Raw genomic sequence first — 57,671 nt, 5'->3', positions numbered from 1 at the left:
ATCTTTTCTGCCGGCACCGAGACACTGACCGACTACGGTCATCAGACCGATACCGATACCGATCGCGGCGACACCGTTTAGATTTTCCAGAATATTTGTCATTGCCTGTGCTGCGATCGCGACGGTTCCAAGGGTGGAAACTGTGGACTGGATGGCGAGTTTACCGAACTGAAACATACTGTTCTCGATTCCGGATGGGATACCGATGAACAGTATTTTCTTTATGAGAGAAAAATCAGGACGGATGGAGGCATAATTTTTAATAAAGATTGGCTCATCTTCACTGCGCAGCTTATAGATCACGACAATAGCGCAGAAAATACGGGATGCAAGAGTTGAAATTGCAGCACCTTCCACGCCCATTCCGAAAACAAAGATCAAAAGGGCATTTCCACCGATGTTTAAAAAGTTGGATATGATGGAAATGATCATCGGTTCCCTGCTGTTATTCTGTGCACGCATGATCGAAGCACCGGCGTCATATAATCCGATAAAAGGAAAGGACAACAGCGTGAACAGAAAATAAATCTGTGAGTTTTCCATAACATCTGCTTCTACGGCACCGAAGATTGCACGGAGTAGTGGACCGCGGAACAAAAGGCAGATGACGGATAAGGTCACCGATAAAACAGTCATGACAAAGAGTACCTGTCTGGCAGATTCATTGGCGGCTTTTTTATTGCTGCTTCCAAGATACTGGGAACAGAGGATCGCACCTCCTGCCGCGAGTGCGGAGAGAGCCTGGATCACTAAGATATTGATGGAATCTACGAGAGATACTGCAGAAATAGCTGCAGATCCGACATTGCTGACCATCATTGTATCGGCAGTTCCCATCAGGGAGGAAAGCAGCTGCTCTACAATGATCGGAACTAAAAGTTTCCGCAGATCCTGGTTGCTGTATAAATGAGTAATGGATGTATTTGTTTTCATAAAAATTCCTATTCCTGCTTGTAAAAATTTATTTTTACGAAAGTTATTCTAGCACCTTAGTCATAGTTTTTCTACTTGTTATAAAATATTTTTCATGAGAAAATGGCACTGTATTTTTTCTGAAACACGGCACTGTATTTTTTTGGGGAAATTGTACTATATTTTTTCTGGAAAAATTGTACTATATTTTTTCTGGAAAAATTGTACTATATTTTTCCATGGAATAAGTGTATAATCGATAAAGATTATCAATATCAATGCGAAGGATAAAGAAAAATGACGCTAAAAGAGTTAGAAATCGGAAAAAGTGCTGTGATCAAAGTAGTCGGGGGAGAAGGGGCACTAAGACAGCATTTTCTGGATATGGGAGTAATACCGGGGGCAGAAGTTACGGTTATCAAATTTGCACCTATGGGAGATCCGATGGAGCTGCAGATTCATGGATATGAGCTGACACTGCGGCTTTCGGATGCAGAGCAGATTGAGATTGAACTGATCAGTGAGCGTTCGCGCAGACATGAGGGCGCAAAAAATATCAACAAATCGGTACATCCGGGACTTGGGGAAGAAGGAAAGTACCATGTGAAGGGAGACGGAAAGCCGCTGCCGGAGCAGGAAAAGCTGACCTATGCACTTGTCGGGAACCAGAACTGCGGAAAGACAACACTGTTTAACCAGTTGACCGGTTCTAACCAGCATATAGGCAATTTTCCGGGAGTGACGGTCGACAGGAAAGACGGAGCGATAAAAGGTCATCCAAACACGTCGGTAACCGATCTGCCAGGCATTTATTCAATGTCACCATACAGCAGTGAGGAGATCGTTTCGAGAAATTTTGTGCTTGAAGATAAGCCGAAAGCGATGATCAATATTATCGATGCAACCAACATCGAGCGCAATCTGTACCTGACGATGCAGCTTTTGGAGATGGATATTCCGATGGTCATTGCATTAAATATGATGGATGAGATGACCGGAAACTCCGGTTCTGTGGATGTCAACGGCATGGAGGCAATGCTAGGTGTGCCGGTTGTCCCGATCTCAGCGGCAAAAAATGAAGGTGTAGATGAGCTGGTACGTCATGCGCTTCACATTGCAAAATATCAGGAACGTCCGGGAAGGCAGGATTTTTGTGATGAGAGTGACTTTGGAGGAGCCGTGCACCGCTGTATCCATGCAGTTTCGCATCTGATCGAGGACCATGCGAAAGAAGCGCAGATACCGATCCGTTTTGCAGCTTCGAAAATCATTGAAGGGGATCATCTGATCTTAGAAAAACTGCATCTGGATGAAAATGAAAAAGAGGCGATCGAACATCTGATCGTTCAGATGGAAAAAGAGCGTGGACTTGACCGGAGTGCAGCGATCGCAGATATGCGTTTTACCTTTATTGAAAAAGTCTGTGAAAAGACAGTAGTAAAACCCAAAGAGAGCAGGGAAAGGATACGAAGCGAGAAAATTGACCGTATCCTGACCGGAAAATATACGGCAATCCCTTGTTTTATCGGTATCATGCTGATCGTGTTTTATCTTACGTTTCATGTAATAGGAGCGGGACTACAGAATCTTTTACAGATGGGGATTGATGCGCTGACAGCAGCAGTGGATCAGCTCCTTTCTGCTGCAGGTGTCAATGAAGTGTTGCATGACCTTATAATTGATGGTATTTTTACAGGAGTTGGAAGCATTTTAAGTTTTCTTCCGATCGTTGTGACGCTGTTTTTCTTCCTGTCTCTGATGGAGGACAGTGGATATATTGCCCGTGTTGCATTTTTTATGGATAAGTTATTACGAAAGATCGGACTCTCTGGAAGAAGTATCGTTCCGATGCTGATCGGTTTTGGCTGTACGGTTCCGGCAGTAATGGCAACTCGTACACTGCCAAGTGAGCGTGACCGTAAAATGACGATCTTACTGACACCGTTTATGAGCTGTTCGGCAAAACTGCCGATCTATGCGTTTTTTGTCAGTGCATTTTTCCCGGAATATGGAGCACTTGTGATGTGCGCACTGTATCTGGGGGGAATCGTAATTGGTATTTTAGTCGCACTGCTTTACCGCAAGACACTGTTTCGCGGTGATGCTGTTCCGTTTGTCATGGAATTGCCGAATTACCGTCTGCCGGGGTTAAAAAATGTCATGCAGCTTTTGTGGGAAAAAGCAAAAGACTTTTTGCAGAAAGCATTTACGGTTATTTTCCTTGCAACGATCTGCATCTGGTTCTTGCAGAAATTTGATATTCATTTTAATATTGTAAATGATTCGAAAGACAGCATGCTTGCACTGATTTCGAATGGATTAGTTCCATTATTTGCTCCGTTAGGACTTGGGGACTGGCGTATCTGCACTTCCCTGATCAGCGGTGTGATGGCAAAGGAGAGCGTGATCTCTACACTTGAGATCTTATTTAATGGTAATGTACATGCAGCATTGTCAAATGCGGCTGCAGCGTCTCTTCTGGTGTTTAGTCTGCTCTATACGCCTTGTGTTGCGGCACTTGCAGCAATCCGGCGCGAACTTGGCAGAAAATGGGTGGCAGGCGTGATCATCTGGCAGTGTCTGGTTGCGTGGATCGCAGCATTTCTGGTACACGGGATTGCTCTGCTTTTCTAAAAAAAGTGTATTGTAAAAGGAGATTGGTATGGTGGAGAAAAAATTAGTGGCATTGACCTTTGATGACGGACCGACGCCGGGGATCACAGATCAGGTTCTGGATGTATTGGAAACAAATCAGGTTGTGGCAAGTTTTTTCCTGATCGGGCAGAAGATTACGGAAAAGTCCGAATATCTTGTGAGACGGGCATATGAGATGGGATGTTCGATCGAGAATCATTCCAGGACACATCCGGGGATGCCGGAACTTAAGGATCAGGAAATTTTAGACGAAGTCAGTTATACGACAGAACAGATCGTGCGTATTACCGGGGAACAACCAAAGTTTTTCAGACCGCCATACATCAGCTATAACCAGAAAATGTATGATCTGATCGATCTTTATTTTATCTGCGGATATGGATGCGAGGACTGGGAACCTTCCGTGACAGCACAGGAACGGATAAACCGGATTCTTCATGATGCAAAGCCGGGATTTATTATCTTGCTGCACGACATGGAAGATAATGTGCAGACGGTTGAAGCGATAAAGACAATTATTCCGGCATTAAAAGAACAGGGATATGAATTTGTCACAGTAAGGGATCTGTTCCAAAAGAGTGGTATTTCACCGCAGAAAAATGTGATCTATATGGGAGCGGACGAAGTAAGAAAAAATTATGAATAAAATATTTGTAAAATGTTAGCACTCTGGCTTGACGAGTGCTAAAACAAGTGTTATAGTATATCTGCAATAAATGTAAAACCAAGATCCCAGACAGAAAAGCGAAGCACATCGCCATGGGAGAGATAGATTGCCGGGAGAACCGGAGATAAAACAGAGAGGCGATGTAAGAGGTCTCTCTGTTTTTGTTTTGATTGGAGGTAGTGCAATCATGAAAAGAGATTACTATGAAGTACTTGGAATTGATAAAAATGCGGATGCGTCTGCGATAAAAAAGGCGTATCGGAAACTTGCAAAAAAATATCACCCGGATACGAATGCGGGCGATCCGAAAGCAGAGCAGATGTTTAAGGAAGTCACGGAGGCATATTCTGTATTAAATGATCCAAAGAAAAAGAAATTATATGATCAGTATGGAATGGCTGCGTTTGAGGAAGGATTTTCTGAGGAGCAGGCAGGGCGTGCTGCAAATGGAGGTGGATTCTCAGAATTTCATTTTGAAAATGGCAATGCAGGAGATTTCTGGGATGATATGTTTGGCCAGTTCTTTGGCGGCGGCAGCAGAAGAAATGCAGCAGGAGAAGGCGGTTCCTACGGCAGCAGATTTTATCAGGAATTTACCGGAGGAAGCAGCGGGCACTTTAGCGGCGGGCGCGATGTGGAAGCGGAAGTGGCTGTAGATTTTGATGAGGCAGCATTAGGCTGTGAAAAAGTCATAAGATTAAGCGGAAATGATGGAAAGATCCAGTCGTTTAAAGTGCGTATCCCGGCGGGGATGGATGATGGAGAGCAGTTAAGGCTGAAAGGAAAAGGACATGCCGGCACAGACGGTACCACAGGAGATCTGTTTTTGAAGATAAAGATCCGCCCAAAGAATGGCTGTGAGAGAAAAGGACTCGATATCTATACGACTGTCACAATACCATATGCCACGGCTGCACTTGGAGGAAAAGCCAGAATCCATACGCTCTACGGGGATGTAGACTGCAATATTAAGAGCGGAACGCAGGATGGCAGTAAGATCAGGCTGCGTGGAAAAGGAATCGTTTCCAGAAAGAATCCGTCCGTGCATGGAGACCAGTATGTAAAAGTACAGATCCAGGTACCAAAATACTTAAGCCCTGAGGCAAAGAAAAAACTACAGGAATACAGTGCAGTGTGTTAAAAATAATTATTGATTTAAAGATGTTTTACGCAGCAGTATAAGAATGGAGAGAAGTGCCGTGGCTGCCTGGCTGACAAGGATTCCCCAGAGATAGCTTCTGATCCCGAAGGTGGGGACAGCAAGCAGAACAAACAGAATTCTTATAGTGCAGGAAATCAGGTTTAATTCAAATGTGATGCCGGGATGTCCGAGACCATGCAGGATACTGCTTAAGGTAGAACTCAGATACAGAAATGGACAGAGCCAGCCGAGAGTTGCAATGAATGTTCCGGCAAGAGCATTTTTGAATAGAAAATTGCCGAGAAAATTTCCGGTGATAAGAAAGCCGGCGGTTGAGATAAAACCAAGCAGAAGGCAGGATTCAATTGTTTTTTTTATGGTGTAGAGGATTTTGTCTCTTTTGCCGGCAGCCTGTGCTTCCGATATCGTAGGGAGCAGTAAGACGGAAACGGAATTTGTGAGAACGGAGGGAAACATGATGACAGACATTGCCATTCCAGTGAGAATGCCATATACGCTGAGTGCTTCTGATTGTGTATAGCCAAATGCCAAAAGACGGTTTGGCAGCATAACATTTTCAAACCCTGCAAATAGATTTAAAACGATACGGTTTGAAGTTAATGGAACTGCCATGGAGAGCAGATTTCTGGTGCAGGTATACAGATAGTTCCTGTTTTTTCCGGCTGTATGCTGATTTGTACCTGAAATGCGGAAAACACTTACAGATACCAGTGTGCTTGCCATCTCACCACAGACGATGCCCCAGACGACCATGGAAAGTGTTAGAGATCTTCCTTCACTGATAGCGATCTGATACATCAGATAAACGCTTCCAACGCGTGCTAATTGCTCTGTCAACTGGCAGAGTGAAGGGACGGCAGTTTTTTTCAGCCCATAATAGTAGCCGTTGATGCAGGCATGGATGCAGCAGGGGATAAAAGAAAAGGAAAGAACAGAAAGAAGAGGGATACACCGTTTATCCCCCAGCCAGGAGACGGCAATGAAATCTGCATAATGATAGAGAATAAGGCCACAGAGCGCAGAAAGGCACAAGGACATGACAAGCCCGATCGAGAGATAGGTTTTTGCCCCTGTGCCGTTTTTTTTACCAATTTCCATGGAAACAAATTTGGATATGGAAGTCTGGATTCCGGCGGCGGTGAATGCAAAACAAATAGCGGTTACTGGTGCGATGAGCTGATAAATACCCAGACCTTCTGCACCAATGGTACGTGATAAGAATATTCTATAGAAGAAACCTATGATGCGGGTAAGGATTCCGGCAAGGGTGAGAAAGAGGGTTCCGGTTAAGAGCGTACTTTTGGTGGAAGATAATTTTTTCAATAGAAACCTCCAAAGTCAGCCGGAAAATCCGGACTTAGTTCATTTTAATATATGAAGGAAGCGGGGAGAAAATGAATCAAATTGAAAATAAAGAGAAGGTAATTTATTTAGATAACGCTGCAACTACAAGGATGTCAGAAGAAGTAAAAGAGGCGATGAATCCGTATCTGGAAGAAAAATTTGGAAATGCGTCTACAATGTATGGATATGGGGAAAAGTCGAGACAGGCAATGGAAAAGGCAAGGAAAACCATTGCCGGTACACTCGAGGCAAAGCCGTCAGAGATTTTTTTTACATCAGGTGGCTCGGAATCGGATAACTGGGCAGTAAAATGTATTGCCGGAGAGTATAAACATAAAGGAAAACATATCATCACAAGTAAGATCGAACATCATGCGATATTAAATTCCTGTAAATATTTAGAGGAACTTGGATATGAGGTGACCTATCTGGATGTGGATGAATATGGAATGGTATCACCGGAAGCGGTGTATCGTGCAATCAGGGAGGATACGACACTGATCACGATCATGTTTGGAAATAATGAGGTTGGGACGATTGAACCGGTTTTTTCAATTGGCAAAATTGCAAGAGAAAAAAATGTACTGTTCCATACGGATGCTGTGCAGGCATATGCGCAGGTTCCGATCTCCGTGCGTTATTATCCGGTAGATCTTTTAAGTGCGAGTGCCCATAAATTTCACGGGCCAAAAGGTGTTGGATTTTTGTATATCAGGGAAGGCGTGAAGATTCCGTCATTTATTCATGGAGGATCACAGGAAAAAGGAAAACGTGCCGGGACAGAGAATATTGCCGGAATCGTTGGGATGGGAAAAGCAGCAGAGATCGCCGCAAAAAATATGCGCACAGGAATGTACCGTGAAACAATGCTGCGCAATTATCTGATCGAAAAGATCATGCATGAGATCCCGGATGTCCGTGTCAATGGACACAGAACAAAAAGACTTCCGGGAAATGTATCTGTTAGTTTCCGGGGGGTAGATGGGGCATCCCTATTAATCCTTCTGGATGAAGACGGAATCTGTGCATCCGGCGGTTCTGCATGTAATACGGGAGAGAGCAGGATATCCTATGTGATAAAAGAACTTGGGGTTCCGGAAGATTATGCTGCGGGAACCGTCCGTATGACGCTTTGCAGGGATACGAGGCGTGCGGATATTGATGCGGCAGTGGAGTCCTTAAAACGTAATATCGAAAGACTGAGAGACTGAGGATTGGATGTTTATAAAATTTGATATGCAGTGTGAAAAATAACATTTTTCACATGCAAGATTTGTGTTTATGCACAGACTTGATATGCGCAAAAGACAGCGTAAAAATGGGGATTTTATGAAAATATGTGCGATAAAAATAAAATATCAGGAAAATAAACGTACAGAAAAAAGAATGGTATGTTACAATAGAAAAAACAAAAGAAAATGGAGAAAACAATGAGACCGGAATATATTTTTATGGATCTGGATGGAACGATTTCAGATCCGAAAGAGGGAATCACAAAGGCGGTGGCACATGCACTTTCGTATTATGGAATCCAGGTTGAAAATTTAGATACATTAGAGAAGTTTATTGGACCACCGCTTCTGGATTCTTTTCAGGATTTTTATGGATTTTCAGAGGAACAGAGCCGGGAGGCAGTCGGAAAATACAGGGAATATTTCAGCAGGCAGGGTCTTTTTGAGAATGTTTTGTATGATGGAATGAAAGAATTACTTGCGGAAGTTGCTTCACTGGGAAAAAAGATTGTGATCGCGACATCAAAACCGGAAGTATATACTGTACAGATCCTTAAGTATTTTGAAATTGAGCAATATTTTTATTTTGTTGCAGGAAGTACATTAGACGGCAGCAGAAGTAAAAAAGGTGATGTGATCCGCTACGCCCTGGATTCACTTAAAATCACTGCTGATCAGGCAGTAATGGTGGGAGACAGAAAACATGATGTGATTGGTGCAAAAGAAAATGGCATGTATGTGATCGGTGTTTTGTATGGTTATGGTGACAGAATGGAACTTGAAACTGCCGGGGCAGACTGTATTGTTGCGGATATGAATGAATTGAAAGTAAAATTAAATAATATATAAGTAAAATTAACTAAAATTAACTAAAATCACAACTAAATATATGGGAAAATGGTACTAAATCATATAAAAGAACTTGATGGCAGCAGAGTACTGTGGTAAAGTAAAAATGGTTATTTACAAAACAAGGAGGAAAACAAGGAGGATTGGTTATGAAAACCAGAAAAACAATTTTTCACAGAGCTGTTTGCATGTTTTTGACAGCAGTTATGGCAGTTACGTTATTTACAGTGGCAGCTCCGACAGAGGCACAGGCAGCCGGACTTTCTTTTAAGGGGAATGGAAAGTCTACAGTTACAATTAAAGATACGCAGTGTTATAGCGGACGGAATTTGAAGGTAAATTATATCAAATTCAAACCATCCGTGACTGGTACGGTAACTTTAAAGTTTAACTGCAGTTCTTCTTATTACAATAATTCCCAGGGGTATGTTACATTTTGTAATAAAAATAAAAAGACGATCGGTCAGCAAAATGAAATCTGGAGAAATGATTATGCCGGCAAGATTTACAATACCACAACGTATGGTGTAAAGAAGAATACTACATATTATTTTGCAGTGCAGTGTAATGCAGGTACAAAAATCACAGCTACTGTAAAAGCTATTAAAGATTCATCTGCAAGTTCAAAATCAAAAGCAAAAACACTTTCAAAAGGAAAGAAAGTGACAGGTGTTATTGCATACGGTGACAGTAAGGCAGACTGGTATAAAATCAAACTGACTAAGAGTGCTAAATTGGATCTGTATTATCTCGCAAACACAAACGGAACAAATGAGAAAAATGGTTTTAAGATAACTTTCTATAATAAAGATGGAAAAGTATTTTCTGGTAAAAACAATGGAAAAAAAGTTTCTGCTATTTCAAAAGTTACCAGATTATATCCGGAAGATGGATGGTATATCAGTTTGGCAAATGGTGGAACAAAATTTGATCTGCCGTCTGGTACATACTACATCAAGGTAGAGCGTATGAGCAAAGCGTCATCTGGTTCTTATACATTAAAATGGACCACATTTTAGGAAAAATTAAAAACAGCACTGCCAGATCTTATTCTGGTCAGTGCTATTTTTTTAGTTATCGTTCTCGTCGTCAGAAGACATACTGTATACCTGACGTTTTCTTGCCATCTCATCATTTTCAAGATATTCATCATAAGTAGAAACTTTATCAATAAATGTTCCGTCCGGCAGAAATTCGATGATTCTGTTTGCAGTGGTCTGTACAACCTGATGGTCACGGGAAGCAAAAAGGACAACTCCCGGGAATTTGATCAGACCATTATTTAATGCAGTGATAGATTCCATGTCCAGATGGTCAGTCGGCTCATCTAAGATCAGAACGTTTGTAGCCATGATCATCATGCGGGAGAGAAGTACACGTACTTTTTCACCACCGGAGAGAACACGCATTTTTTTGGTTCCATCTTCTCCTGCAAAAAGCATACGGCCGAGGAATCCGCGTACGTAAGTTGCATCTTTGATCTCGGAGTACTGTGTCAGCCAGTCAACGATCAGAAGATCTGTATCGAAAATCTCTGTATTGTCTTTTGGAAAATAGGACTGACTTGTGGTGACACCCCATTTATAAGAACCGGAATCCGGTTCCATTTCTCCGGTAAGTATTTTAAAGAGTGTGGTTTTTGCCAGTTCGTTACCGCCGACAAAAGCGATCTTGTCATCATGTCCTACGATAAAGGATACATTGTCGAGCACTTTCACACCGTCGATGGTTTTCGTGATGCCTTCTACCGACAGAACCTCATTACCGATCTCACGGCTTGGACGGAAATCAATGTACGGATATTTACGGCTGGAAGGACGGATCTCATCTAACTGGATCTTCTCTAAAGCACGCTTTCTTGAGGTAGCCTGTTTGGATTTGGAAGCATTTGCAGAGAAACGGGAAATAAAGTCCTGTAACTCTTTGATCTTTTCTTCTTTCTTCTTGTTGGCTTCTTTCATCTGTTTTACGAGAAGCTGGCTGGATTCATACCAGAAGTCATAGTTACCTGCATACAACTGGATCTTACCGTAATCGATATCTGCAATGTTTGTGCAGACTTTGTTTAAGAAATAACGGTCATGGGATACCACGATAACAGTATTTTCAAAGTTGATCAGAAATTCTTCCAGCCAGTTGATCGCATCAAGATCTAAGTGGTTAGTCGGCTCATCGAGAAGCAGAATGTCAGGATTGCCGAACAGCGCCTGTGCAAGTAAGACTTTTACTTTTAAAGGACCAGGCATGTCAGCCATTTGTGTGTAATGTTCCTCGGTCGGGATACCAAGACCATTGAGGAGCGTTGCAGCATCGGATTCTGCATTCCATCCGTCCATGTCAGCAAACTCTGCCTCAAGTTCGCTTGCACGGATACCGTCCTCATCCGTAAAATCCTCTTTCATGTAAATTGCATCTTTTTCTTTCATAATATCATAGAGGCGTTTATTACCCATGATGACAGTATCAAGAACCGTATATTCATCATATTTGAAGTGATCCTGCTGCAGGAAAGAAAGACGCTGTCCCGGTGTAATGGTAACGTCACCTCCGGTCGGTTCTAACTGTCCGGATAAAATCTTTAAAAAGGTAGACTTTCCGGCACCGTTTGCACCGATAAGACCGTAACAGTTTCCTTCAGTAAACTTAATATTGACGTCTTCGAACAGGGCTTTTTTACCAATTCGAAGCGTAACGTTATTTGCACTGATCATAGTTGTTATTCTCCTGATTTGTTAATATTGAGTGTGCGGATGCTGTTGCAAACCGCTATAATACCGTAATTGCACCAATTCGTATCATACTAGAAAAGTGTGGAGATTGCAACCGAAACTTCCTAGAAACACTTTTATTTCTGACAAAATTTGCTATAATGGAAAATAGAATGTGTATACAGAATCGGAAAAGAAATTGTATGGAAAAGTCAGATTTACATACTTGAATGGAGAAAAAATGGAGAAGGCAAACGTAAAGGGACTGATATATGAATTTCCGATGGGGGTTGCAGTATTAAAAGGTGGAAATTCATTACAGGTTGAGATCGCAAATGCAGAATTTATGAAAGCAGTCGGTCATGGAGAATGTACGGAAGCAGACAGAAGCAGGGATTTCTATGACTGTATTTATGGGCAGGATGCAGGTGCTTTTGAGGACATGATCGAAAAATGCAGGGAGAAGAAAAAGGCAGAAGAGATCGAAATAAGAATCATTTCGGGACAGGGGCAGATCTGCTGGGTAAAATTCTGGTGCAGTATTTATTATTATAAGGATGCGGTGCCATACTATCTTTTGATCTGTAAAGATACCAATGACCAGAAAGCACTCGAAGATGAGCTGTTTTTATTAAATGAGCAGTATTCCATGTTAGAGGAAGTGACGGATGATGTGCCGTTTGAATACGATGTGGAGGGAAAACGATTCAGAGTCCCGCATAAATATCATATAAACGGACGCCTGAAAAAAGATGGTCAGGATTATATGGAAATTGAAGAGTGGCTTGATTTTATACATAAAGAGGAACAGCCGCTATATCGGGAAGTGATTCAGAATGCATCCGCAAAGGAAATGTCGGGATCGTTTGATTATCGGATGAATACCGCCCTTGGAGGGGGAGTGCCACAGTACTGCTGGTATCGGACTGTGTACCGGAGTATAAGGGGAACAGATGGAAGAATTTTAAAGATTATCGGGAGAAGTTATGATATCAGTTCCGATAGAAAGATTCAGGAACAGCTTTCCGAAGAGATGCGGAGAGATCCACTGACACATCTTTATAATAAAGTGGCGACCGGTGAAGAGGTGGAACGGATATTAAATAAGTATCCGGAAGAAACACATGTATTGTTTCTGATCGATATCGATAATTTTAAGAATATTAACGATACGTTTGGACATACGGTAGGCGACACCGTGATTTCAGATATTGCATTAACTTTAGAGGAACAGTTCCCGGATAATAAACTGGTGGGAAGAGTCGGCGGAGATGAATTTCTGGTTCTGATGGATAATACGACAATAAAACAGGCAGAACAAAAAGCAAAGGAACTCTGCCGGCATGGAGATAAAAAGCTGGTTGGAGATGATGCGGTTATCTATGTGACGATGAGTGTGGGACTGGCGGTATCGGGACAGGATGGAGACAGTTATACAGATCTGTTTGATCAGGCGGACCGTGCCATGTATGAGATCAAGCGGAGTGGAAAAAGTAATTACGCATTCGCCGGAAAAAATAAGAACAGTCATACGAAACGCGAAATAGATACCTGTGGAAAAGACATGGACTTTGAAAAAAAGCAGGGAATGGACAAAGAATTTTTAAATACTGCATTCCTGCTTTTATCACATGCGAAAGATCTGAATGGTTCCTTAAATGTGCTGCTTGAGAGGATTGGCAGACGGTATCACCTGGATATGGCAGCTGTTTTTGAATATGATGAAGAACTTTCAAAAATGACGCTGACAAACTATTGGAGCACCTTCGGACAGATTTATGAAAAAAATGTCATAAAACCGATCCGGACTGAAGTGGCAGAGGCAGGCGGCGGGGATTTTGTAATATTGAATGATACAGATGAGACACACTATCAAAGGCTGTCACTTGAAAACTGGAATACGGGAGAAGAACGTATCACACAGATCGCTGTGGCAAAATTTGAATGTTCCGGTAACCGGACCGGGGGATTGTATTTTGGTGTGCGGAACAGACAGAACTATTTTGAAAACGCAGACCGCACAACGTTTTGCGAACTTGCAAGGATAACGTCTGTGTTCGTGTCGCTGAGAAATAAGTTAAGGGATGATCAGAAGGAGATCCGCCATTTACAGAATATAGACCAGCTGACGGGATTATATAATTTAGAAGCGTTTAAAAATAAAATGAACAATATTCTGAGTGAGACCTGGAATACCGGAAAAGAACAGGAACACTATGCGCTTATACATGCAGATATCGACAAATTTTCTTATGTCAATGAAAATTATGGGCAGCAGACAGGGGACACTATTTTGAAAGATTTTGCGGCGCGGCTTATGAAAAATAGCAGGATTCTTCTGGCATGCCGGATGTATTCCGACTATTTTATCCTTCTTTTAAAAGGAAAAGATCAGGCTGAAATCGAAAAATTGGTGGCATGGGGCACAGAATATTATGAGCAGAAATTAAAGAAAAAATATCCTTTCGGAACGCTCAGGCTGTCGGTTGGAATCTGTCACATTGAAAATCTGAATGAAAAATTTGACACGATATTAGAGAGTGCAAATATGGCACGCAAACTGGTAAAGGAACAGGGCGGTGCAGGAATCTGCGTTTATAAAGAAGAGATGCGTGCAAAACGTGATGATGAGATACAGATCACAGGACGCTTTTATGGAGCCATGCAGCAGGGGGAGCTTGAAGTTTACTTACAGCCCAAATTTAATTTAAAAGACCGGAAAATATACGGTGCAGAAGCACTTGCAAGATGGCGGACGAAGTCCGGGGAGATGATCATGCCGGGAAGATTCGTTCCCCCACTTGAAAATACAGGCTATGTGGTGGATCTTGACTTCTATATTTATGAACAGCTTCTTAGGGCAATGCGAAGATGGAAACAGGCAGGAAAAGAGCTGTTTACAATATCTACCAATTTTTCGCGGCGCAATTTTGAAAATGGAAGCAGAAATTTTGCAGACCGTTTAAAACGCATGGCGGATCATTATGGCATTGATCCAAAATATATTGAAGTGGAAGTTACCGAGAGCGTTGTGGTGGAAAATGTGGATGAATTAAAGGTGGTGCTCGCAGAACTTGAAAAATCCGGATTCCGTATCGCGATCGATGATTTTGGAACAGGGTATTCTTCACTTGGTGTTCTGCTTGAGATACCCGCTGATGTGGTGAAGATCGACAAAACTTTTACAGACCGGATCAATCTGGAAGAACAGCGCAACTTTGTTTCGCAGATGGGGAATTTTATACATTCGGCAAAAGAAGAAGTAATATTTGAGGGGATTGAAACGGAAGAACAGCTTCAGTTTTTGTGCAGCTGTGGCTTTTTGTATGGACAGGGATATTTATTTGACAGACCGATCCCGCTAAAAGAATTTGAAAGGAAATATATGTGAGATTGCACTTGTTTTTGTACAGTCAAAGACCTTTTCTTTTGATAAATTCTATGCTAAAATATGACTTAAGTCGATAAATTGTATCATTTTGTGCTTTTCACACAGGAGCATAAGAGAGATACAGTATGACATTTTATTTTTTTAAAATAAGGAGGAATAAGTAATGTCCAGAGCAAAACAGTCAATGGACGGTAATACCGCCGCAGCTCATGTAGCTTATGCGTTTACAGATGTTGCAGCTATTTACCCAATTACACCATCCAGCCCGATGGCAGATACCGTAGATCAGTGGTCTGCAGCAGGACAGGAAAATATTTTCGGTAATCAGGTAAAGGTTGTGGAGATGGAATCTGAGGCAGGTGCAGCAGGTGCCGTTCACGGTTCTCTTGCAGCAGGTGCTTTAACAACCACCTTTACAGCTTCTCAGGGTCTTTTATTAATGATCCCGAACATGTACAAAATCGCAGGTGAGCAGCTTCCATGTGTATTCGATGTATCTGCACGTACAGTTGCTACACAGTCTTTAAATATTTTTGGTGATCACAGTGATGTATATGCCTGCCGTCAGACAGGTTTCGCTATGTTATGTGAGACCAACCCACAGGAAGTTATGGACTTAAGTCCGGTTGCTCATCTTGCAACAATCGAAGGAAAAGTTCCATTCATCAACTTCTTTGATGGTTTCCGTACATCCCACGAGATCCAGAAGATCGAGAAATGGGATTACGCTGATCTGAAAGAAATGTGCAACATGGACGCAGTTGCTGCATTCCGTGCACATGCATTAAATCCGGAGCATCCGGCTATGCGTGGTTCTCATGAGAACGGAGACGTTTTCTTCCAGCATCGTGAGGCTTGTAACACAGCTTACAACGAGTTACCGGCAATCGTTGAGAAATACATGGCTAAGATCAACGAGAAGTTAGGAACAAACTACGATTTATTCAACTACTACGGAGCAGAAGATGCTGACCGTGTTATCGTAGCTATGGGTTCTGTAAACGACGTAGCAGAAGAGGTAATTGATTACTTAACAGCTAAGGGTGAGAAAGTCGGACTTATCAAAGTTCGTTTATATCGTCCATGGGTATCTGAGGCATTCTTAAAAGTTCTTCCTAAGACAGCTAAGAAAGTTGCTGTTCTTGACAGAACAAAAGAGCCAGGTGCACTTGGTGATCCGTTATACTTAGATGTAGCAACCACACTTCGTGAGGCAGGTCTTGATACAATCGTATTAACAGGCGGCCGTTACGGATTAGGTTCTAAAGATACACCACCTTCAAGTTTATTCGCAGTATACAAAGAGTTAGAGAAAGATGCTCCAAAGAGCAGATTCACCATCGGTATCGTTGATGATGTTACTAACTTAAGTTTACCGGAAGTTAAACCGGCTCCTATCACTGCAGCAGAAGGTACAGTTGAGTGTAAATTCTGGGGTCTCGGCGGAGATGGTACTGTAGGTGCTAACAAGAACTCTACCAAGATCATTGGTGACCACACAGATAAATACATCCAGGCATACTTCCAGTATGACTCCAAGAAAACTGGTGGTATCACAATTTCCCACTTAAGATTTGGTGACAAACCAATCAGAAGCCCGTATTACATCAACCAGGCAGACTTCGTAGCATGCCACAACCCATCTTATGTAACAAAAGGATTCAAGATGGTACAGGATGTAAAACCAGGCGGAGTATTCATGATCAACTGCCAGTGGTCAGATGAAGAATTAGAGCATCATTTAAATGCTGCTGCTAAGAAATACATCGCTGACAACAATATTCAGTTATACACCATCAACGCTATCGATAAAGCTATCGAGATCGGTATGGGTAAACGTACTAACACAATTTTACAGTCTGCATTCTTCAAATTAGCAAACGTAATGCCAATCGAAGAGGCTGTAGATTTCATGAAACAGGCTGCTAAGAAATCCTATGGTAAGAAAGGTGATGCAGTCGTAGAGATGAACTACAAAGCAATCGACGCTGGTGTTGATGCAGTTCATAAAGTAGAGGTTCCGGCTTCCTGGTCTAACCCGGCAGCAGATCCGGCTCCTAAGAAATTAACAGGTCGTCCAGAGACAGTTAAGATGGTAGAAGATTTAATGAACCCGATCTCCTTAATGGATGGTGATTCATTACCAGTTTCTGCATTCATGGGCAACCCTGATGGACAGTTCGAGCATGGTGCAGCAGCATACGAGAAACGTGGTACAGCTGTAACAGTTCCTACATGGAATGCAGAGAAATGTATCCAGTGTAACCAGTGTGCATTTGTATGTTCTCATGCAACAATCCGTCCGTTCATGTTAAGTGAGGATGAAGTAAAAGCAGCTCCTTCCAATATCAAAGTTGCTGATACAAAACCAAAGGCAAGCGAGTACAAATACACAATGAGCGTATCTCCATTAGACTGTATGGGATGCGGCGAGTGTATCACAGTATGTCCGGTTGGTGCTATCGAGATGGTTCCACAGGAATCTCAGGCAGACGAGCAGCCAGTATTCGATTACTTAGTTGCTAACGTAAGCAAGAAACCTGGTATGCCGGCAGACAACACTGTAAAAGGTTCTCAGTTCAACCAGCCATTACTTGAGTTCTCAGGTTCTTGTGCAGGATGTGCAGAGACATCATACGCTCGTTTGATTACTCAGTTATTTGGTGAGCATATGTATATCTCCAATGCAACAGGATGTTCCTCTATCTGGGGTGGTCCGGCTGCTACATCACCATATACAGTAAACAAAGACAGTAAAAAAGGACCGGCTTGGGCTAACTCCTTATTCGAGGATAACGCTGAGCATGGTTTAGGTATGCAGATTGGTCAGGAAGTATTACGTGATCAGGCTATCGCAAGCGCTGAGAAATGTGCTGCTTCTGACAAAGCAAGCGCTGAGTTAAAGGCTGCATTTGATAAATTTGTTGAGACAAAGAACGATACAAAAGCAAATACACCTGCAACAGAAGCTCTTGTAGCAGAGTTAGAGAAAGCTGCAGCAGCTGGATGCCCAGACGCTAAGGCAGCTCTTGATAAGAAAGATTACCTCGCTAAGAAGTCCGTATGGATCTTCGGTGGTGATGGTTGGGCATACGATATCGGATTCGGCGGATTAGATCATGTTCTTGCTTCCGGACATAACGTAAATGTTATGGTATTCGATACTGAGATGTACTCCAATACAGGTGGTCAGGCTTCTAAAGCTTCCAACATCGGTGAAGTTTGTCAGTTCGCTGCTGCTGGTAAAGATATCGGCAAGAAGAGCCTTGCAGAGATCGCTATGAGCTATGGTTATGTATACGTAGCACAGATCGCTCTTGGTGCAAACATGGCTCAGGCTGTTAAAGTTTTAGCTGAAGCAGAAGCTTACAACGGACCTTCTTTAATCATCGGTTATGCTCCATGTGAGTTACACGGTGTTAAAGGCGGAATGAACCACTGCCAGGATGAGATGAAGAAAGCAGTAGCTGCTGGTTACTGGAACTTATTCTCCTTCAATCCTGCACTCAAAGCAGAAGGAAAGAACCCATTTACATTGACATCTAAGCCAGGTGATGGTTCTTACCAGGATTTCCTGAACAACGAAACACGTTACAGCCGTCTGACAAGATCCTTCCCAGAGAGAGCACAGAAACTCTTTGCTGCATCTGAGGAAGCTGCAAAGGCTCGTTATGAGCACTTACAGAGACTGGTTGAGCTTTACAAATAAGCTGCAGATCTTGTCTGAATTGATGTAAATTTCCAAAGCCCGGAAAGGTATAAGCCTTTTCGGGTTTTTTGTAAGTCAGAAGCTGGTGATAAAATAAACTTTTGGTTACAGGATTATAACTGGAGCATGGAACAGATAGCAGGCGGTCCAATAGATAAGATGTATCTGTGAAAATATGTCGAAAATTATATCATAATTGTATACAAAGTATATAATTAGCATAATACGAAATTGTGTATTGACAAAAACAGGGTAAAAACGTATAATAAAAATACATATAGAGGGTAGTTCACATGCAAATGTACTAAACCGAAAAAGTAAGACGCTTATGATTGCGTGTGCTTTTTCGGTTTTTTTGATTTTGAATGCAGATGTGGTAGAGTAATGTGACTTGTTGTTTAGAGGGGGGAAACAAATGCAGCAAATTAATGGAAAGATTGCATTCGGAGGAATTGCGATTGGAAAAATCAAAGAAGTTTTTAAAGAAAACAATGTGGTAAGACGTGTGAAAATTGATGACACACAGGCAGAAATTTCACGTTTTAGAGCAGCCAAAAATCAGGCAACAGAAGAATTAAAGGCACTTTATGACAAGGCAGTCAAAGAAGTTGGTGAAGCAAATGCAGCAATTTTTGAAGTACATCAGATGATGTTAGAGGATGAAGATTATCTGGATTCTATTCGTAATATCATAGTAGCGCAGTCTGTGAACGCAGAATTTGCTGTAGCGACGACGGGAGATAATTTTGCAAGGATGTTTGCGGATATGGATGACGATTATATGAAAGAACGTGCAGCAGATGTAAAAGATATTTCTGAACGTGTGATCCGTATTTTATCCCGGAAGGAAGAAACTGTGCATGCGGCCGATGAAGAAAAATATATTATAGCAGCGGACGACCTTGCTCCGAGCGAGACAATTCAGTTAGAACGGGAGAGAGTGCTTGCATTTGTGACAAGACAAGGCTCTACAAATTCTCATACAGCCATTCTTGCCAGAACGATGAATATTCCGGCATTGGTATCAGCGGCAATTCCAAAAGAAGTGAATGGAAAGTATGCAATTATAGATGGATTTAAGGGTATTTTGATCCTTGATCCAGAGGAAGAAATATTAAAAGAATACGAGAAAAAACAGCAGAATGAGAAGAAACGTCAGGAATTATTACAGCAGTTAAAGGGAAAACCGACTGTTACAAAAGATGGAAAAGAGATCAAACTCTATGCTAATATTGGTGAGGTAAAAGATTTAGGAGCTGTTTTACAGAATGATGCAGCCGGAATCGGACTTTTCAGAAGTGAGTTTTTATATTTGCAGAGTGATCATTTTCCAACAGAGGAAGAACAGTTTCAGGCCTATAAAACGGTTGCAGAAGTGATGGCTGGAAAAAAGGTGATCATCCGCACATTAGATATCGGAGCAGACAAGCAGATAGATTATTTTGGACTTGATCGTGAGGATAATCCGGCATTGGGATATCGTGCAGTAAGAATCTGCCTGAACCGGCCGGAAATTTTTAAAACACAGTTAAGAGCGTTGCTGCGTGCAAGCATGTTTGGCAATATTTCCATTATGGTTCCTATGATCGCATCTGTATGGGAAGTGAAAAAAGTAAAAGAAATCATGGAGGAAGTGAAAGCGGAATTGTCTGCAGAGGGATTGCCATATAAAGAAGTTGAATTTGGAGTTATGATCGAGACTCCTGCAGCAGTTATGATCGCAGATGATCTCGCAAAAGAGGTGGATTTCTTTAGTATTGGAACCAATGACCTGACACAGTATACGCTTGCTATTGACAGGCAGAATGCAAAACTTGACCGTTTCTATGATTCACATCATCCGGCAGTACTCAAAATGATCCAGATGGTCATTGACAGTGCCCATGAAGAAGGAATCTGGGCAGGAATTTGCGGAGAACTTGGAGCAGATCTGACTTTGACAGAAACATTTGTGAAAATGGGCATTGATGAATTATCGGTATCACCTGCAATGGTGCTGCCTGTAAGAAATAAAATAATAAATGCATAATCTAAGCATAGGAGGAAATTAAAATGAAATCATTCAGTTACACAGTAAAGGACGAATTGGGTATTCATGCAAGACCGGCGGGAATGCTCGTAAAAGAGGTTAAAAATTTTAAAAGTAAAGTAACTCTCGAAAAAGACGGAAAAGTAATTGATGCAGCCCGTCTGATGGCAGTTATGAGTATGGGAGTAAAAAAAGACCAGACTGTGACTATAACAGTGGAAGGTACTGACGAAGATGCGGCATATGATGCATTAAAATCTTTCTTTGAAACAAATTTGTAAGATAATTAGTTATTGTGTACAGGTTTTTGAAAAAAGTATGGTGGATATTAACAAAAAAACAAAAATAATAAGAATAAAACTTGACATAATAAACAATGAATGCTACAATTTATTTAGATAGAAACAGAGCACATTGGATTGTTACTGGTAAGCAGGCAAAACCAAATTTTACATATCTGGCTTGGATTTTGTAAAATTTGGTTTTTTTAATTATTAGGGACAAAAACGGAGTGGAATATGGTTATCCAGAAAGTGATTAATAACAATGTAATATCAGCATATGATGTGAATCAGCAGGAAATTGTTATCATGGGTAAGGGAATCGGGTTTAAGGCGCATACGGGAGAACTGATTGATGAAAGCAAAATCGAGAAGGTTTTTCGTATTGAGAATGAGAAGCTTTCCAGACAGTTTCAGGAACTTTTAGAAAATATTCCATTAGAGCACATGCAGCTTACCAGTGATATTATATCTTACGCAATAAAGAATCTGAATGTACAACTGAATCAGAATATATACATCACTTTGACAGATCATATTAATTTTGCAATCCAGAGACAGTCGCAGGGGATTCAATTGAAGAATGCATTACTTTGGGAGACTAAGAGGTTTTACCATCAGGAATATCTGATGGGAAAATATGCAGTTGATCTTTTGAATGAGAAGCTGGGTACAGAGTTTACGGAAGATGAAGCAGGATTTATAGCCCTGCATTTTGTGAATGCAGAATACAACACGACGATCAATGATACATTTGAAATGACGAATATGATTCAGAAGATTTTAGAACTGGTCAGGCTGGAAATGGGAATTGAGTTTGATGAGGAATCCCTGCATTATGAGAGATTTATCACTCATCTTAAGTTTTTGGTACAGCGCCTTTACCGGCATGAATTGTTGAAAGATGAGGAGATTGAATTTGCAAGGATGATGGAAAATAAGTATCCGAAGGAATATGAATGCAGTAAACATATTGCTGAATATATTGAAAAGGAATATGGCAGCGAAATTGCCAGCGAGGAAATCATGTTTCTGGCGATACATATAAAACGTGTGTGTATGGCAGGATAAACCTGACAATAATACAGCAGAAAAGAGGTATGGAAATGTTTGATTTTTTTAAGAAAAAAGAAAAAGGGATTGAGATAGGTTCACCAGTAAAAGGAAAAACGGTTGCGATCAGTAATGTAAGTGATCCAACTTTTGGAGAGGAGATTTTAGGAAAAGGTGTTGCAATTATTCCTGCGGAAGGCAGGATATATGCACCGGCCGATGGTACGATTGAGATGTTATTTGATACGATGCATGCAGTAAGTATGACGACTTCAGAAGGTGTAGAACTGCTCATACACATAGGACTTGATACGGTTGCATTAAAGGGAGAACATTTTACTGCATATAAAGGCAATGGTGATTCTGTGAAAAAGGGAGAACTGTTGATAGAGGCTGATCTTGACGCAGTAAAAAAAGCCGGTTATGACGTGATCACGCCTGTGGTTGTGTGCAATACATCAGATTATCAGACAGTGGAAACAGTGACAGATCAGGAAGTAGAACCTGGCGACACAGTATTGATTCTAAATAAATAAAGCGCAATATACAGTTGTTAGTGTGAAAAATAAGATTTTTCACACGCAAGATTTGTGCTTACGCACAAACTTGAGATGCAAATGAAAACGTTGTTTTCATTGAAAGACAGCGCAAGAATGGAGATTAAAATGTATTTTAGCCGTACTTATAACGGCATAAAATAAAACGAAAAGGGATAAAAAAAAGGAGGAGCTTTTATTATGATGAAGTATTTACAGAAATTGGGAAAAGCATTAATGCTTCCTGTAGCGTGTCTTCCAATCTGTGGTATCTTAATGGGTATTGGATATGCGCTATGTCCATCTACCATGCAGGGGGGCGATGTTTCCGGTATCGTTCAGATGATCGGTTTCTTCCTTGTAAAAGCAGGAGGAGCTTTGATCGATAACATGGCAATTCTTTTTGTTATCGGTGTCGGCGTTGGTATGGCAGATGATAATGATGGTACAGCAGCTCTTGCAGCTTTGGCATCATGGTTAATGATGACAAACCTTCTTTCTACAGGGGTTGTTACAACGTTAATGCCGGTAATTGCAGAGAATGAGACAAAAGTGCTTGCATTCAGTAAGATTGCAAACCCATTTATCGGTATCCTTGCCGGTATCATCGGTGCAACATGCTACAACAAATTCAAAGGTACAAAATTACCTGACTGGTTATCATTCTTCAGTGGTAAGCGTTGTGTAGCAATCGTTGCAGGCGTTGTTTCTATCATTGTATCCGCAATCTTATTATTCATCTGGCCTTTATTATTTGGAGCATTAGTTTCAATCGGTGAAGGAATTGTTGGATTTGGTCCTGTTGGTGCAGGTATTTATGCATTCTTAAACAGATTGCTGATTCCAACCGGATTACATCATGCACTGAACAATGTATTCTGGTTTGATACGATCGGACTTGGGGATTTACAACATTTCTGGGCAGGCGAGACGTCGGCAGATGTAACATGGGATTTGGGTATGTATATGTCTGGATTCTTCCCATGTATGATGTTCGGTATTCCGGGTGCAGCTCTTGCTATGATTCAGACTGCTAAGAGTAATAAGAAGAAAGTTGCAATCGGTCTGGTAGCCTCCGCAGCTGTTTGTGCATTTGTCTGTGGTGTTACAGAGCCATTTGAGTTTGGTTTCATGTTCCTTGCACCGGCACTTTATGTTGTATATGCATTATTATATGGTATCTTCACAGTGATTACGGTATTAGTTGGATTTAGAGCAGGTTTTAGTTTCTCTGCTGGAGCAACAGACCTTCTTTTCTCTGCAACCCTTCCGGCAGCAAAGAATACCTGGATGATCATTCCACTTGGTATTGCAGCATTTATTGTATTTTATGTTGTATTCCGTTTCGCTATCACAAAGTTTGATCTGAAAACTCCTGGTAGAGAAGACGATGATGTGGAAGCAGAGAAAAATGTCGACCTTGGGAGCAGTGATTACACAACTGTAGCGGCAACAATTTTAGAAGGTGTTGGTGGTGCAGCAAATATTAAAAGTATTGATAACTGCATTACAAGACTTCGGCTTGAGGTAAAAGACAGTTCTTTAGTAGATGAGAAGAAAATCAAATCAGCAGGGGCTGCTGGTGTTATCAGACCAAGTAAAACAGCTGTTCAGGTTGTCATTGGAACAAAAGTCCAGTTCGTAGCTGATGAGTTCAAAAAATTATGTAGATAATCAAAAACATACTATTTGTGAAATGAAATCATATTGAAGAAAAAATAATCCCTTTTTTGACAGAGGCGGTTCCAGTTGGAATCGCTTCTTTGTCATCTATGCGATCCTTAATGAAAATATAAAGTTTCACAGTCCACATGTTTAACATAATGGAAAATAATTTATTGTTTACAAAGAAAAACGATAATGATAGAATAACCATGATATATTGCGAAAAAAATCAGAAAGGGGGAAGAAGTGGACACAGATGGCAGGTTTATGGCAGATGGTATTCAGACAGCTTCAACCCCAGAAAAAGCGGGCCATACCGCAGAATGTACGTCATTTGGACCGGAAAAAGCCGGAAGAGAGCGGACAAATGAACAAACAGGAACAGGAAAGGACACAAAAGGACGTGGAAAATGAAGATTTACTGATCAGTCAGATCGATGAGTTTCGTGAAAAAGCAAAACAACTTCAGGTGCTTCTGGCAGCAAAAGAAAGTAAAGCGGCGGAACTGCAGTCACTTGTGGATGAGAGAGCGGACAAGGCACAGGAGTTAGAACATATTTTAACAGAACGTCAGGAAGAGGCGGACAAGATTGTTACCGAGTTTGGACGGAAAGTAGATGCGCTTGCTGATAAAGTGACGACGAAAATGACAGAGATTGAGGCAGGTCTTACCGGACAGGTGGCTGATATCAGGAAAACCAGTGAGGAACAGATTGCCTTAAATCGTCAGATGAATGAGGAGCAGACGGCTTCTAACCGGAAATTAAACGAGGAACAGATTGCGGCGAACAAGCAGTTCTTAGAGGAACAGGCAATTGCCAACAAAAAGCTCAGTGAAGGACAGATTGCGGAGGTCAAGGAGCTGTTAGAGAATGCAACGTCACAGTTAGAGTCTATTAAGACGGATCTTTCTGAAAAAGTACACACGGAAAATGTCAAATGTTATCGTAACATACAGGATCTGTTCAATGAGTTTGATTCTAAAATTGAAAAAATGGATGAGATGGAAGGCGGCGTTGATTCGGTGAAAGGATATGTGAAGCTGCTATCCTGGTTTTCAATTTTAAATTTTGTGGTATTGATCGTATTTATATTATATTCTATGGGAGTATTTCGCTTTTAACAGTACACATGACGCCGGCGCTGCCAGCGTCTGTTTCTTTCTTTTTTAGAAATAAAAAAGAAGAGTCCGGCAGTAATAAATCAGAGAAATAGCTGCTAATTTTTAGGTAAAGAGAGGAATTTCATGAGCGCAGAAAAGAGAAAAGTTTGGGTTGTAGGGCATAAAAATCCGGATACGGATTCTATTTGTGCAGCTATCTCTTATGCATATTTAAAAAATCAGACAGAAAACGATAAAACCTATGTGGCAAAACGTGCCGGAGCAGTAAATGCAGAGACACATTATGTGCTCGATTATTTTGGGGCACAGGAACCAGAGTTAGTTACCTATGCGGGAACACAGATTAAGGATATTAATTACAGAAGAACGGCGGGAGTAAGCAGCCAGATTTCCCTGAAACGTGCATGGGAGACAATGAAAAAATTAGAGGTTGTAACGCTTCCGGTAACCAATCAGTTTGGAAAACTCGAAGGAATTATTGTAACAAAGGATATTGCAACGTCTTACATGGACGTTTTTGATAATCATGTGTTATCCCAGGCACGAACACAGTATAAAAATATTGCGGAAACGTTGGATGGAACGATCATCGTTGGAAATGAGCATGCATATTTTGTAAGAGGAAAGGTAGTGGTAGCGACCTCGAATCCGGAATATATGGCAGATTATATCGAAGATGATGACATGGTAATCTCAGGGGACCGGGAAGAGGCGCAGAAACAGGCTATCGAGTCAAATGCAAGCTGTCTGATCATCGGTGGGGGAATTGAAGTCAGCGAGGATGTACGCGCCCTTGCGGAAAAACATGACTGTATCATTATTACAACGCCGTTCGACACATTTTCAGTAGCACGTCTGATCAATCAGAGTATGCCGATCAAGCAATTTATGACGCGGAAAAATATCATCACATTTGGTATAGAGGACTATGTGGACGAAGTGAGAGAGACGATGTCAAAAATCCGACACCGTGATTTCCCGATCTTAAATGAAAACGGTAACTATGCCGGTATGGTTTCCCGTCGTAACCTGATGAATATGCAGAAGAAACAGGTGATCCTTGTTGACCACAATGAGAAGGCACAGGCGGTAGACGGAATTGATGAGGCAGAGCTGTTAGAGATCATTGATCATCATCGTCTTGGCAGTCTTGAAACAGTTTCGCCGGTTTATTTTAGAAATCAGCCACTCGGCTGTACCTCAACGATCATTTATCAGATGTATCAGGAAAAGGGCGTGGATGTGCCAAAACAGATTGCAGGACTTTTACTGTCTGCCATTATTTCTGATACGCTGATGTTCCGTTCACCAACGTGTACACCGTTAGATAAATCTGTGGCGGAGGCGCTTGCAGTGATCGCGGAAGTAGACATTGAGACTTATGCGAAAAATATGTTCCAGGCGGGCAGTAATTTCAGCGGAAAGTCCACGGAGGAGATCTTTTATCAGGATTTCAAGATATTCCATACCGATGACTGTGATTTCGGAGTGGCACAGATCAGTGCTATGAGCCGGGAAGAACTAGACAAAGTGGCAGAACAGATACGCCCGTTTATGGTACAGGTGCTTGCAGAAAAGAAGATAGATATGGTCTATGTCATGCTGACGGATATTTTAGAGGAATCCTCAAAAATTATTTTTGACGGGGAGAATGCAGGCAGGATTTTAGGAGCCGCGTTCCGCAAAGAAGAGCGGGCTGATGGTATTTTGTTAGACGGAATTGTTTCCAGAAAGAAACAGTTCATACCGACGCTCATGAATGAAATGGCAGAGCGTCAGTGAGAAGCAGTGTCAAAATAGGATGAGAATAACAGAATGTGTGTCCTGCGAACATTTTATTATCATAAATTAAGATTTCAGGTTTTGGAGAGAGTCCCTTGGGGCTTCTCCAAAACTTTTTTTATATGCACGCGAAAAAGTTGAATAATTTTTAAAACCGCAGGCATAGCAGACTTCGGTGATTGGCATTCCTTCTGCAATCAGATCTTTTGCTAAAAGCAGCCGTTTGGTCGAGAGATAATTGCCGATCGTGTAACCGGTCTGGTCTTTAAACGTATGCATCAGATAAGAGCGGCTTAAGAAAAACCTCGCAGACAGTTTGTCGATGGAGATATCCTCGGTCAGATGTTCACTCAGATAATTTAATACCGTGATGATTTTTTCGTCGGAGGCAGTATCATTGATAAATTCGATGCCATCGTGCATGGCAGCACGGTTTAACTGTATCATAAATTCTAAAAATAAAATTTTCTGATGCAGGGAAGCTGCAAAATCTTTATCATTTACAGACTGGTCAAGTGCCTGTATCGCAGTTTTTAACTTTGCAGCACGCGAACCCTGAAAACGCAGCACGTGTGACTGTTCTGTGGCAGCCTGGCTCAGACAGTGTGAAAGATCAAAATCGGACTTTTCATATTTTTTCAAATAATCCGGTGAAATGTAGATGATGATACGTTCATAAGGAGATTCTGACTGAATGATCGGCCGGTGAACCTCCCCGGCGTGAACTAACACGATATCATTAGGGGCAAGCTGATAAGAATGTCCCTCGATGCAATAAGTGATATCACCGTTTAACAGGATTAAAATCTTGTGAAAATCGTGATAATGATAAGAAAAATCCTTTTTATTCTGGTCTTTCAGATGAAATAATTTAAAACTGGATGTCAGATAACCGACTTTTTTATATTCCGGCATACAGGTACTCCTTCCGAATCAGATTAATAAAATGCTTTTCAAATCCAACCCTAACACAAAAAAGCACAATTTGCAATATACACAGCACTAGACGAGTATATATTTTAAAAAGTGTTTTATATAATAGAACCATATGAAAGAAAAGTTATAGGAAATAAATGTTAAAAAATTTGAAATAATAAGAATGAAAAAGAAGGAGAACGGCATGAAGAATTTCAGCAATTACAATGATTACAGTACAAAAGAAGAATTACATTTTGAATCAAAGGCAGTACACGGAGCACTTGGAACGGAACCGCTTACCGGAGCAGTCAGCATGCCGATCTTCCAGACGGCTACTTTCCGTCATCCGGCACTTGGAGAATCCACAGGATTTGCATACAGCCGTCTTGAGAATCCGACCAGACAGGAATTAGAGCGTACTATGGCGATTTTAGAGGGAGGTATCAAAGGATTTGCATTTTCCAGCGGACAGGCGGCAAATATGGCAGTATTTTCCCTGTTAAATCCGGGAGAGCATGTGATCTTATCTGACGATATCTATGGTGGAACATTCCGTATCATCGGTGATGTTTTTGGAAGATACGGCATCGAGCACACTTATGTGGATATGTCAGAACTTGATGAGGTAAAGGCAGCCATCCGTCCGAATACAAAAATGTTATTTATCGAGACACCGACTAACCCGATGATGAAGGTGGCAGACATCCATGCACTTTCTGAGATCGCAAAGAGTATCGGAGCACTCACGGTTGTTGATAATACATTTTTAACACCATATTTCCAGAAACCATTACAGCTTGGTGCAGATATCGTAACACACAGCTCCACAAAATATTTAGGCGGACATAACGATACGATTTCCGGTATCGTGGTTGTAAAAGATGACGAGGAGATTGCAGAAAAGATCCATGTCCATATCAAATCTCACGGCAGTCAGCTTGCACCGCTTGATAGCTGGCTGATCTTAAGAGGAATCAAGACATTGCCGGTTCGTATGGACAGACACAACGAGAATGCGAAGAAAGTTGCAGAGTGGCTCAGAACACAGCCGAAAGTACAGAAAGTGTATTATGTAGGTTTTGAAGATCACAAAGATTACGCAGTGACGAAAAAACAGACAACTGGTTTTGGCGGAATGATCTCATTTACTGTTGACAGTTTTGAGACAGTAAAGAAAATCTTAAAAGGTGTTGATATGATCATGTTTGCAGAGAGCCTTGGAGGAACAGAGACACTGATCACATACCCGACAACACAGACACATGAGGATACACCACTTGACATCAAAGAGAAACTTGGTATTACAGACTGCTTCCTTCGTATGTCAGTCGGAATTGAAAATGCAGAAGATATCATTGCAGACCTTGACAGGGCAATGAATGCATAAAATGGAGGATTACCATGAAATTTACAAAAATGCAGGCATTTGGAAATGATTATGTATATATTGATGCCGTTCACCAGGATATTAAAAATTTACCGGAGCTGGCACGGTTTGTCAGCGACAGACATTTTGCCATTGGATCAGACGGAATGGTTTTGATCTGTCCATCCGATAAGGGAGATTTCCGGATGCGGATGTTCAATCCGGATGGTTCAGAAGGAGAAATGTGCGGCAACGCACTCCGTTCTGTCGGAAAATATGTTTATGACCACAGGCTGACCGATAAGACAGAACTTGTGATCGAGACACTTGGTGGGATGCAGCATCTGAATCTGACGGTAACGGATGGTCTGGTATCAAACATCCGAGCAGATATCGGGGAACCGAGACTGGATACGAAAGTAATTCCGGTAAATACAGATTTAGAGCAGTTTGTAGAGCAGCCGGTGGAGGTGCTGGATAAAACATTTCATATCACGGCAGTATCCTGGGGCAATCCACATTGTGCAATGTTTGTGGATTCTGTCGCAGACCTTGATGTGGAGCGTTACGGAAAGACAATCGAGCATATGACATCGTTGTTTCCAAATAAAACCAATGTTACATTTGCAGAGTTTGTAAAGCGTGATTATATCAAGATCCGTGAATGGGAACGTGGGACCGGTGAGACGATCGGATGTGGGACAGGCTGTTCGACAGCGGTTGTTACAGGTGTTCTGACCGGACGTACAGACCGCAAAGTTACTGTGGAGCAGATTGGTGGACCTCTTCTGATCGAGTGGGATGAGAAAACAAACCATTTATTTATGACGGGACCGTCACACACTGTGTTTGAAGCGGAGATTGATGCATCACACATTTTAGAAAAATAAAAAGATATTATACAGGGGCTGCCGTGCAGAATGTACGGCGGCTTTTCGTGGTCTTGAACAATATAGGGAGAAAAAATGAAGTTAAGTAAGATCTGTGAAAAGATAAAATACGAATGTTTACAGGGCAGCATGGAAGCAGAAGTCAGAGACATTATCTATGATTCAAGAAAGATTGCAAAGGAAACCATGTTCGTCTGTATGGTTGGAGCAGTGACGGATGGTCACAAATATATCCCGGATGCAGTGGAAAAAGGAGCAAGTGTCATTGTTGTGGAGCGGGCGGAGGAAGCCACGCAGATTCCTGATACGATCACCGTGTTAAAAGTGGAATCTGCACGTTATGCACTCGCATTGATGTCGGCTGCATTGTTTGACTACCCTGCAGAAAAGCTGATCACGATCGGACTGACCGGCACCAAAGGAAAGACAACCACGACATACATGATCAAAAATGTGCTGGAAGCAGCAGGCAAAAAAGTCGGACTGATCGGAACGATCGGAGCGATGATCGGAGATGAGAAGATTCCGTCAAAAAATACGACACCGGAATCTTACGAACTGCACCGCATGTTTGCTTCCATGGTAGAAGCAGGCTGTGAATATGCAGTGATGGAGGTGTCCTCGCAGGGACTGAAAATGGACCGAACAGCAGGAATCCTGTTTGATTATGGTGTGTTTACCAATCTGTCCCCGGATCATATCGGACCAAATGAGCATGCATCGTTTGAGGAATATTTAGAATGTAAGAGCATGTTATTCCGCCAGTGCAAGATCGGTATTTTAAATGCAGATGATGAGCACAGCGAAGCAGTTGCGGCAAACCATACCTGTGAGATCCACAGTTTCGGGGTGGAAGATGGCAGTGAAAAAACGTTTCTTGGCAAACCGCTTGATCTGGTTGCAGCGGATCTTGGATTTATCAAGGAAAACGGAAAACTCGGTATGCATTTCCATGTGAAAGGATGCATGGACTGCGAGGCAAGAGTGCATATTCCGGGAAGATTTTCAGTATATAATTCACTGGTAACAATGTTAGTCTGCCATCTGGCAGGAATTTCAGATGAGGCAATCTTAGACGGTCTGGATAAAGTGCAGGTCAAAGGACGTGTGGAAATGCTTCCGGTATCGAAAGATTATTATCTGATCATTGACTACGCACACAATGAAGTCAGCACCAGAAGCGTGCTTACGACATTGATGGAATATCATCCGAAACGTCTGATCTGTGTCTATGGCGGCGGCGGAAACCGTTCAAAGCTGCGCCGTTATGATATGGGTGAGGTAACCGGTGAGATGGCAGATCTGTGTGTACTGACCTGTGATAATCCGAGAGATGAAGACATCCGCGATATCAATAAAGATATTAAAGTCGGACTTGCAAGAAGTAACGGAAAATATATCGAGATCGACGACCGGAAAGAAGCGATCGCATACTGCATGGTAAATGCCCAGCCGGGAGATATGATCGTATTGCTTGGAAAAGGCCACGAAGATTATCAGGAGATCCGCGGTGTGAAATACCATTTTGATGAGCGCGAGGCAGTTGCGGAAGTTTTAGATGAGATCAAAGAGGGAAAGCGCACAAAATAAAAGAATACGAAATTGGAGGAAATATTTTGAATACAATTACCGTAGAAGAACTGGCACAGAAAGGAACAGAAGGTCTGCAGCTGATCGACGTCCGTCCGGAAAATGATTTTTCACGCGGGGCGATCGACGGTGCCATCAATCTTCCGTTAGAAAAGATCGAAGCGGGTGAGACAGATATTTTAAAGAAAGACCAGCCGGTTTATCTGTACTGCCATGTGGGGGAAAACAGCAGGGATGCAGCAGAGATACTGGATGATGAAGGCTATGATACCATCAATTTAGAGGGTGGTTACCGTGCCTGGTTAAGATACCAGCTCACGCGTGTGACGATGGAGGATGATTCAAGAAAAGAGCGTACCGAGCAGATTGAAAAAAGCCTGATCAAAAAATTCAGAAAGCCGGTCTGGAGCCGTTTTACCAAGGCACTTCATGATTATGAAATGATCCAGGATGGCGATAAGATCGCGGTATGTATTTCCGGTGGAAAAGATTCCATGCTTTTGGCAAAACTGTTTCAGGAATTATACCGTCATGGAAAACGCAATTTTGAACTTGTTTTCCTGTGTATGAATCCGGGCTATAATGAGGAAAACTGGCGTATTATCCAGGAAAATGCAAAACTGCTTGATATTCCGCTCACGACATTTGAAACACAGATTTTTGATTCTGTTGCAGAGGTAGATAAGAATCCGTGTTATCTGTGTGCGAGAATGCGGAGAGGATATCTTTATTCAAAGGCAAAAGAGTTAGGATGTAATAAGATCGCACTTGGACATCATTTTGATGACGTGATCGAGACGATCCTGATGGGAATGTTATACAGTGGAAAAGTTGAGACAATGATGCCAAAACTTCACAGCCAGAATTTTGAGGGAATGGAACTGATCCGTCCACTTTATCTGGTAAAGGAAGAGGACATCAAGGCATGGCGTGACTATAACCGCCTGCAGTTTATCCAGTGTGCCTGCCGTTTTACGGAAAACTGTACAAGCTGTGGCGGGGCAAAAGGCTCCAAGCGTGAGGAAATGAAAGATCTTGTCACCGAACTGCGCAAAAAAAGTGAATTTATTGACAGCAATATTTTCAACAGCGTCAGCAATGTGAATTTAAAGACTATCATTGGATATAAAAAAGATGGAGTGTACCATAACTTCCTGGATGATTATGATGCAGATTAAAGCGGATTTTTCGTGTATAAGTAGGCGAATAAATGTGGTAGAAAATTGAGACGAAAATCCTTACTTTTAAAGTAGGGGTTCGTCTGGTGTTTAAGAAGGAATCCTGTTGGCGGGGTTCCTTTTTTCGATTCATAGGAAATTACGTCCTATGAATCAAAAAGCCCTCCGGGCAGGATACGCATCTCGCGGAGAAGAAGTTAGCTGTAAACAGCACCGCTCGAGCGCAAAAGAGTCGCGAGCGACTCTTTTTTATCAGCACTGCGAATCTGCTTACTCGCAAACGGGAATCATCGTTACACTGAAAAAAATATCCGCGAAAGGAGTTCACCTATACAATGAAAGCCCACAAAACAATCAACTACGAATACAAAAATGCCCCAATCCCAGGCGGCGGATACGTCACCGGACTGTTATACCATCCCAGACAGCCCGGTATCCTCTACGCCAGAACAGACATCGGCGGTGTTTACCGGTATGATTACGAAAAAAAACACTGGAAAAGTCTGATCGATGGCGTGAGCATGGAGGATATCTCTGAAACATTTCCAATCGCATGTGCACTCGACGAAAATCATCCGGAATATTTATATATTATGAGCGGTATCAACGGGCAGGGCTATGGAAAATTTTCTATTTCAGAGGATTATGGAGAGACATTTATCCATAAAAAGATACCTGTGACTGTCCATGGTAACCTGTGCGGAAGAGGAACCGGATATCGTCTGGCAGCAGATAAAAAGGATGAGAATATACTTTATTTTGCAAGTCAGTTAGATGGTCTGTGGAAAACCACGGACAGAGGAGATACCTGGAAGAGACTTACTTTAGAAGAAAATTACATGACATGTGTCTGGGTGTCAGATGATGCAAAAACGATCGTCGCAGGGACAGCAGGCTATACGACGAGAGAAAATGATAAACTGCGTGGTCACAGCCTGTATGTTTCCTATGATGCAGGCCAGTCATTTGAAAGGCTGATGCAGCCAGAAAATGTTTTAGTCAGTGACAGTAAAATGAACGGTCTGGTGGCATCACGTTATAATTATGATGGAACTTATCTTTATGTGACGATGAATGTTACCGGAAGATGGAATTATGTGGTCGATCTCGGATACAGCTGCGATTCCGGGGATGTGATCGGTGGAAAAGTACTCCGTTATTATTTTTCGGAAGGGAAAATTGCAGGATATGATGATATCACGCCGGATGCGGATGGTGTATTGACAAAAAAATTTTTAAATTATGGATTTGGCGGGATTTCCTCCTGTAAAGCGATGCCCGGACTTTTGGTCTGCTCGACACTTTGCCGGGAAAAAGAGGGTGATGAGATCGTATATCTTTCCAAAGATTATGGTAATAGCTGGAGTGTGAGCCTGTGCGGACTTGAAAAAGGAGATCTGTATTTTAATACTTCCTATATGAAGCCGGAGTACAATGGCAATCATTGTCTGCTGCACTGGATGAGCGATATTAAGATCAATCCATTCGATCCGAATGAGGTATGGTTTAATTCCGGAACCGGTGTTTTTATGACGGATGCACTGCTTGGTGAACATCCGCGTTATCATGATGCATGTGCAGGAATCGAGGAGACGGTTCATCTGAATGTATATGCCCCGGTCGCCGGAGAAGCAGAACTTATTGATATCGTCGGGGATCTTGGCGGTTTTGCGTTCCGTAATCTCGATGAACCATGTAAAAATTCATTTGACGACAGGGAAGGCAACCGCTATATTACCTGTATCAATGCAGATATTTCCGATGCAGACAGCAATCTTGGCATTGTGACGGCACGGGGAAACTGGAAAGGGAAAACAAAAGGCGGTCTGGTGCGCACCCGTGATAATTTTAAAACATTTGAGCGGATCAGCATGCCGTTTGGCATCAATGCAGAGATTGACCGAAAACTGCATGAGATTGAAAATCCGAATGTAAATGCCGGCTGGGTGGCAATGTCACCGGACGGTACAAATATTGTCTGGTCTGTGGCAGATGGCATCAGGCTTCCGGTGGAACTGGTGATCATCAGCAATGACGGTGGGAAAAATTTTCAAAAAGCAGGCGTATTTGATCTGAAAGGAAATCCTGTCAAAAAGGGTTACCTGAAAGTCTTTTCTGACCGTACTGGTAATGATTTGTTTTACGGTTTTGGCGGTGCGTCTGAAATCTATGTGAGCAGGGACGGCGGTAAAAACTTTTACCAGAAGCAGCCGGAAGAAACATTTCCTATCTGCGATTTTGGTTATATTGATACTGCAAATAAGACGGAAGTGCGCGGTGAGGGTGGAAAAAGCGGTGTATTTTACATGGCATTAGGTGACGCGGGACTTTATAAATTCTGCTATGACACCGGAACAGATGAAATTCATGTAAAAAGGCTGACAGATGCGAAAGATGCATGTTACCGCATGGGACTTGGTGTGATCGGCGAAGGAAGGGAGTATCTGACAGAGGAAAAGGCGATTTATTTCTGCGGACGTCTTGATGGGGAATATGGATTTTACCGTACCCTTGATGAGGGAAAGTCGTATGAGCGGCTGAACCGGGAGAATCAGATGTATGGTGAGATCAACAGCATCGACGGCGATAAGAGAAAGTTTGGCAGATTTTTCCTTGCGACAGGGTCACGCGGCGTTCTGTATGGAGAGATGTTGAAATAATCTGACAGGGCAGAATGTTTTGCAAATTTGTATTAACTGGAAAAAGGACGGAAAATTTTACAAATTTATATCAACTGGAAAAAATGATAAATACAGGAAATAGCAAGTTATATTAATTTTGAATGATTCATATAAGAGAGGAAAAGTTAGATGAGAGTTTACGAAGAAAATAACAGACTGGTAATTGCAGATGGAACATCGACATTGTGGTTAGAACCATGGGGAGAAAATTCTTTCCGTGTGCGCATGACGAAGGAAGCACAGATGGATGCACATGACTGGGCGCTGACCGAGGAAGTAAAAAAATGCCCTATTCAGGTGGAATGCAGGGAAGTTGACACGACAGATCCGTGGTATCGCGGAGAAGAATTTGCAAAATATCATCAGACCGGAAACGTATACACGGTAAAAAACGGAAAGATCACGGCGGTGATCTCCCCGGAGGGATGGATCAGCTATTTTAATCAGAAGGGAGGGCTTCTGACCGAAGAGTACTGGAGAAACAGAAACCGGATCAACCGCTATTGCGTGCCACTGCGTATTGATGCAAGAGAATTAAAACCGATTCCAGGAAGTACAGATTACGAACTGACCATGCGTTTTGAAGCATTTGATGATGAAAAAATATTTGGTATGGGGCAGTATCAGGAAAAAAATCTGAATAAAAAAGGTGCGATATTGGAACTGGCACACAGAAACAGCCAGGCGAGTGTACCATTTATGGTTTCAAACAGAGGTTATGGATTTTTCTGGAATAATCCGGCGATTGGGACAGCCATTTTCGGAGCAAATAAGACTGAGTGGCATGCAAAGAGCACAAAGAAACTGGATTATTTTATCACGGCGGGAGATACACCGTTTGAGATTGAAGAACAGTATTCTGCGGCAACCGGAAGAACACCGATGATGCCGGAATATGGTATGGGATACTGGCAGTGTAAGCTGCGTTACCGCAATCAGGATGAGATACTTGCAGTTGCAAGGGAACATAAAAAACGCGGACTTCCGATGGATGCGATCGTGATCGACTTTTTCCATTGGACAATGCAGGGTGAATTTAAGTTTGAGCCGAGAGACTGGCCAGATCCAAAAGCAATGGTGGATGAATTAAAGAGTATGGGAATCGAGACGGTCGTATCTGTCTGGCCGACGGTGGATGAGCGCAGCGAAAATTATGGGGAGATGAATGACAGGGGATATCTTGTCACACCGGATCGAGGACTGTCCTATCATATGAGCTGGATGGGTAATACGGTATTTTATGATGCGACAAATCCGGGAGCACAGAAGTTTGTATGGGATAAATGTAAGGAAAACTACTATAAAAACGGAATCCGCTGTTTCTGGTTAGATGAGGCAGAGCCGGAGTATGGTCCTTATGATTTTGATAATTACCGCTATTATGCGGGACCTGCATTACAGTGCAGTAATATTTATCCGGTCGGTTATGCAAAAGGATTTTATGATGGCTTAAAAGCGGAGGGAGAGAAAGACATCATGAGTCTGGTGCGCTGTGCATGGGCTGGCAGCCAGAAATACGGTGTCCTTACCTGGTCCGGGGATGTGTATTCTTCGTTCCGTTCTATGAGAGAACAGCTTCAGGCAGGAATTAACATGTGTGTGGCAGGCATTCCGTGGTGGACATCAGATATCGGAGGATTCCTTGGTGGGGATATCAAAGATCCGGCATTTAAGGAGCTTTTAGTCCGCTGGTTTGCATGGGGTGCATTCTGTCCGGTATTCCGTATGCATGGAGAACGTTCGCCGTGGTATGAGAGGGAACAGGAGTTTATCGATGGTGTGCGCCAGCTTACCTCCGGTCAGGATAATGAGGTATGGAGTTTTGGAGAGGATAATTATGAGATATTGAAAAAATATCTGTTTATCCGTGAGCGCCTCCGCCCGTATATCCGTTCCTGCATGGAACAGGCAAGTAAGACAGGGGCACCGGTGATGCGTCCGCTGTTCTTTGATTTTGCAGAAGATAAGGAGAGCTGGAACGTGGAAGATGCATACATGTTTGGCCCGGATCTTTTGGTGGCACCGGTCATGGAAGCCGGAGCGACAGAACGCAGGGTTTATCTTCCGTCTGGTACAAAGTGGACAGATGCATATACGAAAAAAGTATATGAGGGTGGAAACTATGTGACAGTACCGGCACCGATCGATGTGATTCCGGTATTTATGAGAGAAGGAACTTCTTATCCAATTTATGAATGAGCAAAAAAATTCCCAACACAGCGTTTGCAGCCGCTGTGTTGGGAATTTTCATATTAAGAAGGGGGTTTAAGTCATAGTGACTACGGAAACCCAACTGTTAAATATTTAACAGCAAATTTATTATGCACCCAAAAGTACTAAAAATCCAGTGAACATATTGTGAATTTTTGTATTTTAATTGTTAATAAATGAAAGAGAACCGCGAAAGTGGACTGCGGACGACTTGACGTTTCCTTTGCTTTTCCCGTATAATAAAAAAGTATGGGTAAATGCCTGATTATTTTTTGGAATGGAGAATAAAATGTCAATAGATCAGAGTAAAATCAGAAATTTTTGTATTATAGCACATATCGATCACGGCAAATCAACGCTTGCTGACCGTATTATAGAAAGAACAGGAACACTGACCAGCAGGGAGATGCAGGCACAGGTTCTTGATAATATGGATTTAGAGCGTGAGCGTGGAATCACGATTAAGTCACAGGCGGTTCGTATCATTTATAAGGCAAATGATGGGGAAGAATACATTTTTAACCTGATCGACACACCTGGACACGTCGATTTCAATTATGAAGTGTCACGAAGCCTTGCAGCCTGTGATGGTGCGATTTTGGTTGTAGACGCTGCACAGGGCGTGGAGGCACAGACACTGGCAAATGTATATCTTGCATTAGACCATGATCTTGACGTGATGCCGGTTATTAATAAGATCGATCTTCCGAGTGCACAGCCGGATGAGGTGGTAAAGGAGATCGAGGATGTGATCGGTATTGAGGCGGAGGATGCACCGCGTATTTCCGCTAAGACCGGTTTAAATATCGATCAGGTGTTAGAGCAGATCGTGACGAAGATCCCGGCGCCGACCGGAGATAAAGATGCTCCGCTTCAGGCGCTGATCTTTGATGCACTTTATGATTCCTATAAAGGAGTCATCGTATTCTGCCGTATCAAAGAGGGAACGGTAAAAGTGGGAGATACCATCCGTATGATGGCAACCGGTGCACAGTCCGAGGTCACAGAGATCGGATATTTTGGTGCAGGACAGTTTATCCCATGTGATGAGCTTGCGGCGGGAATGGTAGGTTATATCTGTGCAAGCATCAAAAATGTCCGTGATACCCGTGTCGGCGATACCGTGACGAATGCCAACCGTCCATGCAGTGAACCGCTTCCGGGTTACAAAAAAGTCAACCCGATGGTGTACTGCGGTATGTATCCGGCAGACAGTGCAAAATATCCGGATCTCAGAGATGCACTGGAAAAATTGCAGATCAATGATGCTTCCCTGCAGTATGAACCGGAGACATCTTTAGCACTTGGTTTTGGATTCCGCTGTGGATTTTTAGGATTACTTCATTTAGAGATCATTCAGGAACGTTTAGAGCGTGAGTTTAATTTAGACCTTGTGACAACGGCACCGGGAGTTATTTATAAAGTGCATAAGACAAACGGTGAGGTCATTGACCTGACAAACCCGTCAAACCTCCCGGATCCGTCTGAGATCGAATACATGGAAGAACCTGTTGTATCGGCAGAGATCATGGTGACGAGTGAATATGTCGGCGCAATCATGAAGTTATGTCAGGAACGCCGCGGTGTTTATCTGAGTATGGAATATTTAGAGGAGACGCGTGCACTCATCAAATATGATCTGCCGTTAAATGAGATCATTTATGATTTCTTTGACGCATTAAAATCACGTTCCAGAGGTTACGCATCTTTCGATTATGAATTAAAAGGATATGAGCGTTCCGAGCTGGTAAAACTTGACATTCTGATCAATAAAGAGCAGGTGGATGCCCTTTCCTTTATCGTATTTAAAGACAGTGCCTACGAGCGCGGAAGAAAAATGTGTGAAAAGTTAAAGGAAGAGATTCCGAGACATCTGTTTGAAATACCGATCCAGGCGGCTGTCGGTGGTAAAGTTATCGCGCGTGAGACAGTCAAGGCAATGCGCAAGGATGTGCTTGCAAAATGTTATGGTGGTGATATTTCCCGAAAGAAGAAACTGTTAGAGAAACAGAAAGAAGGAAAGAAACGTATGCGTCAGGTCGGAAATGTTGAGATTCCGCAGGAAGCATTTATGAGTGTTTTAAAACTGGATGAGGATTAAAAATGGAAAAAAAGGAACTGGAATTATATATCCATATCCCGTTCTGTGTCAGGAAATGTAATTATTGTGATTTCCTTTCTTTTCCGGCGGATGAAGATACACAGAGACAGTATGTGAAGGCACTTTGTAAAGAGATTACCTACTATGGAGCCCATTGCAGGGATTATGTGGTCTCGACCGTATATATTGGCGGCGGTACACCGTCATGGCTTTGGGAGTCGGATATGGCAGCGATCATGGATGCTGTGCATCAGAGTTTTTCCCTGCTGCCGGGTGCGGAAGTTTCCATTGAGTGCAATCCGGGAACTGTCACGGCACAGAAGTTTGCAGTATACAGACAGTCCGGGATCAACCGGATCAGTCTGGGGCTGCAGTCTGCACAGAATGTTGAATTAAAAATGCTAGGACGTATCCATACCTGGGAGCAGTTTTTAAAGACCTATGAACTTGCAAGGGCAGGAGGATTTTCCAATATCAATGTGGATCTTATGAGTTCTCTTCCGGGGCAGCATATAGAAACCTATGCGGATTCCCTGCAGAAAGTATGCCGTCTGAAACCGGAGCATGTTTCTGCCTATTCGCTGATCATTGAAAAAGGAACACCTTTTTACGATCTCTATAAATTTGATGCGGTCAAGCAGCGTGCGGGAATGGCAACGGATGCACTGCCGACGGAAGATGAAGTCTACGAGATGACGCAGATGACGGAACAGGTACTGAAAGAAAATGGCTATGTGCATTATGAGGTGTCAAATTTTGCGCAGCCGGGATATGCATGCAGACATAATATTGGTTATTGGACACGTGTCAACTATCTCGGAATGGGACTTGGTGCATCTTCTTTGATGGAAAACATACGTTACACCAATACATCGGATCTATATACTTATTTAGAACAGACACAAGCAATCCGCGAAGGTATCTGGGAAAATCATCATGAAGATGGCACAGTGGAACAACTTCCGGCAACCAATCTACATGCCTCGGCAGAATCTGTAAGCAGATATGCCCAGATGGAAGAGTTTATGTACTTAGGACTCCGTATGATCGATGGAATTTCCAGAGATGATTTCTTTCATGACTTTGGAATACCGATTGAGGCAGTGTATCAGGAAGTTTTAAATCATCTGCAGGAAGAGAGACTCTTAGAGCGCCGTGCAGGCAGAATTTACCTGACACCGAAGGGGCAGGATGTCAGCAATTATGCACTGGCACAGTTCCTGTTTGACGAAACATAATAAAATATTAAGAAAATGTTTTATGGTCATTTAAAGGTGGATGGGATATAATGTGGTAAAGCAATGAGCACATGCACTGCGGACTAAAGTATTAATATCGCAGTACCTGAAATATGCACTGCGGACTAAAATATTTATATAAATGAATGAAAAAGAAAAAAGATAGAGAGTGAACGGATTTGAATGCAGAGAAGCGAAGAAAAAAACGACTGAGAAACCTGGTATGCATAGTATATTGTTCGCTGCAGCTTCTGATCGTTCTTGCGTTATTTAAAGGGATGGGGAGTTTGCTGCACAAACTGGTTCCGGCAGGCATTGACCTTTCACAGATCGAAGGGAAGATCGTGGCGGTTAATGACGAGCAGGAGAAGCAGGATGAGATAGACGAGAATAAACTGATCGTATGTTTAGATGCCGGGCATGGCGGAAAAGATAATGGATCTGATTACAGGCTTCGTTATGAAAAAAATGACAATTTAAAAATAACACAGGCAGTGGCAGCATATCTTACTGACAAGGAAAATGTGCAGGTTATCATGACACGTTCGGATGATACATTTTTGTCGTTAGAGGAGCGGACAAACTTTGCAAACCAGAATAATGCCGATTATTTTGTGTCGCTGCACCGAAATACCGGTGAGGGAAATGGCGTAGAGACCTGGATCCGCAGTGATGCAGATGATAAGGCACAGTCACTTGCCCAGAATATCATGGACAATCTGGATGCTGCAGGAGTTTCAAGAAACCGCGGCGTAAAGAAAGGAACACAAAAGAGCGAGAGCAAAGATTATTATGTAAATCTGCACACAAACATGCCGGCATGTATCGTTGAACTTGGTTTTATGAACAGCCCGACGGATAACCAGTTGTTTGATGCAAACCTTGACAGTTACGCGAAAGCAATCGGGGATGCTGTATTAAAAACGTATGAGTCCTATGGAAAAGACGGAAAAGACGGAACAGACGCTACAGAATCGGTAGAGGATGTTCCGAGTACGGAAGACCAGACATCTACGGAAACAGGCACAGGCACGACCGGACAGGTGCTGCAGAATACGCAGATTGAAAACGTAGCTTCTTTAGATGCGACCAGTCATGACTGGGGACTTGGCAGCCACACGGATGACGAAAACCGTCCGCTTGACGCCGTCAATGCACAGGAGACTTATGGAAAATATAATGCGTACTTCATCGGTGAAGATACAAAAGATATTTATCTGACATTTGATGAAGGTTATGAATACGGACAGACCGAGAGCATTTTAAATACCTTAAAAGAAAAAGGTGTATCTGCTACATTTTTTGTAACGGAACCATATGCGAAGGACAATCCTGATCTGGTAAGACGTATAATTGATGAAGGTCATGTGCTTGGAAACCACAGTGTGACACATCCATCTGCGGGTATGCCATCATTGACTTTAGATAAGCAGGAAAATGAGGTAACAGAGAATCATGCCTATATCAAGGAAAACTTTGGGTATGACATGTACCTGTTCCGTTATCCGACCGGAAGATTCAGTGAGCAGTCGCTTGCACTGTTAAATAACTGTAATTATAAGAGTATTTTCTGGAGTTTTGCATATCTTGATTATGATGTCAATAACCAGCCGGATCATGTATCAAGCCTGCAGAAGATGAAAGATAAACTCCATCCGGGTGCGATTTATCTGCTCCATGCGGAGTCGGAGACGAATGCAGCAGTGCTGGGTGATTTTATTGATGCTGTGAGAGCTGCGGGATATGGATTTAAGAATTTTTAGATGGTAAAAAATAATATAGTTTAAAAATGGAGCTGTCGCACTAGCTGATTAAAATTAGCAGTATCTCAGCTCCTTTTTAGAGTGTTTGGATTACATTTCTATTACTTTTTTAGCACTGATGTGCAGATGGATACGGTTTCTCTCCATTGTTCATCATGGGAAATCGCTGTATCATGGTCACCTTTTTGTGCACCGTAATTCCCAAAACCGGCATGATTTCCTCCTTCGATCACATGTTCCGAATAGTCAGCGGGCATAAGGTCACGGCTGATTACAACTTTGTCCGTATTTAAGACACCGTCATTGCTGCCATATATGGAAATAACCGGGAAATCAGCTTTTGTAAGATCACTGGTGGAATAGGAAGCAAGCAGGATCAGTCCGTCTAAATCATTTAAATGCTTCCCTGCATAGCTTGCAGCCATGGCACCGCCGAGGGAATGACCCGCCAGATACCAGTGTTCATAGGAATAATCCGCCATGATGTCATCCGCTTTATTCATACCAAAGAAAGCAAGGTTGCAGGGCATTTTGACAAGAAAACAGTCGATGCCGCTTCCTGCGATCTGTTTTAACAGTGGTGCGTATGCGATTGCCTCTACTTTGGCGCCAGGATAGAAAATAAGCGCATCTTTCGTACCTGGTCCGTCAAAAAGCATGCCGGTGGCAGTAGAACTTACCGTTACGGTATCGGAGGAGGTTAAAGCCTCATCTACATCAACAGCGTGATAGTAGTCATTGACATACCAGACGCTGATACCGCAGAGTGTAAGAATCACGGCAAGCAGTATAATAAGGATAATTTTTGATTTACGTTTTGTGTGAGTCATTTGAAGTTCTTTCTTAAGTTGTATGTTTGAAGGAGGTTCAGAAGGCAGCTGCTCATTATTTTACCTTCTTTTGAGAATCATAAATCTATGCACCTTAAACAGGAATTTATTTTAATATCCATGGTCAACATGTTGCCATTGTCCGCCGTTTGTTCTAACTAAAATCCACTTCCAATCATTGTATGTACTATTTGGATTCAGAGAACCATCTCCTCCAGATGAATCAACATCGAATGAAGATAGCAAAACAATGACTTCATCTGCATTGTTCCTATCTGCCCAATCTTGATGGTCTTTAGAGCTGTCATCCCCTGCATAATAAATTTCTGTAAGAGTACATCCATTCCAGTTGCTCTTAAACTCTTTTTTTATGGTGTCAATAGCAGCTGCAATGTCCTCTTCAGAATATATTTCAGATTCTACATTATGCGTATTTACTTCATTAACATTTCCGCCACAAGCACTCAAACTAAATACAAGCAGAATACATAGCATTGCACATACAATCTTTTTCATAATTCACACTACCTCCATCAATTCCGATTTGTTACGTTGAAATTATAGCCGATACAGGGAGCGTTTTCAAGCAATCCTGATTTATCTGACAATATTATGCCAGTTTTCATAATATATGTGGACAGCAGTCAGGGACATTCCAGTGGAGAAAGTGATGGTATTTGAAGATAGAAAGCATTGGGAATATATGATAAAATTTAAAAGAAGCATATCAAATGATGATACCTATTTAGAAACGATAGTATAAGGATTAAGGGGTATGGAAATAAGAAAAAGCACAACAGAAGATACAAAGCAGATTATGGCAATTTTTGAAACGGCAAAGGCATATATGATTGCGCAGGGGAATAAAACGCAATGGGGAAAGGGATACCCTGACGAGGAAATATTAAAAACAGATATAGATGCCGGAAACAGCTATGTAAAGGAATCGCCAGAGTATGTTTTGAATATTGCATTGAACAGATAGACTATATTCGTATTGATACACACAAAGATAATATTTCTATGCAGACTGCAATTGAACGGTTTGGATTCCGCAAATGTGGAAATATATATGTCAGAGATGGAGCTGAACGGATAGCGTATGATTATTTGAATGAATAGTATTAAGATACTTTCTTTTTCAGGGTTGGTATGGTATCATGATTATGGTTAGTTAATGCTAACTATGAGATTTGACAAATCACCAGACTGTAAAGGAGAAAACGGAAATGTTTACAGAACAGAAATATAAGGATTTATCGATAAAAGAATTTACCAAAGCTGCGGAAGTATATGATTCCGGGCATGCGGGTGTGTATGAAATGTGTAAGGACGATTATCCGCCGGTTCTTGAAGAATTAAAAAAATATCCATTTCAGGAACTTTTAGATGTGGGGTGTGGAACAGGTCCAATGATAGAACTTTTGGTGAAAGAATTTCCTGACAGGAATTATACGGGAATCGATCTGACGCCCCGTATGATCGAAGTGGCACAGGAGAAAAAACTTGTCCATACCAAATTTTTAGTCGGAGACAGTGAGAATCTTCCTTTTGCCGAAAATACGTTTGATGCAGTGATCTGTACGAACAGTTTTCATCATTATCCGAATCCCCAGGCGTTTATAAATGGAGTGGCACGGGTGTTGAAGAAAAGCGGAAAACTGGTATTGCGTGATTACACGAGTAATAATTTTATGATATGGCTGATGAATCATATTGAGATGCCATTGGCACATCTTGGCGGACATGGAGATGTACGGATTTACAGCTGCATGGAAGTGCGCAAAATGTGCGAAACAGCAGGTTTAAAAGTGAAAAAATTAGAGAGACAGAAAGGGTTTCGTATGCATCTTGTAGCAGAAAAGTAATGAGGCTTCGTTTATAGTCAAATATTGTTTTTTGGATATTCATCCGCTATACTAATGGTTAAGTGTAGCGGATTTATTTTCAGGGAGGTTTCCATGCATGGATAACAGATTAAAATTACCAGTAGGAATTGAAGATTTTGAAGAGATCCGGAAAGAGGGATTTTATTATATCGATAAAACAAAACTGATAGAGCAGCTTTTGATGAGCTGGGGAAAGGTAAACCTCTTTACGCGTCCGCGGCGTTTTGGCAAGACTTTGAATATGAGTATGTTTAAAACATTTTTTGAAGCTGGTACAGATAAGTCTGTTTTCGACGGACTATATATTTCCCGCAACAGAAAAATATGTGAGGAATATATGGGAAAGTATCCGGTTATTTTCCTGTCACTTAAGGGCGCAGATGGATTGACTTTTGATGCAGCCTTAAAACGTATCATTACTACCATAAAAAATGAAGCCCGCAGACATTATTATCTAAAAAACAGTGAAAAACTGGTAGATGAAGAACGTATGCAATATGATAAACTTTTATCAGGACAGATGGAAGATTTGTCAGACAGTATTCGTCTGCTGTCAGAACTTTTATGCAGACATTACGGAGAAAAAGTGATCATTATCATAGATGAATATGATGTACCGCTGGATAAAGCATTCAGTAATGGCTATTATGATGAAATGGCAGAACTTATTCGTGGACTATTAGGGCAGGCATTGAAAACGAATGATTTCCTGCAATTTGCCATCTTGACAGGATGTTTAAGAGTATCGAAAGAGAGTATCTTTACAGGAATTAATAACTTTAAGGTGTTATCTGTCATGGATACAAGATTTGATGAGCAATTCGGATTTACCGATGAAGAAGTAAAAAAAATGCTTCTGGATTATGGATTATCGTCGCATTTCGAGGAAGTAAAGGAATGGTATGATGGTTACAGATTCGGTAATGCAGATGTATATTGTCCGTGGGATGTTGTAAATTACATTGATTTATTGTGTGCTGATCCCAATGCCACACCACAGGATTTCTGGTCAAATTCCAGCAGTAACTCTATCGTGCGCAGGTTTATTGACAAGGCAAACGTCCAGACAAAAGCGGAAATAGAGCAGTTGATCGCAGGAGAAAGCATTGAAAAGGACGTTTCGCAGGAACTGACGTACAATGAGATAGACAGAAGCATAGAAAATTTATGGAGTGTACTTTTGACTACGGGATATCTGACACAAAATGGCCGTACAGTAAGTGGAAAATATTTGTTGAAAATTCCAAATAGAGAAATAAGAAATCTGTTTACCAGACAGATAAAGGAATGGTTCAGTGATGTGTCAAAAAGTGATGGAAAAACGCTCGAAGAGCTTTGTGAGGCATTCGTAAAGAAAGAACCGGAAAAGATAGAAAAGATATTTGGAAATTATCTGTGGAATACCATAAGTATCAGAGATACTGCGGTCGCAAAGGAAAAGAAAGAAAATTTTTATCACGGTGTTCTTTTAGGACTGTTAGGCTATAAATCCACATGGCGCACAATATCCAATGCAGAGTCAGGTATTGGTTACAGTGACATACTTATCGAGATTGGAGAAAACAGGATGGGTATTGTAATCGAATTAAAATATGCAGAAGGCGGAGATATGGATGCAGCATGTGAGGAAGCACTGCAGCAGATCGAAGAAAAAGGCTACATTGCAAGATTAAAGCAGGATGGTATGCAGAATTTTATAAAATATGGCATAGCCTGTTTCCGGAAAAATTGTAAGGTGGTTATGGCAGACTCCATTTAGATATTGTAGAAGAGGGAAAGATATTGAACCATTTTTCAGACAAAAGAAGGAAGCAACATTGCAACACATTCCCCGTTTATGCTTGAAACGTTGAATGCAAAAATCTATAATATCGATACGGAAGACTACCGTATTTGTGAATGGTATGAGCTTGAAAACTCAATAATAACTGGCATAAAAATAGCATGAAACCATCTGGTTTTCTTCTATAAGTGCTACATAAAAAAGTGCAAATGTACAAAAAATAGTAATGGCTATGGAAATAAAAATAATTTAGTAGTAAAATAATACTACCAAAATTTGTGCAAAGCACAAAAATAAGGAACGAATACTATGGAGATTAAGAGAGATTTATATCTTGAACAGTTAAAAATAAAAAAAGATAACGGAATGATTAAGATTATCACGGGAATCAGGAGATGCGGCAAATCATTTCTGTTATTTGTGTTGTTTAAGAAATACTTATTGGAAAGTGGTGTAGATAATGACCACATTATTGAGATTGCTTTAGATGGCATTGAAAATGAGGAGTTGAGAGATCCAAAGAAGTGTTATCAGCATATTAAAGATATAATGAATGATGATCAGAAATATTATCTGCTCTTGGATGAAGTACAGTTTATGCCACGATTTGAAGAAGTGTTGAACAGTTTGCTTCGCATCAGTAACATTGATGTGTATGTAACTGGCAGTAATTCTAAATTTTTATCCAGCGACATTGTAACTGAATTTAGAGGCAGAGGAGATGAAATCAGAATTTATCCGTTGTCCTTTGCAGAGTTCTATGCGGCTTTTAACGGAGATTATGATGATGCGTGGGAGGAATATATGATATATGGTGGTTTACCGCAAGTGGCACAATTCTCTGCGGAACGCCAGAAAACGGAGTATCTTAAAAATATTTTTACCAATGTTTATATCAAGGATGTAGTAGAGCGAAACAGGATTCAAAATGTTGATGAAATCGGAACTTTGGTAGATATACTGGCGTCTGTCATTGGAGCTCCTACCAACCCAACTAAAATATCAAACACCTTTAAAAGTGAACGAGGAATCAATTATAGCAATAAAACTATATCTAACCATATTGATTATTTGGCAGAGGCATTTTTGATTTCTAAAGCGAACCGGTATGATATTAAGGGCAGAAAATATATAGGAGCCAATCTGAAATACTATTTTTCGGATGTTGGACTTAGAAATGCAAGACTGAATTTTAGACAGCAGGAGCCGACTCATATTATGGAAAATATTGTTTATAATGAGCTGCTTGTGCGTGGTTACAATGTGGATGTTGGAATTGTGGATGTATTTGCAAAAAATAGTGAAGGAAAGAGAGTGCATAAGCAGTTAGAGGTTGATTTTGTAGTAAATCAGGGCAGTCAGAGATATTACATTCAGGTCGCTTATGATATGACTACAGAGGAAAAGCAAACACAGGAACTTAATTCGTTTCGAAATATTCCGGATTCATTTAAGAAGATTGTTATAGTGAATGGAACGAAAAAGCCATGGAGAAATGAAGAAGGATTCGTATTCATGGGCATGAAATATTTTCTGCTCAATGCAGATAGTTTGGAGTTTTAGTGTGGCAAATTGGAGGTTAAGATGAGACTGGTTTTAGGTGGAATAGCACAGGGAAAACGCGATTATGTAAAAACTGCATATCAGATTTCAGAGAACGACATTTTTTCCGGTGAACAAACAGAACTTGAGCAGTTAAGCGGTGTAGTGGCGGTAGATCAGTTCCATCTGTGGGTCAAAAGAAAAATAAAAGAAGGCGCAGATGTACCGGAACTCACAGAAATATTTATAAAGCAGAATCCGGACTGTATCGTGATCTGTGATGAAGTCGGATGTGGTGTAGTACCGGTCGAAAAAGAGGAAAGAGAGTACCGGGAGCAGGTCGGAAGAATGCAGATCATTCTGGCAAAAGCCTCGGAGAGTGTGGAGCGAGTGATATGCGGAATAGCGCAGAAAATCAAATAGGAATGGTTTTTATCCGGCACGGAGAAACAGATTCAAACCGCAGAAAAAGTTATCTTGGCTGGACGGATGAGCCGCTTTCTGTGGAAGGACGTGAAGTGATTGCACAGAACAGAAAAAAATATCCGGATGCGGATTTTATTTTTACAAGTCCGATGTTAAGGTGCAGACAGACAAAAGAGATTATATATGGCAATCAGTCCTGCCAGATCATAGAAAAATGGAAAGAGATGAATTTTGGCAGTTTTGAAGGGAAAACTTATCTCGAATTAAATGGAAATAAAGATTATCAGAGATGGATCGACAGCGGTGGAACACTGCCCTTTCCGGATGGGGAGAGCCGGGAAGAATTTATCCTGCGGTGCAGAGCCGGGCTCATGGATTGCCTGACCAGATTGACAGAAAAAAAGAGCGATACCTTTCGTTCGGAAGATCAGAGTAAAAGGATAAATAAGATCTGTTTTATAGAGCAGGAAAATGAGCTGAAAAAAGCATCGCAGCCAAAAAAAGTACAGGGAAAAGTTGTCTGCGTCGTACATGGCGGCACGATCATGGCATTATTTGACAGCTATGGAAAGGGTTCCTATTTTGATTACCAGTGCAGGTGCGGACAGGGGTATGAATGTACATTGTCTTATACCACGGATGAAAATGGAGCAGTGGATGAGACTTCGATTTTTATAACAGATGAAAAAATAATTTTGGGAGAGTAACGATATGTATTACCATATGATTGCATTTCTGGCAGGATTTCTGTTAGATCTGCTGATCGGAGATCCGCACTGGCTGTATCATCCGGTGCGCCTGATCGGAAATCTGATCTCTGCAATAGATCATAAAATGCTTGATGTATCAGGCATAAGAAATGAAAAAAAAGAATGGTGTGCAGGCATCTGGCTTGTAGTGATCGTATTATCTGCTACAGGTCTGGTAAGTATTTGCTTACTTCTGGGGGGGTATGTACTCAATCCCGTAGCAGGCTGCATTTTAGAGAGTATCATGACATATCAGATTCTTGCGACAAAGTGTCTGAAAGTCGAGAGTATGAAAGTGTACGAACGTCTGAAGGCAGAGGATCTTGACGGTGCAAGAAAAGCAGTGGCAATGATCGTGGGACGTGATACCCAGAATCTGAATGAAGCAGGTGTTGCAAAAGCAGCAGTGGAGACGGTAGCGGAAAATACATCGGATGGTGTGATCGCACCGATGATCTATTTAGCGATCGGCGGACCGGTTCTGGGATTTTTGTATAAGGCAGTCAATACGATGGATTCGATGGTGGGATATAAAAATGACTGCTATCTGAATTTTGGAAGAACGGCGGCAAAACTTGATGATGTGGTAAATTATATTCCGGCACGTATCAGTGCGGCACTGATGATCGCTGCAGCTTATCTGCCGGGAAAACAGTTTTCCGGGAAAGATGCCCTGCGCATTTTTAAACGTGACCGTTATAACCATGCAAGCCCCAATTCTGCCCAGACCGAGGCAGCCTGTGCAGGTGCCTTAAATCTTCGTCTGGCAGGGGATGCAAGTTATTTTGGAAAGATCGTGAAAAAACCATATATCGGGGATGATATCAGACCAGTGGAAGCAGAAGATATTGCGCGGGTAAATGTGCTTTTATATCGGAGCGCAGTGATTGGGGAATGTTTGTGTCTGTTAATTCTTATGGGAATAACGTTGTTCATTTAATCTAAATTTTCTTCCCCCCATTTTGATATTTCAAAAAACACCGGAAGCAGGGCTTTTCCTTTTTCGGTTAAGGAATATTCCACATGGGGTGGAATCTCATTAAACTGCTCTCTGTGAATGATCCCAAGCTCCTCTAAATCTCTTAAGGTATTTGTAAGCATGGTATTTGTGATGCGTGGATATATAAGTCGTACTGTCATGCAATGGGGATGCTCATCACCGCAAACCATATAGAAATGGTGCTTGTCAATCTGGGCGATGAGATTATAAAAAAGGAACGTATCCGCTTAAAATTTACAACAGAATTATCTTATTGTACAGAAGCTGCAAAAAAGGTAAAATTTTTTTTAGCTGGTGAGTCTGCAGAGAAAACATTGCTTGGAATTGGGATTGCGATTTCGGGAATCGTTGACCAGAAAGAACGGATCGTTTTAAAATCCCATGCGCCTGTTCTAAAAAACTACAGTCTGCGTTTTTTAGAACAGGCGATCGGAATCCCGGTATATTTTGAAAATGATGTAAATGCGGCGATGCTGGCGGAAAAAACAGGGGAGTACTCCAATGTAATCTATCTGTCTTTGAATCACACATTAGGGGGTGCATTCTGCATCAACGGAAAGCTGTTTTTGGGGCAGAACCATTTTCAGCTGTTTCGTCTGCGAGTGCCTGAACCAGAGCCTGTACTTTGGGCGGGAGCCGTCTGTAATATTCTAAAACACGCTGTTCACTCTGCGTGATGGAATCTTTCGGATATACTTCATACCGGAAGGGAACATCTGTGTAACCGATCAGATAATCAACAGAAGTATCAAAGAAATCTGCCATGTGAAGAATTACATCAAGATCCGGTTCCGCAAGAGCATGCTCATATTTAAAGATTGTCTGCTGTGTGACATGAAATACATCAGCGACAGCCTGCTGACTCATATGTTTTGATTCACGTAGTTCTTTTAATCGTACCATGCAATAAATCTCCTTATCGTTCTACTTTATCAATAAAAAATGTAACTATATAAAACATACAGGTTGTATTGATAACAGCTAACAAGTGTTATATAATGAATGAAAAGAATCTGAACTACAGAAGAAACATATCTGTGAAAGGAGAACAGTTATGAAAAAACGAATGATCGCATGGCTGCTTTGTGCCTGTATGACATTGACCGCGGCACCGGAGATGCTGCTGGCGGATGTGGCAGGGAAAGATTATCAGCAGACACAGGAAGAAAACAGTTTCAGAGAGAAAGGGACTGTGGAAACACAGACTGCAGAACAGGATGATGAAAAGTCGACAGTGACAGAGAAAAAAGAAACAGACCAGGCAGATGAAGAAGATCATAATGCCGGACATCTGGCAGAAGAAGAGTCTGGGGCGGTTGAGACGGAGATTGTTACGGAAGAGACAGAAGAGCCAGAAACGACGATTGTCACGGAAGAGACAGAAGAGCCAGAAACGAAGGTTGTTACAGAAGAAACAGAGGAGGCTGAAACAGAGAATGTCACAGAAGAGCCAGAGCAGGCTGAAACAGAGAACGTTACGGAAGAAACGGAGAGTACAGAGGAGATTTTAAAAAGGGCATTATCAGGTGACGAGATCAGCCGTATCGACTGGGTACAGGAACTGGTAACATTATTTGATCTTACGGTAGATGGGGACAATTATCCGGATAATTATTACAGTGACATATCAACGGATGATTCGTTTTATCGTGATGTGATGGTGGCATGCGAGTTCGGAATGATCGATCTTGAGGCAGGAGAAGAATTTCGACCGGAAGATGCAGTGACACGTGAATTTGCAGCGCAGACCATGAATGCGATGCTTGGTTTTGTGCCGGAAACAGACAGTTATACTTATCAGGATACAGCAGATGTTACATATAAGGATGCAGCACAGGTCGCAATCGATAGAGGATGGGTTACGGTTGCTGCCGGTAAATTTCTCCCGGAACAGTCACTTACAACGGAAGAACATGATGCAATGATCGCGGATGCAAAAAAGGTTTTGGCAGATGCGCAGATAGAGACCGGAAAAGAAAATACCTGTACGTTTGCGTCCGGAGTAGTTGTTGTACCAAAGGGAACAGCCGTATCTATTGATGTGGACGGAATAGTTATGATCGAAAACTGTCCGGTTACGATCAAACAGGGAACAACATTTGCCGTGTATGTTAACGATATTGTCATGGCATATAAGGCAGAAAGTGTACGGACAGAAGGAACAACGACATATATTACAACCGCAGATGCGGATGATGGCGCGGTTTTAAATGTTGACCAGCAGGGCGAACTGGATGTTGATATGACGGAATTTATTCCGGCAGATGAAGAAACATATGTGGTAAATGGTGTTACAGTCACAGAAGGTATGACAAGGGGGATATCCTATAAAAACAATACCCTGCGTGCAGATAAAACGATTTCCATCTCAGATGATGTCACAGCGACAGTAAGTGTTGTGATTTCAAACATGAAAGTAAGTTACAGGCTGAAAAATAATGACTATTATTTTACAGTCAGCGGAGATATGGAGTACTCCTGCAATGTAAAAGGGGACGCATTTAAAGATATTAACCATACACTGACGCTGGGGGCAGTGCCGCTCGGCGGTGTTGGTATGCTGACGCTGGCAATGGAATATAATCTTTCCGGGGAGGCAACGCTTACCGTGGAAAAGGAATTTGAAGCCGGATTTGCGTATTCGGACGGATTCCGTGTAGTTGGAAACAGTCATAAAAAAGGATTTTCCTTTTCAGCAGAAGCAGATCTGACCACAGGTATTGTACTCTCCGCAAAAGCAACGCTCGGAATTGTCAGCGGAGATATTTATGCAAAAACCGGTGCACGTATGAACATCAAATACGTAAGGTACAGTTCCGGAACACCGACATACTGTGCGTCACAGGCGGCATATCTGTATGCATCAGTGGGGGCAAGTGCAAAGATCGGAGTTGGTATTGCATCAAAGACCTTTAGCAAAAGTATAGAGATCTGGGGAAAGAATAACAGTCCGGTGCGCGTGTACTATCATATTGAGGACGGCGTACTTCGGACATCATGTACGCGTGGAAAAGAATTTGCCGCGCAGGGAGGCTGGACAAGTTTTTGGACATCTCCAGGTTCGAGATATTTCAATCCGGCGGGCGTAGGAAGCTATTTTGATGCAGGTGCAGGTGCAGGCGGTGCAATCGTACCGATTTATACCTATACACTTGACGATGCAAACAGGGCTACAATCACAGGATATAGCGGAAATGCGACGGCACTTTATATTCCGGATGAGATTGATGGGCATGAGGTTGTGGCAATCGGAGATAGCGCATTTGAGAACCGGACGGATTTGCGAACGGTGATGATACCGGATAGCGTGACGAGGATAAATGGAAATGCATTTTATGGCTGCAGTAATCTTGCTAATGTAACATTATCTAAAAATCTTGAAGAACTTGGAACTTCTGCATTTGGAAATTGTACAAGCATTGCTATAATAGAAATTCCTAAAAGCCTAAAGTCTGCACATACAGATTGGGAAAGTTTAGAAGGTTATTCTAATGGACCATTTGAAAAATGCAGTAATTTGAAAAAGGTTACCTTTGAAAAGGGGAGTACCAAGGTGGCACAGTGTTTGTTTGCTGGATGCAGTGGAATAACAGATATTGAAATGCCGGATACGATTACAGTTATTGAAGCAAAGGCATTTTCAGAATGCAGTAATTTGCAGAATGTTATTTTTTCTAATAATTTAACAAATATACAAGGAAATGCATTTTATCATTGCATTAGTTTAATGGAAGTTAATTTGCCAGATACTGTTGTTTCAATTGAGTGGAATGCGTTTAATCAATGTACGGATTTAGAAAAAATTAATTTATCAAAATCATTAGAAAATTTAGGAAATAAAGCTTTTTATAATTGCGATAACCTAACAGAGATTGAAATACCAAAAAGTCTTGATAATGCACATACAAGTTGGGATGATTTAACTGGATATCCAGACGGTCCATTTGAAAATTGTGATAATTTGTCAAAAGTAACATTTGAAGAAGGAATTACTGAAATATCACAATGTTTATTTGCAGGATGTACAGGTTTGGAAGAAATTACAATACCTGATACTGTTACAAGAATAGAACGAAAAGCTTTTTCTGATTGTATAAATTTACAGAAAATATTACTTTCAGAAAACCTGACAGAGGTAGGCGATTCTGCATTTAGACAATGCACAAAGTTGGAAAGTATTGTGATACCAGATGGTGTAGTAAATATAGGTAAATATGCATTTATAAATGATACTTGTATGACTAAGCTGGTACTTTCAAAAGGATTAGTTGAAATTGGAACAGAAGCGTTTGGAAATTGTACAGCATTGACATCTGTTGAGATACCTAAAAGTTTGCAGGAAACACATACATATTTAGATTATTATAGAGGAAGTGGTCCGTTTAATGGTTGCGAGAAATTAAACAATATCACGTTTGAAAATGGAATTACAGAAATTTCATGTCATTTATTTGAAGGATGTAATGGCATAGAAAGAATAGTCATACCAAATACAGTTAAAGTTATAGAAAATGGTGCATTTTATGAATGTGTGAAATTGAAAGAGGTAGTAATTGGAAATAGTGCTGAGACCATTGAAGGAACAGCATTTACAAATTGTACTTCATTAACAAAAGTAAATATTCCAGATACAGTTGATTCCATAGGTAATTCTGCATTCTCTGGTTGTACAAATCTCATTGAGGTACATCTGCCAGATAAACTAAAAGAAATAGCATCAGACACTTTTTCCGGCTGCAAAAAGTTAACCACCATCAATTTCCCATCCACTCTGACCATGATCGGGAACTCCGCATTCTCTGGCTGTGAATCCCTGCCGGAAGCAATCCTTCCGTCCGGGGTAGAAAAAATAGAAAGCAATGCATTTAAAAACTGTAAAGCTATGAAAAAAGCAGTTGTACCGGATACCGTTTCGTCCATTGGAAGTTCTGCATTTTATGGCTGTGAAGCTCTGACTGATATTACATTAGGTAGCAAATTAAAGGAAATCGAGAGCCAGACATTCTACGGCTGTACAGTTCTGCCATCCATCGTGATTCCTTACAATGTGACCACGATCGGTGACAGTGCCTTTGTCAACTGCACGAAGCTGACGCAGATCACAGTCCCACGCAACACAACTTCGATCGCATCAAATGCATTTTCCTATCCAAAGAAAATGACGATGTACGGTCCGTCTGATTGCTATGCCCAGACTTATGCAAGCGGAAAAGGAATCAAGTACGTCACACAGGATATTCATGCAACCTCAGTCAGTCTGGATATTACAGAAAAAACGGCGGAGCGCTATGACGATTTCCAGCTGACAGCGACGATCGCACCTTTGAATTTCACAGATGCAGTGGTATGGACAAGTTCCAACGAAGAGGTTGCTACTGTTTCGGATACCGGATATGTGGAGATCTGTGGTGTTGGAACAACAGTCATTACAGTAACGGCTGGAAATGTAAAAGCTGCCTGTAAGATAACCGTACCGCAGCTGATAGACTGGATCGAATTTGATGAGGATGAGATCGAATTAAAAGCTGGTCAAACCTATCAGTTGAAACCATATATTTCACCTTCGGATGCCACAAATAAAAAACTCAAATATACTTCTTCTGATACGAAAGTGGCAGAGGTTTCTGCAAGCGGACTTGTCACTGCAAAATCGGAGGGCGAAGCAAAAATCCGGGCTGCGGCAACGGATGGCAGTGATGAATATGCAGTCTGCTATGTGACTGTTACCGGAAAGGCGAAAGTAACAGGAATAACTTTAGACAGGACATCAGCAGAGGTAAAAAGAGGAGAGAAACTCACCTTAAATGTGACTGTATCACCGTCTTATGCCTCCAATAAAAAGGTAGTCTGGAAATCCGCAAATACAAAGATTGCCACCGTGGATGCCAATGGCAGTGTGACAGCAAAGGCACCGGGCAGAACAAAGATCACGGTGACTTCGGTTGAAAACAGCAGTTATCAGGCATCCTGTACGGTTACAGTACCATATAAAATTACCTACAAACTGAATAAAGGTAAAAACAATGCCTCAAATCCGTCAACTTATTATGGAAAGAAAGTAACACTGAAAAAACCGTCCCGCAAAGGATACGCATTTGCAGGCTGGTATACGGATGCAAAATTTAAAAAGAAGATCACAAGTATCAGCAGCAGCGCAAAATCCGATTACATTTTGTATGCAAAGTGGACAAAAGTAAAAGTGGCGAAGGCTTCTCTTACGTCTGCGAAAAACAGCAAGAGTAAACAGATCTTACTGAAATATAAGAAAGTATCCGGCGCAAAAGGTTACGAGATTTCTTACAGTACGGATAAAAAATTCAAAAAGGCGGTCACAAAGAAAAATACGGCGAAGACATCCTATACCATAAGTAAACTGAAAAAAGGAAAGACATACTATGTGCGCATCCGGGCTTATAAA

At 41.6% G+C, this 57,671-nt stretch carries 40 protein-coding genes and 1 pseudogene (1 of these 41 running past the window's edge); 33 read left to right on the top strand and 8 right to left on the bottom strand.

The features are described from left to right. Positions 1-933, bottom strand: the 5' portion of a protein-coding gene (locus DXA60_RS02920; protein ID WP_117919370.1) for an MATE family efflux transporter. The gene continues 423 nt to the left of window position 1, outside the view; 933 of the gene's 1,356 nt are visible here — the first part of the coding sequence; its start codon is at positions 931-933; its stop codon lies beyond the left edge, outside the window. A 276-nt stretch (positions 934-1,209) separates the two neighbouring features. Between DXA60_RS02920 and feoB the strand changes: the two genes are divergently transcribed. The 3 genes from feoB to DXA60_RS02905 all read left to right on the top strand — a co-directional run bounded on the left by feoB (position 1,210) and on the right by DXA60_RS02905 (position 5,375). Beyond that, positions 1,210-3,546 (top strand): ferrous iron transport protein B, encoded by a 2,337-nt coding sequence (feoB, locus tag DXA60_RS02915; RefSeq protein ID WP_117919368.1) that lies wholly within the window; start codon positions 1,210-1,212, stop codon positions 3,544-3,546. 28 nt (positions 3,547-3,574) lie between these two features. After that, a complete protein-coding gene (locus DXA60_RS02910) occupies positions 3,575-4,213 on the top strand; it encodes a polysaccharide deacetylase family protein (RefSeq protein ID WP_117919366.1) in 639 nt (212 codons plus the stop codon). Between the two features lie 208 nt (positions 4,214-4,421). Further along, positions 4,422-5,375: a DnaJ C-terminal domain-containing protein gene (locus DXA60_RS02905; protein ID WP_117919491.1), complete on the top strand. Its 954-nt coding sequence runs from the start codon at positions 4,422-4,424 to the stop codon at positions 5,373-5,375. Between the two features lie 6 nt (positions 5,376-5,381). Here the strand turns inward: DXA60_RS02905 and DXA60_RS02900 are convergent, their stop codons facing one another. Beyond that, entirely contained in the window at positions 5,382-6,719 is a 1,338-nt protein-coding gene (locus DXA60_RS02900; protein ID WP_117919363.1) for a polysaccharide biosynthesis protein, read from the bottom strand. A 71-nt stretch (positions 6,720-6,790) separates the two neighbouring features. Between DXA60_RS02900 and DXA60_RS02895 the strand changes: the two genes are divergently transcribed. The 3 genes from DXA60_RS02895 (at position 6,791) to DXA60_RS02880 (ending at position 9,840) form a co-directional block, all read left to right on the top strand. Next, entirely contained in the window at positions 6,791-7,951 is a 1,161-nt protein-coding gene (locus DXA60_RS02895; protein ID WP_117919360.1) for a cysteine desulfurase family protein, read from the top strand. Positions 7,952-8,170: 219 nt separating this feature from the next. Then, entirely contained in the window at positions 8,171-8,821 is a 651-nt protein-coding gene (locus DXA60_RS02885) for an HAD family hydrolase (protein ID WP_118209515.1), read from the top strand. Between the two features lie 149 nt (positions 8,822-8,970). Beyond that, a complete protein-coding gene (locus DXA60_RS02880) occupies positions 8,971-9,840 on the top strand; it encodes a hypothetical protein (protein WP_117919356.1) in 870 nt (289 codons plus the stop codon). Positions 9,841-9,891: 51 nt separating this feature from the next. Here the strand turns inward: DXA60_RS02880 and DXA60_RS02875 are convergent, their stop codons facing one another. Beyond that, positions 9,892-11,532, bottom strand: coding sequence for an ABC-F family ATP-binding cassette domain-containing protein (locus tag DXA60_RS02875; RefSeq protein ID WP_117919354.1), 1,641 nt, complete (start codon positions 11,530-11,532; stop codon positions 9,892-9,894). A 238-nt stretch (positions 11,533-11,770) separates the two neighbouring features. Between DXA60_RS02875 and DXA60_RS02870 the strand changes: the two genes are divergently transcribed. The 9 genes from DXA60_RS02870 (at position 11,771) to DXA60_RS02830 (ending at position 27,098) form a co-directional block, all read left to right on the top strand. Continuing rightward, complete coding sequence (locus DXA60_RS02870; RefSeq protein ID WP_117919489.1) at positions 11,771-14,920, top strand: bifunctional diguanylate cyclase/phosphodiesterase; 3,150 nt, start codon at positions 11,771-11,773, stop codon at positions 14,918-14,920. A 163-nt stretch (positions 14,921-15,083) separates the two neighbouring features. Beyond that, complete coding sequence (nifJ, locus tag DXA60_RS02865; RefSeq protein WP_117919352.1) at positions 15,084-18,629, top strand: pyruvate:ferredoxin (flavodoxin) oxidoreductase; 3,546 nt, start codon at positions 15,084-15,086, stop codon at positions 18,627-18,629. A 415-nt stretch (positions 18,630-19,044) separates the two neighbouring features. Next, on the top strand, positions 19,045-20,658 hold the full coding sequence (gene ptsP, locus DXA60_RS02860) for a phosphoenolpyruvate--protein phosphotransferase (protein WP_117919350.1): 1,614 nt from the start codon (positions 19,045-19,047) through the stop codon (positions 20,656-20,658). Positions 20,659-20,681: 23 nt separating this feature from the next. Continuing rightward, positions 20,682-20,939, top strand: coding sequence for an HPr family phosphocarrier protein (locus DXA60_RS02855; RefSeq protein ID WP_117919348.1), 258 nt, complete (start codon positions 20,682-20,684; stop codon positions 20,937-20,939). Between the two features lie 237 nt (positions 20,940-21,176). After that, positions 21,177-22,010 carry a BglG family transcription antiterminator LicT gene (licT, locus tag DXA60_RS02850; protein WP_117919347.1) on the top strand — a complete coding sequence of 278 codons (834 nt, stop codon included), beginning with the start codon at positions 21,177-21,179 and terminating at the stop codon, positions 22,008-22,010. Positions 22,011-22,045: 35 nt separating this feature from the next. After that, positions 22,046-22,528 (top strand): PTS sugar transporter subunit IIA, encoded by a 483-nt coding sequence (locus tag DXA60_RS02845; RefSeq protein WP_022112008.1) that lies wholly within the window; start codon positions 22,046-22,048, stop codon positions 22,526-22,528. A 204-nt stretch (positions 22,529-22,732) separates the two neighbouring features. After that, on the top strand, positions 22,733-24,202 hold the full coding sequence (gene nagE, locus DXA60_RS02840; protein WP_334294384.1) for an N-acetylglucosamine-specific PTS transporter subunit IIBC: 1,470 nt from the start codon (positions 22,733-22,735) through the stop codon (positions 24,200-24,202). 247 nt (positions 24,203-24,449) lie between these two features. Further along, the gene (locus tag DXA60_RS02835; RefSeq protein WP_117919341.1) at positions 24,450-25,316 is read left to right on the top strand and encodes a hypothetical protein; all 867 of its coding nucleotides are present in this window, start codon (positions 24,450-24,452) and stop codon (positions 25,314-25,316) included. Positions 25,317-25,439: 123 nt separating this feature from the next. After that, positions 25,440-27,098, top strand: coding sequence for a putative manganese-dependent inorganic diphosphatase (locus tag DXA60_RS02830; protein ID WP_117919339.1), 1,659 nt, complete (start codon positions 25,440-25,442; stop codon positions 27,096-27,098). A 66-nt stretch (positions 27,099-27,164) separates the two neighbouring features. Here DXA60_RS02830 and DXA60_RS02825 read toward each other — a convergent pair whose 3' ends face one another. Beyond that, positions 27,165-28,013 (bottom strand): helix-turn-helix domain-containing protein, encoded by an 849-nt coding sequence (locus tag DXA60_RS02825; protein WP_117919337.1) that lies wholly within the window; start codon positions 28,011-28,013, stop codon positions 27,165-27,167. Between the two features lie 205 nt (positions 28,014-28,218). Between DXA60_RS02825 and DXA60_RS02820 the strand changes: the two genes are divergently transcribed. The 9 genes from DXA60_RS02820 (at position 28,219) to DXA60_RS02780 (ending at position 43,034) form a co-directional block, all read left to right on the top strand. Then, positions 28,219-29,403 (top strand): trans-sulfuration enzyme family protein, encoded by a 1,185-nt coding sequence (locus tag DXA60_RS02820; RefSeq protein WP_117919335.1) that lies wholly within the window; start codon positions 28,219-28,221, stop codon positions 29,401-29,403. A 14-nt stretch (positions 29,404-29,417) separates the two neighbouring features. Then, positions 29,418-30,272: a diaminopimelate epimerase gene (gene dapF / locus DXA60_RS02815; protein ID WP_117919334.1), complete on the top strand. Its 855-nt coding sequence runs from the start codon at positions 29,418-29,420 to the stop codon at positions 30,270-30,272. Between the two features lie 75 nt (positions 30,273-30,347). Further along, complete coding sequence (locus DXA60_RS02810) at positions 30,348-31,862, top strand: UDP-N-acetylmuramoyl-L-alanyl-D-glutamate--2,6-diaminopimelate ligase (RefSeq protein ID WP_117919332.1); 1,515 nt, start codon at positions 30,348-30,350, stop codon at positions 31,860-31,862. Positions 31,863-31,888: 26 nt separating this feature from the next. Then, positions 31,889-33,040, top strand: a complete 1,152-nt coding sequence (locus DXA60_RS02805; protein ID WP_117919330.1) for an ATP-binding protein — start codon at positions 31,889-31,891, stop codon at positions 33,038-33,040. 335 nt (positions 33,041-33,375) lie between these two features. Beyond that, entirely contained in the window at positions 33,376-35,700 is a 2,325-nt protein-coding gene (locus tag DXA60_RS02800) for an endoglucanase (protein ID WP_117919328.1), read from the top strand. A gap of 150 nt (positions 35,701-35,850) precedes the next feature. Beyond that, entirely contained in the window at positions 35,851-37,920 is a 2,070-nt protein-coding gene (locus tag DXA60_RS02795) for a glycoside hydrolase family 31 protein (protein WP_117919326.1), read from the top strand. A 301-nt stretch (positions 37,921-38,221) separates the two neighbouring features. Beyond that, positions 38,222-40,033: a translation elongation factor 4 gene (gene lepA / locus DXA60_RS02790; RefSeq protein WP_117919324.1), complete on the top strand. Its 1,812-nt coding sequence runs from the start codon at positions 38,222-38,224 to the stop codon at positions 40,031-40,033. A gap of 2 nt (positions 40,034-40,035) precedes the next feature. Continuing rightward, positions 40,036-41,271 carry a radical SAM family heme chaperone HemW gene (hemW, locus tag DXA60_RS02785; RefSeq protein ID WP_117919322.1) on the top strand — a complete coding sequence of 412 codons (1,236 nt, stop codon included), beginning with the start codon at positions 40,036-40,038 and terminating at the stop codon, positions 41,269-41,271. 179 nt (positions 41,272-41,450) lie between these two features. Continuing rightward, positions 41,451-43,034 (top strand): N-acetylmuramoyl-L-alanine amidase, encoded by a 1,584-nt coding sequence (locus DXA60_RS02780; protein ID WP_243006731.1) that lies wholly within the window; start codon positions 41,451-41,453, stop codon positions 43,032-43,034. A gap of 101 nt (positions 43,035-43,135) precedes the next feature. On the opposite strand, the gene DXA60_RS02775 is transcribed toward DXA60_RS02780, so the two are convergent. Beyond that, entirely contained in the window at positions 43,136-43,864 is a 729-nt protein-coding gene (locus DXA60_RS02775; RefSeq protein ID WP_117919320.1) for an alpha/beta hydrolase, read from the bottom strand. Between the two features lie 111 nt (positions 43,865-43,975). After that, positions 43,976-44,380, bottom strand: coding sequence for an LptM family lipoprotein (locus DXA60_RS02770; RefSeq protein ID WP_117613823.1), 405 nt, complete (start codon positions 44,378-44,380; stop codon positions 43,976-43,978). Positions 44,381-44,639: 259 nt separating this feature from the next. Between DXA60_RS02770 and DXA60_RS19070 the strand changes: the two genes are divergently transcribed. From DXA60_RS19070 to cbiB, 7 genes are all read left to right on the top strand, one after another. Next, positions 44,640-44,849 (top strand): hypothetical protein, encoded by a 210-nt coding sequence (locus tag DXA60_RS19070; RefSeq protein ID WP_243006730.1) that lies wholly within the window; start codon positions 44,640-44,642, stop codon positions 44,847-44,849. Between the two features lie 244 nt (positions 44,850-45,093). Further along, a complete protein-coding gene (locus DXA60_RS02760) occupies positions 45,094-45,732 on the top strand; it encodes a class I SAM-dependent methyltransferase (RefSeq protein WP_117919319.1) in 639 nt (212 codons plus the stop codon). Between the two features lie 97 nt (positions 45,733-45,829). Further along, positions 45,830-47,512 carry an AAA family ATPase gene (locus DXA60_RS02755; RefSeq protein ID WP_117919317.1) on the top strand — a complete coding sequence of 561 codons (1,683 nt, stop codon included), beginning with the start codon at positions 45,830-45,832 and terminating at the stop codon, positions 47,510-47,512. 333 nt (positions 47,513-47,845) lie between these two features. Next, a complete protein-coding gene (locus DXA60_RS02750) occupies positions 47,846-49,099 on the top strand; it encodes an ATP-binding protein (RefSeq protein ID WP_117919315.1) in 1,254 nt (417 codons plus the stop codon). Between the two features lie 21 nt (positions 49,100-49,120). Beyond that, positions 49,121-49,501: a bifunctional adenosylcobinamide kinase/adenosylcobinamide-phosphate guanylyltransferase gene (locus tag DXA60_RS02745; RefSeq protein ID WP_117919313.1), complete on the top strand. Its 381-nt coding sequence runs from the start codon at positions 49,121-49,123 to the stop codon at positions 49,499-49,501. Beyond that, on the top strand, positions 49,474-50,211 hold the full coding sequence (locus DXA60_RS02740) for a histidine phosphatase family protein (RefSeq protein WP_117919311.1): 738 nt from the start codon (positions 49,474-49,476) through the stop codon (positions 50,209-50,211). The genes DXA60_RS02745 and DXA60_RS02740 overlap by 28 nt, the downstream gene beginning before the upstream one ends. Positions 50,212-50,215: 4 nt before the next feature. Then, the gene (gene cbiB, locus DXA60_RS02735) at positions 50,216-51,193 is read left to right on the top strand and encodes an adenosylcobinamide-phosphate synthase CbiB (RefSeq protein ID WP_117919309.1); all 978 of its coding nucleotides are present in this window, start codon (positions 50,216-50,218) and stop codon (positions 51,191-51,193) included. Here cbiB and DXA60_RS02730 read toward each other — a convergent pair. Next, a complete protein-coding gene (locus DXA60_RS02730; protein ID WP_330418367.1) occupies positions 51,190-51,393 on the bottom strand; it encodes a winged helix-turn-helix transcriptional regulator in 204 nt (67 codons plus the stop codon). The two genes, cbiB and DXA60_RS02730, sit on opposite strands and share 4 nt — an antisense overlap. Positions 51,394-51,396: 3 nt before the next feature. Here DXA60_RS02730 and DXA60_RS19695 point away from each other — a divergent pair. Continuing rightward, positions 51,397-51,771 (top strand): annotated as a pseudogene (locus DXA60_RS19695) (ROK family protein); the annotation flags it as partial. 31 nt (positions 51,772-51,802) lie between these two features. Here DXA60_RS19695 and DXA60_RS02720 read toward each other — a convergent pair. Continuing rightward, positions 51,803-52,156 (bottom strand): helix-turn-helix domain-containing protein, encoded by a 354-nt coding sequence (locus tag DXA60_RS02720; protein WP_117919305.1) that lies wholly within the window; start codon positions 52,154-52,156, stop codon positions 51,803-51,805. Between the two features lie 151 nt (positions 52,157-52,307). Between DXA60_RS02720 and DXA60_RS02715 the strand changes: the two genes are divergently transcribed. Next, a partial coding sequence (locus tag DXA60_RS02715) for a leucine-rich repeat protein (protein ID WP_147345375.1) occupies positions 52,308-57,671 on the top strand: 5,364 nt, incomplete at its 3' end.

The organism is Roseburia sp. OF03-24 (assembly GCF_003463035.1).
Taxonomy (GTDB): domain Bacteria; phylum Bacillota; class Clostridia; order Lachnospirales; family Lachnospiraceae; genus Roseburia; species Roseburia rectibacter.
Note: the sequence above shows the minus strand (reverse complement) of the source record. Positions and strands in the feature narration are given on the sequence as shown.

Excerpts from the sequence above, each read along its gene's own strand:
- feoB (WP_117919368.1), top strand. The coding sequence starts at position 1,210 with ATGACGCTAAAAGAGTTAGAAATCGGAAAAAGTGCTGTGATCAAAGTA.
- DXA60_RS02910 (WP_117919366.1), top strand. The coding sequence starts at position 3,575 with ATGGTGGAGAAAAAATTAGTGGCATTGACCTTTGATGACGGACCGACG.
- DXA60_RS02905 (WP_117919491.1), top strand. The coding sequence starts at position 4,422 with ATGAAAAGAGATTACTATGAAGTACTTGGAATTGATAAAAATGCGGAT.
- DXA60_RS02895 (WP_117919360.1), top strand. The coding sequence starts at position 6,791 with ATGAATCAAATTGAAAATAAAGAGAAGGTAATTTATTTAGATAACGCT.
- DXA60_RS02885 (WP_118209515.1), top strand. The coding sequence starts at position 8,171 with ATGAGACCGGAATATATTTTTATGGATCTGGATGGAACGATTTCAGAT.
- DXA60_RS02880 (WP_117919356.1), top strand. The coding sequence starts at position 8,971 with ATGAAAACCAGAAAAACAATTTTTCACAGAGCTGTTTGCATGTTTTTG.
- DXA60_RS02875 (WP_117919354.1), bottom strand. The coding sequence starts at position 11,532 with ATGATCAGTGCAAATAACGTTACGCTTCGAATTGGTAAAAAAGCCCTG.
- DXA60_RS02870 (WP_117919489.1), top strand. The coding sequence starts at position 11,771 with ATGGAGAAGGCAAACGTAAAGGGACTGATATATGAATTTCCGATGGGG.
- nifJ (WP_117919352.1), top strand. The coding sequence starts at position 15,084 with ATGTCCAGAGCAAAACAGTCAATGGACGGTAATACCGCCGCAGCTCAT.
- ptsP (WP_117919350.1), top strand. The coding sequence starts at position 19,045 with ATGCAGCAAATTAATGGAAAGATTGCATTCGGAGGAATTGCGATTGGA.
- DXA60_RS02855 (WP_117919348.1), top strand. The coding sequence starts at position 20,682 with ATGAAATCATTCAGTTACACAGTAAAGGACGAATTGGGTATTCATGCA.
- licT (WP_117919347.1), top strand. The coding sequence starts at position 21,177 with ATGGTTATCCAGAAAGTGATTAATAACAATGTAATATCAGCATATGAT.
- DXA60_RS02845 (WP_022112008.1), top strand. The coding sequence starts at position 22,046 with ATGTTTGATTTTTTTAAGAAAAAAGAAAAAGGGATTGAGATAGGTTCA.
- nagE (WP_334294384.1), top strand. The coding sequence starts at position 22,733 with ATGAAGTATTTACAGAAATTGGGAAAAGCATTAATGCTTCCTGTAGCG.
- DXA60_RS02835 (WP_117919341.1), top strand. The coding sequence starts at position 24,450 with ATGGCAGGTTTATGGCAGATGGTATTCAGACAGCTTCAACCCCAGAAA.
- DXA60_RS02830 (WP_117919339.1), top strand. The coding sequence starts at position 25,440 with ATGAGCGCAGAAAAGAGAAAAGTTTGGGTTGTAGGGCATAAAAATCCG.
- DXA60_RS02825 (WP_117919337.1), bottom strand. The coding sequence starts at position 28,013 with ATGCCGGAATATAAAAAAGTCGGTTATCTGACATCCAGTTTTAAATTA.
- DXA60_RS02820 (WP_117919335.1), top strand. The coding sequence starts at position 28,219 with ATGAAGAATTTCAGCAATTACAATGATTACAGTACAAAAGAAGAATTA.
- dapF (WP_117919334.1), top strand. The coding sequence starts at position 29,418 with ATGAAATTTACAAAAATGCAGGCATTTGGAAATGATTATGTATATATT.
- DXA60_RS02810 (WP_117919332.1), top strand. The coding sequence starts at position 30,348 with ATGAAGTTAAGTAAGATCTGTGAAAAGATAAAATACGAATGTTTACAG.
- DXA60_RS02800 (WP_117919328.1), top strand. The coding sequence starts at position 33,376 with ATGAAAGCCCACAAAACAATCAACTACGAATACAAAAATGCCCCAATC.
- DXA60_RS02795 (WP_117919326.1), top strand. The coding sequence starts at position 35,851 with ATGAGAGTTTACGAAGAAAATAACAGACTGGTAATTGCAGATGGAACA.
- lepA (WP_117919324.1), top strand. The coding sequence starts at position 38,222 with ATGTCAATAGATCAGAGTAAAATCAGAAATTTTTGTATTATAGCACAT.
- hemW (WP_117919322.1), top strand. The coding sequence starts at position 40,036 with ATGGAAAAAAAGGAACTGGAATTATATATCCATATCCCGTTCTGTGTC.
- DXA60_RS02775 (WP_117919320.1), bottom strand. The coding sequence starts at position 43,864 with ATGACTCACACAAAACGTAAATCAAAAATTATCCTTATTATACTGCTT.
- DXA60_RS02770 (WP_117613823.1), bottom strand. The coding sequence starts at position 44,380 with ATGAAAAAGATTGTATGTGCAATGCTATGTATTCTGCTTGTATTTAGT.
- DXA60_RS19070 (WP_243006730.1), top strand. The coding sequence starts at position 44,640 with ATGGAAATAAGAAAAAGCACAACAGAAGATACAAAGCAGATTATGGCA.
- DXA60_RS02760 (WP_117919319.1), top strand. The coding sequence starts at position 45,094 with ATGTTTACAGAACAGAAATATAAGGATTTATCGATAAAAGAATTTACC.
- DXA60_RS02755 (WP_117919317.1), top strand. The coding sequence starts at position 45,830 with ATGGATAACAGATTAAAATTACCAGTAGGAATTGAAGATTTTGAAGAG.
- DXA60_RS02750 (WP_117919315.1), top strand. The coding sequence starts at position 47,846 with ATGGAGATTAAGAGAGATTTATATCTTGAACAGTTAAAAATAAAAAAA.
- DXA60_RS02745 (WP_117919313.1), top strand. The coding sequence starts at position 49,121 with ATGAGACTGGTTTTAGGTGGAATAGCACAGGGAAAACGCGATTATGTA.
- DXA60_RS02740 (WP_117919311.1), top strand. The coding sequence starts at position 49,474 with ATGCGGAATAGCGCAGAAAATCAAATAGGAATGGTTTTTATCCGGCAC.
- cbiB (WP_117919309.1), top strand. The coding sequence starts at position 50,216 with ATGTATTACCATATGATTGCATTTCTGGCAGGATTTCTGTTAGATCTG.
- DXA60_RS02730 (WP_330418367.1), bottom strand. The coding sequence starts at position 51,393 with ATGACAGTACGACTTATATATCCACGCATCACAAATACCATGCTTACA.
- DXA60_RS02720 (WP_117919305.1), bottom strand. The coding sequence starts at position 52,156 with ATGGTACGATTAAAAGAACTACGTGAATCAAAACATATGAGTCAGCAG.